Origin of the sequence: Ruminococcus flavefaciens, assembly GCF_900143025.1 — a bacterium.
GTDB classification, from domain to species: domain Bacteria; phylum Bacillota; class Clostridia; order Oscillospirales; family Ruminococcaceae; genus Ruminococcus; species Ruminococcus flavefaciens_I.
In genome coordinates, this window is sequence record NZ_FRCT01000004.1 from 57,672 (window position 1) to 115,342 (window position 57,671).

The following is a 57,671-nucleotide window of genomic DNA, read 5'->3' on the forward strand; positions in this document are numbered from 1 at the left end:
TGTGAACTTAGCTTCTTGCCGAGTTCAGACGCATTTCTCCGCACATTTTCTGAACCTATGACTTTATCAGCCTTACTGCGAATGATATCAGTTCTGAACTGCCTGTGCGGAATGATGATACCTGCTTTGTTTTTCACAACAGAAACCGCATTGTATCTTCGTTCAAAGACTTTACCCGGAACTATCATCTGCGGAACTCCGTGAAGCAGACCATCAACTACACTGTTCTGACCACCGTGGTTTATAAACAATACCGCCTCGTCAAGAAGCTCATTGAAGTTCCAGCGCGGAGCTATATGAATATTGCCTGTATTCTTCGCTTTCAGGTACTTTGAAGCTATATACACTTCATACTCCGAATCGCTGAAAGCTTTGCTTAACTCCCTTTCTGTCAACCCTGCTGAAACTGTTCCGTTTCCCATATATACGACTATCTTGTCTCTGAGCCGTTCAGATGTATTGATATTTTTCAGCGCACCGCAGAAAGTTACGTTTTCTTTTTCAATAGGTTCAAGCTCATGGATACTCGGACAAAAGCACTCATCAGCCCAGTCAAATAGCTCCAACACACACTTTACCTGCGGAAGTTTTTTCTCTTTCAGATACCTGTTCACGCCCTTTGCAAGCTTAGGAGAATTTGCATATTCAGGCTGCGTTGGATAACTGACAGTTGTAAACAGCTTCTTCTTTTCAAGTTTTGCTGCAATCATAGCGGGTATACTGAATTCCGAATAAACAATATCAGGTTTGAAACTCCTTATAGCTCTGCGAACGCTTGCAACGCTTTTCACAAGATATCTATAAACCGAATTTCCTGTCAATCGTAGAACTTCATCAAAGCTCTTTACCGTTTTTCTTGAAGTTATCCCCAGCTTCTGCGCAACATGAAACACATTTGAAGCTATGATCTTTGGCATTCCAAGCGGAGCAGGAACGTCAAGGAAATAGTTCTTTATACCGCATATTTCGGAATAGTTGACATCTTCTGCTATACAGGTCACAACGTCTATCCCTGCCGCAGCTGCACTTTCAGCAAGCAGTCTGCAACGAGAGAATGGTCCTGATGTTTCAGCCATTGCTGCCATAGGTACTATAAGTAGTCTCATAAATTTGCTCTTCCTTATTGTTTTTTCATTAATGATTATTCTTTAAAACCAATACTGATATTCTCTTTTTTGAGGAAGTAACGGTATGCAAGATAAGATACAACTGTGTCAAATGCATTTCCGCAGCCGAACATCAGCGCTATACCGATGAGGGTAGGCTTCCATGCCCCGCAGAGATACAGAACAAAGAATGTCCCGTAATAAATGCTGTTTGTAACTACAGACTCAAACAGCATATACTTTGTTTTGCCTCTGCCGTAGAACGTTGCATCGAACACATTCTGAAACGCATATAAAACGTAGAACCCGAACAGCAACATTACAAGCTTAAACAGCTTGTCTACGTCGCTGTAATTGAGGACATACTGCATGAACGGCTTGTACAGTGGGATAGTTACTACCCAGAGCAAGCAAGTCATTGCAGTGATAGCAAAGTATCCGTAAGTATTATTTCTGACAGCATTCTTATCTTTAGCAGTCTCCTGCTTTATAAGCTCGCCAAGCTGAGTTATAGGCAGCAGCATCCAGCCCCAGATAAAGTTATTGGCTACCCAGTAGGTGCCCTGCTCCCCCACCATGTTCACCATACGCGATACCATAAGCATATATGCGATATTTCTGACGAATGATTCCAGTCCAGATATGCTGCCTATCTTAAAGAAATCCTTCATCCAAGCAAACGACAGCTTTGTTTTCTTGAATACAGGATAACCGCATTTGCTTATAAGGACTGCCGCAATAATGAACAGGAGCAGGTTGGAAATGATATTGGATATACCAATACCGTTTACTCCGCACTTCAGCGATACAGGAAGCGACGAAACCAGTAATGTATCAAGTATGATACTCAGGATAAGCTTCGCAGCCGTAATAGCAAAGACAAGCTTGTCTTTGCCTATAGTTATCAATGCGACACAGATAAAGCTATAGAGTATACCGAATATATTCGCTATGCACTCTATCCTGATATAGCTTGCAGACTCCGTAAGTATATCCTGTGATACTGCCATAAATTTAAGAAGCGGTTCAACGAATATCAGCACAAGTACAGAGCAGACCGTATATATTCCGAGCGATATGATCAAGCCGCTTCGTATCCTGTTGGAATACTCCTCTTTATCTGAAACAGCCTGTCCCATAAAAAAGTAAAGCGGCAGGATTATAGCTTCATTTATGACCTCGTACAGCAGATTTACCCATGAAAGCTGTCCTGCTATGGAATAAGGCCATTCTCCCGGCAGCTGCCCGAGGAAAAAGGTTCTCAGCGTAGTATACAGCGTCGGACATAGTCCCATTATGAGCAAAGCGATAAACATTCTTCCGTTTATATTCTTCAATGAACTCTTAATTTTTTCCATACTAAATCTCCCACACACAAACCGTGCACAAATTTTCTTTATTATAGCATAGGTCTTAGCTATTTACAAGACCAGACATTGGTGTTATAATAGATGAAATGAAGATACCGAAAAAACTCGCAAGCTCAGGAAAGAAATAAAGGTGAATACGATGAAAGAATACAGAATAACAGCAGAAGAGGCGAAGAAACGTCTCACTATCGGCAATCAGAAATATATCAAGTCTAACGAGCTATCAAGCGATGTTTCTCCCGATACGCTTCTCAGGTTTAGTCAGAGCGGTCAGCAGCCCTATGCAATTATAATTACCTGCTCTGATTCAAGGGTGGTTCCGGAGCTGATATTCTCAGCAGGGATAGGCGACCTTTTTGTTATCAGAGTTGCAGGCAATGTCATCGACTCCCACCAGCTGGGAAGTATAGAATATGCGGCTGAACATCTCGGCACGGGACTTATCGTTGTGCTCGGACACGATCACTGCGGAGCGGTTGACGCTGCCATGAACCACGAGCCAGACGGATATATCAAGTACATCACGGACGAGATAGTAAAAGCAATCGGTGACGAAAAAGACGAAGTGAAAGCCTGCTGTCTTAATGTAAAGCACAGCTGCGATATTATCGAGCACAGCCTTCAGATTCAGAAGGACGAAGAGGAATACGGACTTAAAGTGCTCGGAGCTATCTACCACCTTGAAAGCGGCGAAGTAGAGTTCCTGTGATACAGCAGCTCCGGGAGAAAAAATATGTTGAGATTTAAAGAATGGACATTCAGTTCAAATGATAGCGATATAAAGCACAAGGTTACAGATATTCGCTTATATTCCGATGACAATGAAAAAATTGAAATAGAATTCAAGCCTGTTCGTATTTATTCCCAAACAGACAGTACCATGCAATGGGAAGACTGGAACTTCTATGACAGCATATATATCTATAAAACGGACTATGAAAAGCTTATCCTGTCATCTATCCGTCCGCTGTTTCCTGTAACGGATCCTGATCCCAATGGCTTTGGCGTTCAGGAATGCTTCGATCTGACATCTATAAATTTCTTTGGAAAAGATGACTGGAAAAAGCTTATAGATAATCTGGCTGAATGTATCGAAACTTCTGCGGAAGAAGAAAAAGAATTCTATAACGCAGTGATCAAGTACTTAACGTATTTCATGGAACAAAGTGACTGGTTCTGTATAGAAGGCAACCTATAAGCATATCTCCTTTTGATAATTCCTGACCATATACAAAACTGCTCCCTGTGTAATAAACACAGGGAGCTTTTTTTTCTATTTATCGACCGGATAAATTGACCTCATTCTTATTTTCTTTCTTCGATTAACATAATATCTGATAATTCACTTTTTGTATCATCAAATAAAAGACTTAAAATAATATTATCTTTTTTATATTCGAGGTAAGATTCCGTCTGTATACTCGTTTCGCCAAAGCTTGATGTAAAATCTTCAATTGACGTTTTGTAATCTAAGCCATTGATCTTGATATAATCATTTTCGGGCGATTTGGCATCAACTAAAACTACTTTCTTCTCTGAATTATTATCAGTTTTATCTCCTTCGATAGCTATAGTACAAATGTAGTCTTTACTGTTATACATATCATAGATCGTATAATCGTCATCATGAATATAAACACCATTTTCAAGCTTATAATCGTTGCCGAGCTCGCCGAATTTAAAAGGGAAAACAAGCGTATTTTCACAAATACTTATATTTGTGATATCAGATTTTTCGTTTTCAACTTTATTAGTGTCGGTAGTATTTTGCTGTACATGGATACTGTCGCTTGCAGAAACATCATTTTTCGATGTTTTATCACCACTGCATCCACTTAATGCATTGACTGAGCAGAACAGCAGCAAAAGAAAAGGTAACAGTTTGTTTTTCATTTTTTCCTCCTATATCATGCCAAATATTCAGAACAGATCCAGCATACTGTCGAGATATATCTCTTCACGAACTGTAAGCTGGTAGTGCGGCTTTGTGAGATAATAAAGCAGAAATTCGAGATTGACAGCACTTCCCAATCCTCTGCCTTCTATTTTGAAATTGGAAAATCCGAGGGGCAGATAGGCGCTGATGATGTCATCTGTACTGATAAATCCAGGATTTTTCATTGCTTTTGAAAAACGGTATCCGTCCTTGGCATCAGGTGCGGTACAGATATGCTCGGGACAGTTTTCTCCCAGATTTTTCCGGCTTACATTTTCATAGCAAGCTTTTCTGTCTTTACAGTAAAACGAGCAGCATTCATTGCACAGAAACTCGACCTTATCTTTCTGGACCTGCGAGAGTGTATCAAGTTTATCGTACATCTTATTCAGTCTGAAATCAGGAATAACATATTTAAAATCACTCCGCTCCGTTTCCTTTAAAAACTCATTGAAATCAGTCTGTACCTTCGTAGTCGAGGAAACGAAGTAAAGGTCGGGATAATTATTCTTAATATGTTCAAGCAGAAGATCAGAGTGGATTATCACACCATTCTGTACACCTTTGCTTCCTGCGAAAAGCTCACACAGAGCATTGCATTTCCTGTCGGTGAGATGTTCAGGTTTTAAAAGCGAATTGCTGAAAGTAAGCCTTGAAGAAATACCGTATTCATTCATAAGTGCGAGTACATCTTCAGCTTTACATTTGCCGAATCCTGCACGTCCGCCCCCCCAGATACAGTCTGCTGGAGCACCATAGACAGATGCTATTTCGCACCAGTCGTAGAAAAATTCCCGTTGCTCACGGTACAGCGGCAGAAACGCACTGTACAGTTCATAGAACTCAAACAGCCCCGGAAGATGAAAATAAGCTTTATTTTTTGCAGTGTTTTCCATATGTGATCACACCATTTTCTTTAATTTTAGATATAGTCTCCTTGATCTCAACTGTATCCATTCTACTTTTCTCCTGTTATGAGTTTATACCGCTTTATGATGTGGACAAATATTATCTAATCATCTAAACTATATAACTAATCATCCAAATCAAAATCATCAGGACTGAGCATTACTTCAGCACGATGTGCTTCTGACAGGTGACTTCTATTCCAATTCTCATTATGACTATCTATATAATTTCGTTTAGTTTTATGGCCTTTATAAACGTACCAACAGGCACTTCCTTTCGGATTATCAAGAGGATAGATAAAAACCTTTACATCAAGTGTTTTTCTTGAGTTACCGCAAGGAGTAAAACGTATACCGAATTCTTTTTCAAATTCAAGATCCATTTTCTTCAATTGTGGTATGTCAGGATTTACAGCAGGAGGAATAATAAAATCTTTATCATACCACCAAAGAACAGGCTTACCTTCGGGAGGATAGTACTTATTCAGCTTTATCGGAACAGTAATCCTCTCACCATTCTGCCTATATTCAAATACCACATCTTCAAATGTAAGTTCATCATTTTCGATGTAATCACCCTGAAATTGTACAGCAATTCCCTTTGAACTTCCGCCTTTATTATTAACAGAAACGCAATGGCTTCTTCCGATCTTACAAGGCATCAAATTAAATCTTGGTATTTCAAATTTGGGCGGCCTGTTATCAGAAGCGGAATCCATTTTATATTTTAATATAACGAGTTTTTGAACATCGACCATTTCAAGCATTTTCGTACTAAGGCAGCACTGCTCTGTGTTCATATCAAGCATCTCTGCTGCACTGAAAAAAACTTCTTCTGCAAAAACGTGGTTATCATTGATCAATGCTAAAAAGGCTTCATAATCTGTAATGACCTTTGCCCATGGCAAAGACTCTGTATTCCTCTGATATGGCATTCCGTAGTTATCGCCGACATTAATAAATCCGTCAGTTCCATCAGACGTATTGATAAGATTCATCATAAGATAATCGCTATCTATACAGGAAGCTGCAATTACGTATGTATGGAATTTATCTGAAAAAGGCACAGCTATCTTCTTTGCATCATTTGGTTCATCGAACATAAAAGTATCTGAAATAATTGTTATCCATTTGCTATCCTCGGAATAGTACAGAGCTACAGTTATCTCAGCTTCATTATTGTCATCAGTACAGATATAACCTTTATCGGTCATATTTGCGTTCATAAAATTTTTCACATCATTAATACTAAAATCTTCTGTCATTTTTCATTTTAATGTGTATATTTGAAAAAAACATTCCCATAGTATCACCTTACTTATTATAATTTATCAAAGCTCACCTTTTTGTTATAAACTATTATACCACATATATTTCTGTTTGTCACTCACCTTTACTATGAAATAGCCGGCTCATTGAGCCGGCTATGCATAAAACATATCATTATGACTGATTTTGATGCTTCGTTTAAGACAGCAAAAGCTGTCTCATCATGACCATATCGAATATATCTATCCTGCCGTCTGTACACAGGTCACCTGCCTGCCAGTCAGCAAGCTTTGTATTGGGAACAGCAAGCAACCATTTCTGCAACAGAACAAGGTCTGAGACATTGAATTCACCGTCAGCATTAACATCGCCCTTAACGCTCTCTTTACTTCCCGAATTCACAAGCAGCTTTATATCTGAGGCAGTTAGATCTCCGCCATAAGCTGAGATGGAAATACCGTCAATGTCACTGTAGCCTATTCCCAGTTCATCAAAGGCTGACTGAATATCCGACGCAAGAAATACCGCTTTATCGCCGTTAAAATATGACGGCTGTACAGCGTGCCAGAGCGAAGGTTCTGATGTCCAGCGCTGAAGAGCGATAACAGGCGGATTTCCCGTAGAGCTTACATAATTCAGTTCTACCGCATATGTATCCCCCAGTTTTTTCAATGTGCTCATATCCAGCGATATCTTATCATTTCCGGAATTTATCTCCTGATACAGCGAATATCCTTTGCAAGGATATTTCGTAACGCTTGAATACAGGATATTCTTTTTCGGAGCTTCTCCCTGCCTTTCAAACAGCTCGGATATCGTTACAAATTCATAGCCCTGCTCCACAAGTTTAGGCAGTGCTATCTTCAACGCTTCGACCGTCTGATCGTTGCCTGTGGAATCATGCATAAGGTAAATAGTACCGTCTTTGGCGTATTTCAGGATATTCTCCGCTCTTTCATTTGCATCGACCTGTCCCATATAGTCCTGTGTATCAGCACCATAAATGAACGGTATATCAATATTATCATACATAGTCTGGCTGACACCGATAAACGGAGGACGGAAGCATTTGGTCTTCTCCCCTGTTATCGCCTCGACCTTTTCATCTACATATGCGATCTCCGCCTTTATCTCATCAGGTGTCATATTCATCATGCTGTTATGCGTTTTTGAATGATTGGCAATCTCCATTCCCATATCATAAGCACGCTTGACAGACTTGGCACTTTCGTTATTGATATTCATTCCTATGAGAAAGAAAGTCGCTTTCGCATTATACTTATCCAGAACATCGAGCACTTCATTAGTGGTTGTAGTATTAGGTCCGTCATCAAATGCCAGTGCAAGCAATTTCGGTTCCGCTTCTGCATTTACCATAATATTCGGAACACATGATATCAGCAATACGGCAGATGATATCACCGCTCCTATCTTAATGATGATTTTTCTCATATTTGTCACCTCATAAATCACGACTCATTATCGTTCACTTTCCATTATTATAGCACACCGTAAATAAGAATACAAGAACCGGAATACGAATTCTTTTTGTTGACATACTCTTTTCCAGCTATATATCATTGAAATGTCTCTGTATCAGGTACTGATTATACGATAATGGCTGACCGAATAAAAGACCGCTTCGGCGCATCATATGAGCATATTCTAAACGGAAATGTAGGATGTAAGCAAATAGCTTCCCTATACGGAATAAACCATGAAGCTTAGACGAATGCAACTTACCGTCTAAATAATACAACTTACCATTGAAATATTGCAACTTAATGATATTATGTTGCCTTTCATCGCAATATTATTATATAATAATAGAAAATCAAAAACAAAAGGAAACCTGCATAGAATTAAAGCTAATACTGCAAAACAGTTTATTTATGTACTTCAGCAGTTTCTGATGCGCACAGAAACTGTTCGGAATAAAAAATAATGTATTATGGAGGTAAAAATGAAACACAGCAAACTCATAACAATGTTTTCAGTTACACTACTCGGAACTTGTCTTGCGATTTTCTCTCCATGCACTATTGCAAAGGCAGAAAAATCAAACGGATTTGAGTACACCTATGATACTGAAACAAATGAAGCAACTATCATCGGATATGATGGCGCGTCTTCAACAGTAAAGATACCTGACAAACTCAACGGTTATACCGTTACAGTTATAGGTGAAAAAGCGTTCTATAACAAGATGATCTCTTCTGTATCTATCCCAAATACGGTCAAAGCTATTAAAGATGAGGCATTCTGTGCGGACCTTTTCTTACAGGAATTATCTGTTCCTTCCAGTGTTAAAGAGATCGGTACAGATGCATTCGCCTTATGCAAGTCAATGACGCACGCAGAGATAAAAGGAGCAGCAAAGATTGATAATTATTCGTTCTATGGCTGCACAGGATTAACAGATGTCTCATTTTCGTCGGACGTATCTTATATTGGTATCGGAGCATTCTACAATTGTACTTCTCTGGAAAATGTTACGATTCCCGAAGGCGTTACAAAAGTAGATCAGGCAGCATTTTATGGCTGTTCTTCTTTAACATCTCTGACAGTACTCGGTCCGACAGAACTTGACTGGTGTTCATTTGGTGAATGTCCGGCACTGGCTGAAATACAGCTTTCAGATGATTCAAGCACATACAGACGTAACGGGTACAGTGCTTTTTATAATTGTCCTTCACTTTATAAAGTAAATGGCGTTCAGGCTTTGCAGTATCAAACTGACAGTAACGGTATTCAATATCCTGTCATCAATCCTGCTATTGAACCCGCTATTCGCAATCATTTTTGCAGAAGTATGAATGTAGGATTTGTAAATGATTACTGCACAGAGCTTTGTGATTATATAGTTGAAACGGAAACAGATGATTGGATGTGTGACGCATTGAAAGCCCGTCAGCTTCACGACTGGATAATCCGTCACTGCGAACTTGAAGACGGTAAAGACGGAGAATCAAACAGTGATGCTGAAAATCAGATCGCATCTTCAGTATTTCTTAGTTATGCAATAAACACGCGAGGTCAGGGTGTAGGCGAATCCGTATGCGCAGGCTATTCAAGAGCATATACCATGCTTCTCGCTACAGCAGGTGTTGAATCATATTGTATCCATAACGGTAGTCGAGCCTGGAATCTTGTTAAGATAGGTAACAAGTATTATCATACCGATGTGCTGTCTGATGATTACGGAAACTCAGGTATCAGATATTCAAGCTTTCTAAAAAGTACACTTCGCTCAGGCACCGAAATAAAACAGCTTTCATTAAACGAACATCCGCTGCTCAATATATATCAGAATGATATATCAGGTCAGATCAAAGAATGTAATGAGTCCTATCTTGATAACAACAATGATGGTATACTGGACTATGACTTTGATCTTGACGGCGTAAATATTCAGTATGATTTCCTGAATGACCTGAACGCATATCAGGGAATGTTACAGTTTGCATTCGGAACAGGCAGTAATACGGAGCAGATCAACAATAGAATGAGTGAAGTGCTCGCCTATTTACACGCAGCCCATAAAGATTATTGGACTTATATCAACGAATCAGGACCGTCAGATCAGAGCGTACACTCAGGAACTAAAGCAACATTCAAAGTCACTTTATTTGGCGATGATCTGAAATATCAATGGCAGTATTACAACACAAACACAGGTAAGTGGACAAATGTGAGCCCGTCTAATGTGTCAACTTCCGCTACGCTGTGCTTAACAGCTGCAACAGACATGAATAACAGAAAATTCCGTTGTATTGTCAAAAACAAAAACGGTCAGAGTATCAATTCTAACGTTGTTATACTGAAAGTCGTTTGATTTTTATTACCAAATCTAAAAGCTGTTTTCTTTATAAAGAAGAAGCAGCAAAATATATTATTTTTTTAGGAGGATCATAACATGAAACACAACAAATTTTTCTCATTTCTGACAACAGTAATGGTCGGAGCATCAGCTGCTGCTGCACCTGTAAGCATTACTGCCGGAGCAGCATCGAACTATGGTACATTCAACGGACTCGATTATACCTATGACACTGAAACAAATGAAGCAAAGATAACGGATTACAGAGGTTCGGATAGTACAGTGGAAATCCCCTCAGTAATCAATGGCTACACTGTTACAGAGATCGGAACTTTTGCATTTTATAACCAAAATGTAGTTGAAGTTGTTATACCGGATACAGTAAGAACAATAGACTATGGCGCATTTCAGAAATCCACTGTAGAGTCTGTAACAATTCCTGCAAGTGTTACAACAATTGACCAGAGAGCATTTCTGAACTGTACGTCTTTGAAATCTCTGACAGTCCTCGGTGCGACTGAGTTGAATTGCCACTCATTTGAAAACTGTACAGCACTGGAAGAAGTTCAGCTTTCCGACGATTCACAAACATATAGATATTTTGGACATGAAGCTTTTTATAACTGTCCTTCGCTCTATAAAGTAAACGGTGTACAAGCTCTGCAATACGAAACGGACAGTAATGGTATTGAGTATCCTGTCATCAATCCTGCTATTGAACAGTCTATACGCAATCACTTCAGCAGAAGCATAAATGTAGGATTTGTAGATGATTACTGCACGGAGCTTTGTGATTATATAGTTGAAACGGAAACCGATGACTGGATGTGTGATGCACTGAAAGCGCGTCAGCTTCATGACTGGATCGTTCGTCACTGCGACTATGAAGACAGATTAAACGGAGAAAAAACAAGTGATAATGAAAACCATGTAGCATCTTCTGTTTTCCTAAGCTATGCAATAAATGTACGTGGAGAAGGTAATGGCGAAACAGTCTGTGACGGCTTTGCAAAAGCATACACGATGCTCCTCTCGGCAGCAGGCATTGAATCATATCACATAGGTCATACTATGCACGCATGGAATCTTGTCAAGATAGATGGTAAATTCTATCATGTTGATGTAACGAATGACAACTCCTATGCAGGTTCAAATCTGTCACCATATGGAACTAATTACACTTATTTCCTGAAGAAATCTCTGCATGGCGGCAATATCGTTCAGAATCATCCTTCTGATCATCCACTGCTCATGGTTTACAATAATAATGTAAATAATGAGATAAAAAATTGCCCACAGGACTACCCTGATAAAAACCGTGACGGCATTATGGACGATGATTTCAATTTGAACGGCACAGGCGTGTCGTATGGTGATTTCAATGGTGATCTTAATGCATGGCATCATTGGGAATTCATGTTTGGCGGTTCAATGGATACACTTAACGACAAGCTGCCCGAGATCTTTGATTATCTCCGCCGTAATCACGAATCCTATGATACATACCTTGCAAATTCAAGTCCGAAGAATGTATCCGCTGCTGTAAATACTACTGCAACTTTCAAGGTTACTTTGTTCGGCGATAATCTGACATATCAGTGGCAGTATTACAATACCAATACAGGAAAATGGGAAAATGTAAACTCAACGACTGCGAAAACTCCTACACTGAAAATTACAGTAAAAAGCGGAATGAATAACAGACAATTCGGCTGTATCGTAACTAACAAAAACGGTAACTGTATTTACTCCGATATTGCCAAGCTTACTGTTTCATGATCTATTACATAAAAATATAATACTGGAATACAGAACGGCAGCCATTTGGCTGCCGCTTCATTTTCGGTATAGTTTTAGATCACTGTCAGCTTGACTGGCATGGAATTGAGAGAATATCTGTCTTGATTCGTAATATTACCTGTTCAATTGTACAGATTTATACTGTACCCGCTACTGCAATACCGGTCTTGGAGGATATAACGCCTGCTTCTATTATCTTCTTGATTTTTTCATTGGCATCTAATTTGCATACCACTTAGAAAGAGCATTTATCAGCAAGCTTTGCCGTTACAAAAACGGAGCGTAATTTTCAGAATTACAAATTTGTAATTCTGAACACATTTCGTGATCAATGTGGTATTATATAATTACACCAAGAACATCAAGTCTGCAAAATAAATTTGAAATGAGGTAATTATTATGAAAAAAATGATATCTTGTCTTGCAATACTCACATTATTAGCTTCCACGGTTTCATGCGGAAGTACAGAAAGCGGCGCAACGACCAAAAACTTAACATCTTCCCAAAAAACTACAACTGTAACAACAACTACATCTGTTACATCAAAAGATAATAAGATAACAACGACTGCTGCAAATAAAAAATCTGATAATATAAAATCTGAAAACAAAGGAAACAGCACCACAACAGGAGCTGCAAAGCTCGGAAATAGTATCTTCGGTGGTTATGTCACAGCTGATACAGCAATAAAAAAGGCAGCAGATGCAAATTCTGAAACGCTGCTGACAATCCCTGACAGAACGCAGATAGGCGTATTTGAGAGCGGTATTGACGGTTGGTTTATGACAGATTTCAAGGACACAGTAGGTTACATCCCCGCAAACAATGTCAAAGAAATTACTCCTTATGATCCGGCACTCGGCGGTGATAATGTACTTGGCGGCTCTGTTACCAAAGATGTCAATCTGATGAGCGGCATACATTCCTATGCAACGAGCCTTATCACGATCCCGAACGGCACACAGGTTAATTATTATCTACTCCCTTCGGATGCAAACTGGTGTGTTGTAAATTATCAGTATAATGTAGGCTATGTGGAAAGCAAATATATCAAAGCAATAGAGAATTACGATATGACCGGTGAATCTTCCATAGCAAAACATTCAGGTGATGATTTTCTCGGTACATGGAGTGTAGGTAGAATTTATATCACCATTGTAAAAAGCGGTGCAGGTTACGAAGCATCTGTCAAATGGTCGAGCAGTGCGGCAGAATCGACGAACTGGACATATAGTTGTGAATTCAACGGTAAATACCTCGATTCTACAAACGGCCGCTGTGTTGATTCGATTTATGATGAGAACGGAAATGAATCTAACACCGTACGTTATACCAACGGATGTGCACATTTCCGACTCAATGGCAATGGTAATCTGATCTGGGAGGAATTAAGGGATAATACTGTTGGCGATGATACAGAATTAATGAAGATTTCCTGATATAAATTTCTGCTTCTTCACGATGTGCAAATATAAGAATGTACAGCTATCTTGCATATTTTGCTGTCAGCCGTGATAAACGCTCCTCAGGTATCGGCAGTCAGGCGTTACAGTTTCTACGACGATACCGAATTCACCATAGCCTGCTCCGCACCTGTTTTCGACAAAGAAGGATTTGAACGCTTTACTGCGTATCTCAGTTCTATTGTCCCCGACCATATACCAAAACTCTACAGAAAATGAAAGGCAGCCCATTACGGGCTGCTTTACTCATATCTTCCTGTTACAATTTATCGAACCTCTATCAAGTTTTCAAAAAAAGATTTTAAGAAAAAACGGACAAACGGACAATCCAAATCCGTTTTATTCTATTTATTATAAGAAAGTCAAATCAGAAATATGTTTCCAAAATCATTTCTGTTTATCAAACAAATAAACCAGTGTAACCGCCAGTATTTACAAGTGTTCTCAGGCCTCAGTTGGCTGAAGTGTATTCATTATCTCTGAAGAGAAGCATTTTTTCTCTTAACTGTGTTTCAGGAGTTGATAAATGAATAAGTCCTAATTGTCTAAGAAGATTACTTGAAGAGACAGCCAGCATGTGATATAATAAAAGCAACTCAAAACGGTAGGTGTATAATATGGCTTATCTTGTTTCTCATCTATGGCTGCTGTATCTGCTCTCGCTTATACTCGCCGGTATCGCTTATGCAGTGATCGATATATCTGATCTTTCCATCGGAGATTTTATACTATCGGCGATATATGCAGCGATACCTGAACTGATTGCAATATCGAGCATATATTTTTATCGTAAAGGATACTTGATCCTTGCAGTAATTGTCGCTGTTCTGTGCTGTATAGCAGCTGCCGCAGCTGTATTGTTATTCTTTGTAACTGCAAAAAGCAGTACTTATGCTCATATTCCTTCAATTATTACCGGTATCATCTCAGGAATACTTGGTGTTGTATCTTGCATACTATGCCGTTTCTCCTTTGCAGGTAATACTACTCAGATAATTCTCACATCATGCTGTCTGTGCGGAATGATAAGTGTAGCATACATGATAGGCTATCTTACGGCATTCGGTAAAGGAATGGGAGGACCGTGATGTGTATATGCTTGCGCCAAACTTCTAAAATCCACCCGTTATGTCTTAAATATTTGAAAAGGAGGTCACGCTATGAAAAAGAAACTTTCTGCATTACTCGGCTGTGTGCTGTTGCTGAACATGATCAGCATTCCGATTCCTGCATCAGCACAAACACTTACCAATGATACAAAACATTATTACGAAGACTGGAAAGAAACTTATCTGCGTCAAAATCCATACGTCAAAGATGAAACGCAATATTATGTGTTCTACGGAGAAAAGGAATATGCGGAAGCACATTCCACGGTTGAGGTCACTGTTTCCGAAGCGCACGGCTACGGTATGCTGATCACGGCTCTGATGTCAGACTATGACAGCGAAGCCAAAAACATTTTCGACGGTATGTACCATTATTATCTGGCGCATCCGAGCAGCATCGGCTCACATCTGATGGCGTGGCAGCAGAGTGACAACGGCAAGGCACTCGTAGATTCCAACGGTGCGGATTCTGCAACGGACGGGGATCTGGACATTGCCTATGCATTGCTGCTGGCGGATAAGGTCTGGGGAAGCAGCGGCGAAATCAATTATAGGCAGGCGGCAGAGCTTGTGATCGATGACATTATGAAATATGATGTGAGTCATGATGATAACATTCTGCGGCTCGGTGACTGGGCATACGATGTCGATAAAAATGACAAATATTACACCGCGACACGCGCTTCGGATTTCATCATGCAGTATTTTCCGGTGTTTTACGAAGTGACCGGCGATGAACGCTGGATGCAGCTTTATGACAACACCTACAGCATCATTAATCATTTTGTGGAGAAATATCAGACAGGTCTGCTGCCTGATTTCATCATCAAGGACAGCAGCGGCGAGTGGATACCCGCGCCTGCAAACTTCCTTGAAAATGAAAACGACGGTGTCTACGAATACAATTCCTGCCGTGTTCCGTGGCGTATCAGCACTGATGCGCTCGTCGGCAAAAACGAAGATGCCAAAAAGTATGCGGAAACAGTCAACGCATTTATCGTAAAGGAAACAGGCTGCAACCCCGAAAAGATCATGGCGGGCTATACACCGGACGGCAAAGCAGTCGCAGACTGGGACGATCTTTGTTTTACTGCGCCGCTGATGCTTTCCGCTGCAGCTTCCGGAGATACCAAGTGGCATGATACGATACGCAAAGAGGTTCTGGACATCGGCGTAGATTCCTATTTTGGTAATACGATCGCCATGCTTTGCCTGATTACCGATGACGGAGGCTGGCTTGTGCCGGAAACAACAGCAGCAAAGCTGAACGGCGATGTAAACAATGACGGCGAATTCAATGTTTCCGATGTGGTACTGTTTCAGAAATGGCTTTTGGCTGTTCCAAATGTCGAACTGAAGAACTGGAAAGCCGGAGATCTCTGCGAGGATGACAGACTTGATGTATTCGATATGATCGCAATGAGGAAGCATCTTATAGCAGGTCAATCAATTACTAAGGAAATACTATGAAATGGATAACACTTATTGGTGATGATACGCTCACACTTAAACTTATAAAAGATATGAAACATACCGGAGCATTAAAAGCATACGATGTAAAAACGAACCGCTTCTGCTTAGAGTACTCCGACGGTCATATTTTATACGACTTTGATACAGATCTTTCTGACTGGCAGGATGATCTCGCAGATCTGCCATTCAAGGCCACCTGCTGTATTATGATGATATATACCAACTCTAAGAATGTCAGAAATGAACTTCTTCAACCAGATTTTCCTCAGAACGTTTATGTCGATAATGACCATGGGATTATTCTTCCTTTAAAAGAATATATAGCTGTCGGAATGCCTATGGATGACTGAAAATGAAGAAACAGGAGAATATACCAATGAGAACTTACATAATAGACGGTAACAACTTTTCTGACCTTGAAGGTTTCTACTGTGAAGTTGACCATATAATGACAAAAGGACTTGACTTCAAGACAGGTCATAATCTCAACGCATTCAGAGATATACTGTACGGCGGATTAGGATGTCACGAACCGGAAGAACCCTTTGTGATAAAATGGCTTCATTACGAAAAAAGCAGAGCAGATCTTGGAGACAGCGTTATGCTGGCTATACTTGATAATATCGCTGACCACGACAACAGCGGTTATGACTGCAAACTGGAAATACACCATTAAAGAAATATCTTTTTTAATAACACACAGAGGTGATGATAATTGATAGATGCAATGATGAATTTCAGCAAAAAAGCTATGGAGCGACCTGACTTCTTTATCAGGTGCCAACGCGATCTTGAAGACGCTGTTCCGGAGCTTGTCACTGAAGTAAAAAATAAGTTTCTTGTTCCGCGGACAGCTAAACAGATACGAAACCTTTCCGGGAGAGATTTGATATTGAACTTCCTGATGATATAAATGATTATATAAGCTTATTCTGGCATACGTCGATCTACGGAGCATGTGATTGTTATAAGCAGAAAGAAAGCGGTGACGGATACTATAAATTTGATGAAGGACTGGTATTGTTTCCGGTGCTGAAGCATAAAGGCGAATCAGATGATGACGTGCTTTTTCAGAAGAACGGTGTTTATGAACTCACTGAAGAACTGTACGAGGATTATGAGGAAGATGAAGACGCTCACTTTCATGATATTCTCGCAAAAGAAGTAAAGAATTATATATGTATTGGCTGGACAGAGTATTCTGCTTTTAAAATCTTATATAAAGTCCCGACAGGAGAAATATACCTTGAAAGTATGGCAGAAAACAAAGTGGCTGACGATAAACCCATTGCGGGTTCATTGTCTGAATTGATAAATAAGCTTTATTTTCTGAACTGAATTGCCGATACATATAAGAGAATCGGTAAGTTCACGAAAAGTGAGGTCATGGAGCTTTGTCCTACAATCAGTAAGGCTTCTGTCGAGAATTCAATAAAGCAGCTGGTTGAACAGGGACTTTTATTAAAGCATGGCAGCGGTCGAAGCACTTTCTATACAAGAAGCGATATATGAATGGAGAATGGATATGAATTTTTTATGCAAATGCTGCAAATCGCGTGTAACTGAGGACAAACGTCCTGAATATATAGAGTCTGCAGGAATCCATAAAAGAGGCTATCACATGGAATGGGCTGTTTTCGATGAAGAAGAAAACAGTAAACCAATCAATGAGAGAAAATGGTCAGAGACAAATATTACTCCGAAGGTCGGAGACAAGCGCATACTCAGGGTAAAAGCTCCCTTCGATGTGGAGATAGGAGCAGTATTCACAAATGTATATGAACCATGGCAAATGTTTCTCAACGGCTGGGACAGTGCCGCGTCTCCTGAGGATATATACAAAGCCGCAGCTGTGCTCTGCCGCTTCGAGGAAGTTCTGTGTGCAGATGATTTTTCAGCCTTCATAAGTGTTGAGATACTGAACGTCATGCCCCTTTACGAATTATACAAATACATTCCCGAAACCGTAACTGCTGACCGTTTTTTTCGAGGAATTCGGCTCACATGAAGAAGAAGTCCATACCGAATTCGAGAACGAACATCTGCTGTATCGTTACTGGAGCGCTCAGGGCGATGTCGCAGAAACCCAGCTCATATACACGGAAGACAACGGAAAACGCCACGAAGTAATGACCAGCTGGTACGGAATGCATGATGACTTTTATTATTTCTGCAATATCGTCAACGAGTAAAGAAACGGGAGAAACATAATGGAGCTAAGAATATTACAGCAGGATTCGGAAGATAAACGCATTGCAGACGCCATAAACGAAGAAGCCTTTCCCGAATGTGAAAGGAACTCCCTTGACGACCTGTACGCTTCCGATACAAGCGAAAAACTCGATATGCTGGGCATATATGATAATGATACCATCGTCGGATTCTTCACGGTGCGCAAATACGAGAATATACGCTATCTTGCATATTTTGCTGTCAGCCGTGAGAAACGCTCCTCCGGTATCGGCAGTCAGGCTTTACAGTTTCTGAAAGAACGCTATCATGGCACACAGATAGTGACCGAATTCGAGGCACCTGATGATAGTTGCGATAACAATTCCCTACGACTTCGCAGACGCGATTTTTACCTGAGAAATGGATTTTACGAAACAGGCTGGTATAGCTTCTATGACGATACCGAGTTCACCATAGCCAGCTCCGCACCTGTTTTTGACAAAGAAGGATTTGAACGCTTTACTACATATCTCAGTTCTATAGTCCACGATCATATACCAAAGCTCTACAGAAAATAAATGGCAGCCTTTTTATGGCTGCCTTAGTTCTTATATTCAGAGTTATAATATCAGCTTTGAAATATATCATTTCTCCTAAAACCTGTGGTGAATCAGAGATAAATAACTATGTTTTTGTGATTTTCAAATGATTATTCGCTATAAAAATGTGATTTTATCTCGATTTTTGGCTGAGATTATTGTATTATAAATGTAACAGGAGGTGCGTTTGTATGTATATGTCTCGTAAAATAGATAAATTTCTCAGCGATTGGAAGGCTGAGCCTGACAGGAAGCCTCTTATAGTAAAAGGTTCTCGTCAAGTCGGCAAGACCGAGTCCATAAAACACTTTGCAGAAAAAACTACGAAAGCATAATAGAGATAAACTTCGTAGAAGAGCCAAAATATATGATGATCACTTCCGACGGTTACAAGACAGATGATATTATAAAAAACATCTCGCTCATGCAGAAGGCGTAGATCAAACACGAATCATTAATGTGTTCAATCGTATAGCTCCGCAGCTTGCTAAGGAGAATAAGAAGTTTCAGATCTCGAAGGTTGCTTCAGGAGCTCGTTTCCGTGACTATCGCGGCTGCGTGGAGTGGCTCGTTGACGCAGGTATGGTGAATACTTGTTATTGTCTGAACTTCCCTGAACTGCCATTAAAGGGCAACTATGATGAAGATAAATTCAAGCTCTATTTCGCAGACAGCGGTCTACTTGTAGCAATGCTTGACGACGAAGCACAGGATGATCTCCGCGCCAATAAGAATCTCGGCGTATATAAAGGAGCTCTTTATGAAAACATCGTAGGCGAAGCTCTTGTCAAAAGCGGCTGTGATCTGTATTATTATCGCCGTGAGGATTCCACACTTGAACAGGATTTCTTCATGAGAACTACAGATTGTCTGGTTCCTGTTGAGGTAAAAGCTGAGAATGGCAAAGCTAAGTCTCTGAAAACGCTGATAAACTCAGATAAATATGCTGATATTCAATTCGGAGTTAAGCTGTTCAATGGTAATATCGGCTATTCGGACAATGTGTATTCATTCCCGTATTTCTGTGCATTTCTGCTTAAAGAGTTCCTGAGGACAAAATAATGATTATAAAATTGGGGAAGTCGATTCAAAATCCGACTTCCTTTTTTATGTCGTAAAACTTAATAAGACTAGAAAAATGGTAGCTACCCCTTGTTCCTGCCTGTCATGTAGATAGGTCTTCATCAGAATTTAGCTGTTTTACACTATCGGCAAGAAAGCGACAATTATTCATGGGTATTCTCGCCAATAATATGAATTGTGTTATAATCCAAAGATACTATTGAATTATTCGTGTAAATATACATATAAAATCAATAATATCCTCTTGATTTTTACATGAATATATGCTATAATAATTCTGAAAATAACATGGGAGGTGCTGATATGTACCGAAAGATATCCGAATATCTGGCAGAATGGAAGGAAAGTCCCAATCGTAAGCCGCTTTTACTTCAGGGAGCAAGACAGGTCGGCAAGACCTACGCTTTGCTTGAATTCGGTAGAAACAACTACGACAATGTAGCGTACTTCAATTTTGAGACTGATCCGAAGCTTGCAGATACATTTGCTGAAAATATAAGTCCTGCATATCTGCTGCCGATACTTTCGCATATTGCAGGAACAACTATCGTTTCCGAAAAAACGCTGATAATTCTTGACGAGGTACAGCTATGCGAACGAGCTCTTACTTCACTCAAATACTTCTGCGAGGAAGCTCCACAGTATCATATCATTGTTGCAGGAAGTTTGCTGGGAGTTGCTGTAAACCGTAAGCAGTTCTCTTTCCCTGTCGGAAAGGTCGATATAAAAACAATGTATCCAATGGATATGGAGGAATTCCTGCTTGCTTTAGGTGAGGAAGCTCTTGTCAAGAAGATACGTAATCACTTTGAGGACGGTACTCCTATGCCAAGTGCTTTGCATGATTCTGCTATGCAGTTATACCGTCAATATCTGATAGTCGGCGGAATGCCGGAGTGCGTTCAGCAGTTTGCTCAGACGAAGGACTTTCTGCTTGTGCGTCACACTCAGGACACCATTCTGCTCGGATATCTTAACGATATGAGCAAGTACAACACCACAAACGAGATTAAGAAAACACGCCTGTGCTACGACAATATCACCGTTCAGCTTTCCAAGAAGAATACCCGTTTCCAGTATAAGCTGATAAAGAAAGGAGCAAGAGCTTCGGAATTTGAAAACGCTATCGAATGGCTCAGCCTTTCGGGTATCGTTTCTCAGGTGTACAGGGCAGAGCAGATAAAGAAGCCGCTTGAGAACTACAAGGATATCGATTCATTTAAGATATATGTCTCAGACCTTGGACTGCTTTGTGCAAAAAAGGAGCTGAATGCTAATGATGTACTGTATATGGTTGATGATATCAATGAGTTCAAAGGTGGTATGACCGAGAATTATGTTAACAATCAACTGGTCATGAATGGCTACCACACATACTACTGGGCATCTGACCGTGGTGCTGAGGTCGATTTTATCATTCAGCGCGACGGGAAGCTTATTCCTATTGAAGTCAAGAGCGCCGACAACACAAAAGCCAAAAGCCTGCGTGTTTATATGGATACTTTCAAGCCTGAATATGCGATAAAGCTGTCCGCAAAGAACTTTGCAATTGAGGATAACAAGAAGATCGTTCCGTTGTATGCAGCATTTTGCATATAAAAAAGTTATGACCGCAGAATTAACTGCGGTCTTTTTTACAACAAAAAAGTCCCCAAATCCGAATTATTGCTTATTTACGGTAGGTGGAAGCAGTGAACTAAGATCGTTTATTGTTGTCAGATTAAGAGTTGCTTTAACATTTTCTTTGTGATCCCATGCTCACGGTACAGCGGCAGAAACACACTGTAAAGGTCATAGAACTCAAATAGCCCCGGAAGATGAAAATAAGCTTTATTTTTTGCAGTGTTTTTCATATATGATCATACCATTTTCTTTAATTTCAGGCTATCAAACTGCATATACTCACTGCACTTCAAGACCCTTTAACAGGTTTTTATGATTGCCTTTATAGTTTTTTAACATGAGCTTACCTGCGTCGTCTGCATTCACCTTATAGAGCCTTATCTCAGTTGCTTTCAGATGATAGCATTTATCGCCGAGCTTTAAGGCAAACGAAAAATCATTTTCTACCATGCCCACTTGGATAATAAATTCTCCTTGCAAAGAGTCATCGCATTTATTATAAGCCTCACCAAAAGTCTCTGAAACTTCATCCTCGTTAAAGTAAATAAAAGCTGCATATCTGTGCTGTTCGCTTTCAAATCTGATGAAAACATCTTTAATTCGCGCAGGTTCCATATCCTCTTTCCACTCGTTGTCGGATAATATCTTTTCTCCATTGAAGAAATTGCAGATAGTCTTTGTGATTTTCAAGCTGTCATTTTCAGTGCAGAATACCGGATGATATCTGAAACGCTTCAGATAATCATTAATCGTATCAAGAGATGGTTTTTTTGTTACTCTGTACTCATTTATATCGATTTTGTATTCTGAAATGAGATCAGAAAATTCATGCCCATAATCGTTTGTCACTTCGCCCTGCAAAGGGTAATCAATCATGATATTATGTATCTGATTACGAATATTATGAAACATCAGGACTTTTCCTCTCGGCATGATGCGGAATTCAATATCATCAAGTCCAAAACGTTCAGTATCATCGAAATAGTGGTTAAGTTCCTTGGATAATGAGTTATATACCCTGTAAGTCTTTCCGTCAGAAAGATCATGCCAAGCAAGTTTCACATAGTTTGGCACAAAGACTGAGGTATCATTAATATCTCCGTCATCTGTAAATCCGAGGCATCCGCACAGTAATCCAGATGGGCTTATATCGGCTATTTCATCAGGGAATTCAAATTGTCCCTCCAGTAATAAACAATTAAGCTTTTCATGCGTTCTGACAACAATACTTTTGCATCCGTATACATCCCAATGCTCTAATTCTTCCCGACTTGCATCAAGTTCCTTTGCTTCCCATGAGTCGATCTTTTCAAGCATACCTGCTCTGAACATAGATTTTCTGTAGTCTTCTTCGCTCATTTTGGCCCATCGTGCAGATTCTTTAAAAGAATCGCCCGACAGAAACGACTTCCTGTTAGCAAATATATTTTTAAGACCGATGCAAGCTGCTAAAAACAAAACTACATGCAGACCAGTCTGCCTACTGTCGTACGCCCAAAACTTTATAAGAAAATAGGATATCACCCCGTAAAGAACAGACGCTGCCGTATTAAAAATACTGCGGAAAGCCCGCGCCATACCGTTTCCGGCAGGGTCACTATGTGGATAATATGGTGCAAAATTAAACCAGTAGTAGTCAAAGGCCATTATTTCTATCATAGAGAAAAACGGCGATTTTTTGGCGGTATAATATATCGCTGCCAGCTGTGTGGTCAATGTGAGCAATAAAAACGATGTCAAAAGAAGAACTTGAAGTCTTTTGACAGGTGTGTACAGTTCTTTTATAGCTACACCTGCAAAGCTGAATACGATACACACCACCAATAGTAAAACGAACGCGACCATAATTCCTTGTCACCCTCTTTAAATCATATATCAGCATTAATAGTTGCTTTTACTTCAGTCATGATCTGTGCTGTCATCTTGATATTCAAATTATAACACACCTTAAAAGCATTTACAATATCTATTATCAGTAAAGAGTAAACAACATAAAAGCATGAAACATTAATGCCAGCCAGAGTGATATAATCCACTTAGTGTTGACACGCTAACAAATATCTACAGAAAATGAAAGGCAGCACATTACGGGCTGCTTTACTCATATCTTCCTGTAACAATTTATCGAATCTCTATAAAGTTTTAAAAAATGATTTTAAGAAAAAAATGGACAATCCAAATCAGTTTTATGCTATTTATTATAAGAAAGTCGAATCAGAAATATGTTTCCAAAAGCATTTCTGTTTATCAAACAAATAAACCAGTGTAACCACCAATATTTACAAGTGTTCTCATGCCCCAGTTGGCTGGGGTATATTCATTATCTCTAGAGAGAAGCATTTTTTCTCTTAACTGTGTTTCAGGAGTTGATAAATGAATAAGTCCTAATTGTCTAAGAAGATTACTTGAAGTAACCAAAAATGGTTCGAATGGAAATTTTGCTCCTGCTGGAACAGTCTTATTATTATCATTATAAAGAGTTACTGTTACAAGCGCAGTATATCCACGCTCTAAAAAGCATTCCTGCAGTTACTCCTTCATGACTTTCCTGCGAATAAGAATCATCAGATGTCAGAACGGTTTGATAATTTGCTAATGGTTTTATACCGCTTATCCAGATATCAGGTGAACTCGATAGTGTTCCTCCAGCTGGAACAGTACCGTAATTTGAAAGATTCGGACGCATAAATACTTTTTCAAAACTAGCCATAATTATTTTCCTTTCTGTTATTAAAAATATTGCGATTTAAATTTAGAATATTTTATATCGACTCACATAATGTATTATCATCAAATAATTGTTTTTCATCTGCAAGAGCCTGCATTGAAAGTATAAAATATGATGCAGGTACTGCCGTTCCAGCAATAATATCACCTACTACAGGTACGATTCCGGATACACCCTCGGTTGCACTTATTAATGACGTTAAAAGACCTATTTTCAGACAGCATACCAAAGGTGGAATTATATTGAGAAAATAATCATATACTCCTGGTTTTTGTGATGGCATACATAAAGCACAAATTGCAGCAGCTTCAAAAAGTACTCCATAAATAAGAGTAATGACTTTTGGAACATCACAGGATGAATTTTCAGGCATTTTTCTTTCCAGTATTAGGAATATCAAATCCAAAATAACTCCTCCACAGACAAAACCATAATTTACCCATTCAGCAACAGACGGATCAGTAAACCAGCACACTGCACTTGCCAAAGCCCATATAACTTCGCATGCAAAGCAGCCTATATTAGTCGAAAACGGCAATGCCGCTCCTACAATAGCCAAACTATCACCGTATGCAGAAATATAATAGTAAATACAGCTTGAAATTCCATTGATTAAATGTAAAACAGATCTCACCCACGTCGGTGCAATCACAGATGCTGCACTTACTTCTGTAATAGAAGTTTGCTTACCTAAGATCGCAGATTTATATAAATCTGCATTTATATACTTCTTAAATTCATTAAACTCTTCTTCATTCGCAATAGGAGCTTTATTGTTAATTACTTTATATATAACAGTAGCAGGAAGAGCCATGATAAGACTAAAAACTCCTGAAACAGTTAGTTTATCACCTTTTGTTATCATACTGAAAAACGTTGAAAGGAACGGAAGTTTGATTTCTTGTGTCAGCAATGTATAAATGGTTTTAACTAACTTACGGCATAATTCAATAATCACATTCACAACAGCTTTTGCAGCGGATACAACAGCAATAGCCAATCCTTCAAAGAGCTTTATAAGTCCACAAAACATGTTATTGAACATATTGTCTCTTCCTTCAAATACATAACTAAAGTATTTAAAAGCTTCTTTGAAAGCATCTATTTGCTCAACCTCATCAACAAAATCACTTAGAATTTTCATAAAGTCTTCTTTTTCGCCTTCAAAAGAGTCATATAGTTCTGCTGCTGATAAATCTTCAACCGTTGAGATAGATGGTATATCCCTGTGTATATACTGATTATAAAGGAAATTATTAGATGTATTATATCTTGTCAAATCTTCATTTTCAATTTTGCCATTTCCAGAAATCACAGCTCCTAACGAAAGATTTGGATCAAGCTTTTTCAAAAATTTATCTGATGTTTCAGAAATTAGAGATTTCATATTATCAAGATAACTGTCCGCTTTTTCTTCAATATATTCAAGCGTACTATCAGCACATTCAAAAATCTGATCCATACAATAATCAATCGTCTTTTTGGTTCTTAAAATATCATTCCAATTGAAAATATATCCTAACCACTGGAAAACATCGGTAAAGAATACTTTAACTTCATTAAATACACTTTCAACTACATCCCAGACTTGTTGTGCTGTATCAACAATCTGAGTAAAAAGATATTTCACCTTGTCCTTGACATATGTAATAACTGTTTTTACAGTATCTTTTACAACAGTTACCACAACTTCAACAACATCAACTATTTTTTCAGCAACTGCTCTGAAAAAATCTCCTATTCGCTGGAAAAAAGATTTTCCAAGAGTAGCTTGATCATTCACATTTTTTAACAGTAAATCTATTTCTTCCTGTGATTTCAAAGAATATGTGATCTTATTTCCTTCTTTTTTCAGACTCCAGCCTCCTGATTTTTCAAGAACACTAGTTGGGATTATTCGTGGATGAGTATTTATCTGATCCAGTTTTATCCACTTAACTTCATTTGAAAGTGTACTGTTATAATTGGATGCTGGTATCAAAGCCACACATTCCTTTAGAGCTTCCGCAAGACTTTGAGCTGTTTCTTCATCTCTATATTCATCCGATAAAAGAGGCGTTCCATCATTCTTTTTCGCATTAAGCAATCCATCTGCATCAATGTTTTTAAGAACATTCTGCACAGGAGAATATTGAGAAATGGCTACAACCGATTTATCTTCAAAAACACTTTGGCCATTTTTAAAATTATCGGCAAAAGAAACATATATTTCAGGTATACTTAACATACATGTTTCCTGTGCAATATATGCCATACCATTTTCATTTGTATAACATGAAAACTTGTTGTCCGGTCCTATCATTACACTCTCGCCGTTAATTTCAACTCGTGTCTCCTCATTGCTCCATATTGAAATTTTAGCATTAGGATATGTTAGTCCGCATGAATCATAAGCACTTATTTCAATCATATATGATTTATATTCATATACTTCATTAACAGTCTGCAAGCCTATTTCCTGTATATTCCAATTGCTTGATGCGTTTTCCAATATCATCTGAATCACTTTTTTATTGCTGTTACAAAGCACAGATAATAATCCACCATTACAGTCTGAAATACAAAAGTCTGATATATTACTGATAATCGGAGATAAAATAGTAACCTCAGAATCAGCTGTGATATAAAAGCCATGGTGTACATTTGAATTAGTATCAAGAGTAATAATATGCATTCCAATGTTATCTTCAAAATGGAGTCTTGCCTTGGAAAAATCAGCACTATAAGTATATTGCGACCATTTATTTGAATTAGTATTGAAAATATATAGTTGTTTATCAACTATGATCGAAATAATATCTGATTTTGTTGTCGGATCAAATGAAGAATAGATATCCGTACAGTTTCCATTTACAGAAATAGAAGTATAGTTTTCAATCTGACCTGACAGTGCATGTATACCTATCAGCTGATTTCCGAAAAAAGCTATTACAGGATCACTTTCATCTGACAGAAGCCAAACAAAGTTTAAAGATGATACTGTTATACCGGTAGTGTTTAAGACAGTGCTTTCATTTTGCCATTTTCCGCATAAAACATGCAAATCACTTTCGCTTTCACTTATCCCCACCTGCATTATAACGGCTATCCATACTTCTGTTCCTATTTTTCTAACAGAAAGTCCACATATTTTTATCGCTTGATATGGAAGATTAATGTTAACTTTTTTGGGCGGCTCAAAATTATCATTATCTTTTTGCTTTAAAGAAAAAAACAACTCTTCAACCTGAGATGAAAAAACTATAATATCCCCGTTATCACAGATAACTGAAGAAATCAAAGCTCCATGAACATCAAGTTTAATAGAATCATAACCTGTACTGCTTTCTTTATTATGATAAAAGCTTTCTGCATATCCATCTGTTCTCATACAGAAAAAATCATCTAGATTATGTTCATTTCTGATGCTTTGCAGCTGCTCCCCCATTTCAATAGGCTTAGAAAGTCTATAATTCTGCATAAATTTGGTATAAACTGTACAATATCCTTTTTTATTATCGATACTATTATTTTCTTTCATAAAAAACTCCTTATATGTTTTTTGCAGCAGATATGTTAATGTTAGTTGTATAGCATTTAATAAAAACTTATATTATCATTGGTCTTCCCCCTTTTATCAGATGATAAAATATAAAAGCGTACTCAAAGGGACATAGTTACTCCCTTTAGTACGCTTTAATCAAAAAAATCATATTATTATGAAGCAATGTTGTATATCGATTATTATTCATATATTATCAACTCTTTTACAACGAAATCTGGAATTATAGAAATAGAATAAATGAATTTATGATTCATTATATCACGTTTAACACAAGAGCATATTGCCAAAACGTGAACAGCAGGTAAATTTCATGTTAATTTTATTCATTTTCTTTCAACATGTATAATGTTTTATATTGCTTTTGTATATCAAACATACTATTCATCCTAAAAACAGAAACTTAAACCTTTCTTATTAATTTATGAATTCACATTAAAAACATAACCTACTTCGAGTCAGATTTCGACAAAAAAGTTTTTGAACGCTTTACTGCATATCTCAGTTCTATAGTAAAAAATCTTACGAGCCTCACTAATTTTTTAGTGGGCCATTCTTTATTTCTTTAAACGCCCTCAATATTTCGTAATTATTTTTTAACAATTCTTACCAATTCTGATCTATACATTGTTTCTAATGCTGTGCTATTAATAAATGCTTTTTTTAGAGCAAATAAGAGTTCAACATTATGTGTGTACTCATAAAGAACCTTACCAAATACATCATAATGCGCTATTATCTAAACGAAGAAATACAGCAAATTTCATGTAAATCCCGCCATTATAAACAGCCCTTACACAGCCAAAAGAAAACGGCATATAGCCATATTTCCCTATATTTACAGCTTTTACGGGCATAAAAAAGAACCCTTATTTTGTATTAAAATAAGGGATCCGATATGGTTGCGGCGGCTGGATTTGAACTTTGCCCCAACTGTATAAACCGCCTGAAATCAGGCATTTAATAACCTATTTTGTGTGACGCGTGTGATTTTGAATGGGAAAAAGTAATTCGTGTGACGCATTTACTTAGCTATATATCGTCGCTTACGCCACTTCTTCAAGGATTAAGAACTATTCCGTTGAAATATCCGTCTATTATCTTATCAATTTTCTTGCGTTCAGAACTGAATGTCTGCTGATATACAGACTTCAATACACTGTCTGTAGACCAACCTCCACGCTCCATTGCATACTTATCCGGAATGCCAAGCATTAACATTATTGAAATGAGATTGAGGGAATCCGCACGACAAACACCCGTCTGATACAGCTTGTCCGCGATAAGACGACTCCTCGCAACCGTGATATATGAACGAAGAATTCCCCTCGCGGAGACTTTCTGTATCATTTTTAATTATAGTTTTGGAGCAAATAATCAATAGCATATTCAAGTTCATAGTCATTTTCTGAATCACTAAAAATCATCATAGCCGCATCATAATCAACAGGTATTCTCAGATCAAAACCAACTTTTGCCTTACGATCAGCAGTTACTTCAAGAAATTCATTATTTTCATCAAGGGCGTAAATTATGAGATAATGTACCTCAAACATATCATCTGAACGGTAACATATTCCACCTGTTGCCTGTAAAGAATTAGAAGAAGTAATCCCCATTACAGTTACATTCGGACACCGAGACAACAGATACATTTCATAACAAAAACAAGGAGTTGCAATCATGTTTTTCATCAAATCTGTTGCAACCTTTATTATCCTATACAAATATCTGTTCCAGAAGTTCACGATTGATCTTATAGTTGCTATGTAGGTTTACGCTGCTTATTAGCTGTTTGAAAGTTACCTATCCATGCTCATCAATATCAAAGCCAGTGCTTTCTCTTCTCACAAATTATAGCAAAAAACGAAGAAAACGTCAATGTAATTACTTCGTAAATATGTACATAGAAAGAGCAGTCCCGAAGGACTGCTCAAAGTATATTCAATTAACACACTAACTCTTTTACGCCTTATAATTATTGATAACAATAGGCGATGATACCATTGAATCAAAGAAATCAAAAGCTATGACACCCATAACGCAATCAACGTTTTTGTTGACTGTAAAGTCGATTACTTTTGGATTAAGATATTTTGCATAATCCTCAGGTGTCCATCCCAGCCACATAATTCCTGCCGCTGTTCCAACTGCACTGACATGATTTATCTTCAACTTTTCAGGATCATACGGAAGATCTATATTTTCCTTTATCTCACTCAGCTTTACCTCCTCATTTGGCGCATCATAGTCATCCTGAATAACAAATTTACCTACGTTGCCATATTCATATCCATATCATTTGCTAAAGAAGTAATGATCATTAAGATTATCAAGAACAATTACCTTTCCTCTTACGTCATTAAGTAAAGGCCATCCGCTTGTGAGATTATTCTTCCAAAACAAATTTTCATAAGAATTGAACAGATCATCCATTTTCTTATTGAATGCTTCCTTGTTTTCAACACTACGCTCATTTTTTATTCTCATCAAAACAAATTCGGTATTATTTGCTTCAAGAAATTTGCTGATCAATTCAATAGTATCATTAAGACCATTTCTACAGTCTACAACACCATGGCAGCCATTCAGCTCCTGATCGATCCTGATATCAAAATATCGACATCCGAAACAAAGCTGATCCCAGATGTTCATATTCTGAGTTTTTGCAGATGAAGGAACGATACTTCCTACAAAACCGGTAAGATCAAAAGCTAAAGAATCATGTGTACCTGGAATATCCATCATGTTAATAGGCGTATTGCCTGCTGTTTTTCCCATCCAGCGTTTAAGATCCATTCGATCATCCATGATCACATACATTTCTCCGTCGTGCTGCCATTGCATAGGACACGAGGTTTTGATGCCAGGTCCTTCGATACCAGTCAGTTCAACTGATATTGAACGTGTGTTTGCATTATACATAGTTATTTCGAGAGTCTTATTTTGATCGTTTTCCAGATGATAAACAGCTGTTCCTCTGTCATCACTCGTGCATTTGAAGATGTTATCACACCATTCAACATAGAATCTTTTTCTTTCTCCAGCGGCTATCTCCTTTGGGAAATCCCAAGCTTCCATCTGATATGAATGACTATATGTTTGAATCATTTTTGAATTTGTATTATTGATAATTGTAATGTGTCCACCCTGTCCCATAATAATTTTCCTCCTTTAATTTTAGAAATAATAGTATTATATTGCAACATCTTTTTCAATTATTAGGTTCAGCATCCTGACCTTATGCAGAACAAAAGAAATTGAAGATGTTATATACAGATTATCATAGTAAATATGTGTGCATTTTATATACTTGAAATGTATTTCCTGGCAGCATAACCGATGGCTGTTGTATGGTTCTGTTTTCTCACTGATATATTTGAGTTATATGTAAATAACCTCTGCTGACAATGCCATTATAGCATATCTACAGAGGTCATGTTGTAAAATTACAAATTTGTAATCGAGAAATTTTTATATTGAAAAACTTTCTCGTCTTCATAAGTCAAGAATATATCTATATTTCATTTATGCCTTCTTCTATCCTTTTTTAACCAGATTTCGCATCAATCTAATAATACGCTATCTTCATTGTGTTATGAAACTGATATACAGAACGGCAGCCCAATTGGGCTGCCTTCGTTCATATATTCAGTAATTCTTCAATTCTCACAAAAATATTATAGTTTTATAAAATACGCCCTGATATAATCAAGTGATTTTTACAGGGCGTTTAAAAATATACTATCTAAAAATAATCATGAGCGAGGTTTTACGCCATAAAGATCTATCAATACCTCTTCAGCGCATACGTTGAATAAATAAAAATCATCGCTTGCATTTGTTGAGCATACAGGACGTATTTCCTCTGGAACATCTTCATATCCTTGCGGAAATTCTTTTTCAAGAGGGAAAGTTTCCAGAACAAAACTTCTCTTAATTTCTTCGCTACTGTAATCATATGTTCCGCCACAGTTAATCCATATAGGCTTTAATTTTTTGACCATAGACTTTTCATCTGAACATTCTGATATGTCAGTTAAGAAGCATTTACTGAGTTGATCTGAATAGTCTCTCCATTCTTCTTCAGGTATCATCTCCTGATTACGGCATGAAAGCAGAAATTGCAGTATTTGTTCGCTACGCATGATAAATTCAGCAGTGTTGCTGCGAGTGTACGTGCTAATTATGCCTTCATTATTTTTGTATTCCATCGTAAACGTTAAATGCGTAAGATCAGGTATATGTGCAATCATCATATGTCCTATCATTGGTGTTATCCACGGGCAATATTGACTTAATTTTTCCAGATAATAGATAACAGAATTTTTATATTTTTCTGTTTCATCAGTTCCGGTTATATTATTTTGAACTTTTATAAGTTTGACATTATTAACGTTAGCATTGAAACCCGAGAACATTTGATGTGCAGTAGTATCCGCAAAAATATGAAGTAAAAGACCAATTTTCATGAGAGTTTTTCTTTTGTACTTTTTATTATCACCGTATTGAGAGGTTTCTCCTTTTAACGCTGCCTGATATTCATCACGCGCTTTTTTCAACATCTCCCAAATATTTGAAAAATCATTCATAACTGCTGGATAGACGCGATATTCTTTATTACCTATCTCATTTCTTAAGTTATATATGAAGTGAAATGGAGTACATGATAATTTCTGAAAACGAGGTGTAACAAGATTAAGATAATCAAATTTTCCCAATATACCATCTGTTAAAAAACCTGTTTGAACAGGGTTAAAATATCCCAATATATTAATAATATCATAATCAGGATTTTTGATATATTCCGGAACATTACGACAATCCCACCATGCTGTATAGTCAAAATCATCAGTCATTTGAGAATACTGTGCAATCAACTGAGCTTCATCATCTGAAAAACCCGCTTTAAGTGCAAGTGATTTTAATGCAAAATAATGAAATGCAATATCCATAAACATCCCCCTTATTGTTATATCGTTTAAATGGTGTGAAATGGCATAAAATTGTACTATCAGATTTTAATCTTTACTTGCCCAACCTGAAAGACAGATAAAAAAGTCATTATAATCTTCATCATATCCGTCCTCGACACATATACCTATAACAGTGCCTACAGTCTGACCTTTTTTGCCTAATATCGACGAACTCATAAGCCGTTGATCAAGCTCTTTATCGTCTTCATCTACAGTAATTACTATCTCCATATTTTGTGATGGAATTAAACAGCATCCACAACCAAGTTGCTGTAAACTTGTACTGTGATTGTTTTTTTCGAGAGTTTGTAAAACTGCTCCGCCTGATTTGATCTGAACCGTACCTGTATTGTAACATTGAGATGTAGCATTCCAACTTACGAACCATCCTGCTGGGAAAGATTGAATTTGTATTGTAATTGATTTCGACATAATACTTCCTCCTTTAGTAAGTTATAAAAGATTTCTTAGACTTATGGTATATTGCTTTGCTAATTAATGGAAATAATTACTTCATACAGCATCCCCTCTTTTCTTTATATATTCAGAACAAAAACTACTTCAATCATTCTGTTACTCATATCCTTTAATCATATATACCCATAAAATAAAAAACGTCAAGTTCAACAAGGCATAAAAACCCTGATAAATTTGACGTATATCATTTTTAAATTATTCACTTGTCCATTAAAAAAATGCGCAAAATCCCCAAGTGTTATATTATGAAGAATTTCTATTTTGTACGAAATTTGAAAAGTATAATTTTTAGTCATAATTGTATCAGTCCCTTGTTAGAATATAATACTAAGATCTGATGTTTAATATTTTATATTTATCATGATATTTCCAAAACAATTATTACCACAAATATATTATAGCACATATTGATATATCTGTCAACATTATTTTTAAATTTTAGTTTTTATTGCTGCGCATATGCTAATAGATATTTTCTATAACTAGCTATTTATAGTTAAATTCTACCTGATATTCTCTATTACCAATTTCACCTTAGCCTGCTCCGCACCTGTTTTCGACAAAGAAGGATTTGAACGCTTTACTACGTATCTCAGTTCTATAGTCCCCGACCATATACCAAAACTCTACAGAAAATGAAAGGCAGCCCGTAATGGGCTGCCTTAGTTCATATATTCAGTTATAATTGTAGATTTCCTTTCTGCTTAGAAGCTAAAAATCATATCAGGTATTTTTATATTTGAGATTAAATTCACGTGCAGTTTCCTTGAGAGAGATTTCGATACGGCTGTCGCAGAAACGTCTTATTTCTTCGGGAATATTCTTATAATAAGCTTCGGCGATGCCTCCTGCAATACAAGCCATAGTATCAGCGTCGCCTCCGAGGGATACGGCATTTCTCACAGCGCTTTCGTAGTCAGTGGAATCGAGGAAACAAATAATTGATGGCGGCACTGAGTATTCGCAGCTGCTGTCAAAGCTATACTCAGGACGTATCTGCTCAATAGTATAACTAAGATCGTAGCGGAATTTTTCAGCGATGAATTTGCGGATAAGTTCCTTGGATTCGCCGTGACGGGCCAGAAATACGGCACAGGCAACAGCCTGAGCACCTCTGATACCCTCGCGGTGAGCGTGAGTATAATAGCAGCTTGCTTTAGCTTGCAGCATGACCTGTTCTATATCATCATAAGCGTAACCAATAGGAACTGCTCTCATTGCACCTCCGTTAGCATAGCTGTGCTGCCTTCTGAGACTTTTCTCCTTCGCCCAACGTGTAAACATGCTCCCGTATCCGGCGTGAGGATAACGAGAATAATACTGCTTGTACTGAGCCGCATACTCAAAAGCTCTTTTACGTACCCCGAACTTGCCGATATTTTTGCCGTTATTGAGTATAGCCCTGCACACAGCTGCAGTCATAACACTGGCGTCAGTAAAATGGCTTTCACGTTTAAAAGGAAATTCATAATCCTTCGTGCATGCATTTTCGTATTCCGAGCCGATAACATCACCATAGAACGCACCAAGCATAATTCACCCACTTTCATTATTTTTACATTTTATACTTTAATCACCTTATTCAGAAAAGATCCAGCATACTGTCGAGATAGATCTCTTCACGGACAGTAAGTTGGTATTCCGGCTTTGTGAGATAATAAAGCAGAAATTCAAGATTGACAGCACTTCCGAGCCCTCTGCCTTCTATTTTGAAATTAGAAAAACCGAGGGGCAGATATGTTTTGATGATGTCATCTGTACTGATAAATCCGGGATTTTTCATTGCTTTTGAAAAACGGTATCCGTCTCTGGCATCAGGTGCAGTACAGATGTGCTCGGAACAGTTTTCTCCGAGATTTTTCCGGCTAACATTTTCATAGCACGCTTTTCTGTCTTTGCAGTAAAACGAGCAGCATTCATTGCACAGAAACTCGACTTTATCTTTCTGAAATTGCAGATAGTCTTTGTGATTTTCAAGCTGTCATTTTCAGTGCAGAATAGGGTAAGTTGCTTTTTCAGTGAAACGTAGTTTGTTTTCCACTTACTAAAAACCGATAATAAAACGATTATGTATGTTTTTTTAATTCATCACAGGTAAATGCAACTTACCTGCTAAAAAATACAACTTACCGTTCTAAAAATGCAGCTTACCGAAATTCGTTTGACTATGGATGCAATGATGCTATATAATGACGAAAACAACACTTATATCAGCACAGTGCTTTACTATCTGCAAACGGAGGATAGTTCGGTATATAATATTTTAGGAGGAATATTACATGAAACACAGCAAGATCATTACATGGCTTTCCGCCACAATGCTTGGTTTGACTATTACAGCATTCTCGCCAAGGTTGACGGCTGAAGCTGCACAAGGTAACGGCACAACAGATGACGGATTCTCGTACACCTACGATACTGTTACGAAAGAAGCGACCATTACACGATATGACGGAAATGAAAAGGAATTAACAATCCCTAAAAAGGTCGGAAATTATACCGTCACAGTAATTGGAAAAGGGGTATTTCAAAGTCATAAAATTACCAAACTGACGATCCCCGGAAATGTGAAAGAAATCAAAGAATTTGCTTTTGGCTGGTGTAATTCGCTGACTTCCGTGGAATTCAAAGGTGCAACGAAAGTTGATGAACACGCATTTTATAAATGTCCGGTATTGACTGATATTTCATTGTCGAAGAATATGCCAAGCATCGGCAGTTATGCATTTCAGGCATGCAAAGGTCTTAAGACTCTAACGATCCCGGCTGATATAAAAATGGGCGGAAGTGTTTTCTCTGACTGCACCTCCCTGCATACCGTAACAATAAACGGTGCAACAGAAGTTGGCGTGAGTGCCTTTTCTGGATGTACATCACTGAAGAATATTTATCTGTCAGACAGCGTGAAAACGATTGGTTCTAGTGCTTTTTCTAATTGCACATCTTTACAATCTTATATCGTCCCTTCAAGCATTAAAACAATTGAACCTGGTGCGTTTTACAAGTGTTCTTCTTTAAATTCAGTATCAATTCAGGGGCAAACTGAAATCCAAAGCGGTGCTTTTTGGAATTGTTCTAAATTGGAAAAAGTACAGCTTTCGCCTAATTCTAGAACTCCTTCAAATCAGTGCGGTTTTATAGACTGCCCGAGTCTACATATTGTCAATGGAAAAGAAGCATTACAGTACGAAACAGACAGCAATGGTGAGATATACCCAATTATCAATCCTGCCATTACCGAATCTATCCGTGACCATTTTTGCAGAAGTGAAAATGTAGGATTTGTTGATGAATACTGTACGAAGCTTTGTGAATATATCGTCAAAACAGAAACCGATCCGTGGATGAATGATGCGTTAAAGGCAAGACAACTACATGATTGGCTCATTTGTCATTGTGAGAAAGAAAACAGCAATGACGGAAAAGATGTCGGAGATGTTGAGAATCATGTTGCTTCATCAATATTTCTTAGTTATGCCATTAATGCCCGTGGCGAGGGAATGGGAGAAACTGTATGTGAAGGTTTTGCAAAAGCATATACAATGTTGCTTACCACAGCGAAAATAGAATCTCATATAATTGGGTGTAACATACATGTCTTAAATCTTGTCAGAATAAATGATAAGTATTATACTGTTGATGTAACCAATGATGCACAGTATGAAATTTCCTATGATTCATTTCTCAAAAGTACGCCGTGTACCACTTATGATCAGTATCTCGAATACGATCATCCGTTGCTTGAGGTGTACCATAATGATATCAGCAAAGAAATTCCGAAGTGTTTGCAAGATTATCCTGACAGCAATTGGGATGGAATTCTGGATAATGACTTCGATTTGGATGGCACTGACTTTGCTCATGATTTCATGGACGATCTAAATGCATATCAGGGAATGCTGCGATTTGCATTCGGCTTTGACAGCACACCAGAACAGATCAACGACAGGCTGGGAGAGGTGCTTTCCCAACTCCATGCACTTCATAAAGGATACTGGGATTATGTAAACGATGCAGCACCGGTCAGCGTAAAAGTATCAAATGGCGGTACCGCAGAATTCAAGGTTACATTATTCGGCGAAGATCTGCATTATCAGTGGATGGTATATAACGACAGGATAGGTTGCTGGGACTATATGCAATGCGCCGAAGGCATTGAACCGACCCTTCGTTGGCCGGCTGATGAAGATACAAACGGAATGAAGTTTTATTGTTGTATTACGAATCAAGACGGATACACTATTAATTCCATGCCTGTCACGTTAACTGTGATCTGATCTAACCTTATAAAAAGTAACTGCTCTATGATTCGAATTCAAAATCGCAAAAAAACAGCGAGTCTATTTAATGAGCAAGTTGAATTTAAAGAAGCATTTCTTTGATATCAATAGAATCCTTGTCAAGCAATTATTCACTTTATACCGCAGCCATAAGGCTGCGGTATTTGGCTAATTTACGTTACTTTCCAGATGACGTTAACCGAGGTTAACAAAGAATTCTATAATAGTGAAAAACACACCCTGATATTAGTTGGTAGAATAGGGAAAAAATAACACAATTGATGTATAATTGATGTATAAAACCAATTTTGGGCATATAATCAAAAAATATAACTGCTCGCAAGATGATATAAAATCAATCCTGTGAGCAGTTATTTGTTGCCAATACAAGCCTATATTCAGGCAAACATAAAAGGCACTATATTTTGCAATATAGTGCCAAATGTTTGGTTGCGGCGGCTGGATTTGAACCAACGACCTTCGGGTTATGAGGTGACTATCCTATGTTTTACAGAGAATCACCTAGAGGCATACAGCGCGTAAAATAGCCGTATGTTCAAAAGCTTCAACGAAGCTTCGCAGAGCATTTTTGCTTTGGGTTGATGTGCGCGTTGATGTACAACACTGAAAAAACATTGTCTTGAGAATAAAGGCGCAATATTGTTTGAATAACCAAATCTAATTTGTATTATATTGCTCTACAGCAATTCTATTATTCGAAAGCAACATTGTCCTAATCAATAAATTGTTACTTTTTTTATCACATTTAATACCTTTTATCAAGGCAGTAATCGTATTAAACTATATCTAAAATATTACTTTTCAGCTCCGTAAATGAAGGAGGCTTTATTTTTTCTCATGCATTGATGTTTATTTTTTACTGCAAATCTCCTCTAGAATTTTATCTTCATAATCTTTATTAGCACCAATATTATTCTCCTTAAATTGGCTTATTTTATTAATTCCTTTTTCAATCTCCGCTATTTTTTTTTGGATAACCTCTTTGTTATGACTATCATGAACATATCTAAGTACTTGGATGAATAAGGATCTATATCCAGCTAAGATATTAATCAATTGATATTTAAATGATCTTGAAATAGGGATTTTGTTTATTTTAGAATTTATATAATATAAAAGGCAATTTACCGATTCATATTTCTTTCTTGATATTTTAATATCTCTTCCCAAAACATACCCATTTATAGATAATTCTTCATGCATTTTAATAGTTTTCTTATAGTTCAAAGAGAAACCATAGTCTTTTATAATTGTTGCAATCATATTAATAAATGTACGTTTGTGAACATCAAAATCTATTCCCGAAAACAACATATCATCAGCATATCGAGTGTATATAACATTATTTTTCTCGCAAAATCTCTCTATTCGAATATCAAGTTTTCTAAACACTAAATTTGAAATAACAGGTGATGTAATTGCTCCTTGAATCAATTTATTTTCATATGTCACTATTTCTGCAATAGAATCAATAATATACTTTTTTTCATTTTCATCACATGTATCGGCAATATAGTATTTTAAGCATTCTTTTATATGATTAATATCGATTGTACCAAAAAAATCCTTTATATCTAACCGCAAAAAGTTTCTTGTACCATTTCGGGAACAATGAGGTTCTAAATAATCAATATAGTTCCTTTGCTTAATAAATCCATATACATTACTTGGAAAATAAAAATTACAAAAAAATTTTCTTTGTAAAGCGCGTTGTATTTTGAAAAGATTTGATTTCTGATCCAATGCGAATATTATCCGTATTGAATCTCTCTTTTTCTTGTTTACAAAGCATTTATGATATGAATTCTGCTTATTCTTTAATATCTCCTTTAATTCATCCTCTGAAACATCAATTAATTCTATAAATTCCTCTTTATTAGCTATTTTAAATGAATCCATAAGCAATCCTCATATTCTATAAAAAGAGGGTATTAGTAATACCCTCTTTTCATATTTTCGTGAGTACTTCACAGAATACCGCACCGCGAGTTCGAAGCATAAACGAGCATCTTGATGCAAGTTTAAATAGCAATATGCGACCCTTGGATTCTCTAATGATAAAATCACCAGATATCTACAAGGCGATATAAAATTATGCACATTTTATACCAGTTACTACTCACTTAATAATTATACCATATTTTCTATTATTTGTAAAGTCTTATATAATGAAGGAAAATCCTTTTCAAAAATTACTCTTTGATCTATCTTCCCATAAAGGTAGTTCTTATAATAGTATTCTAACCATTCGCCGACCCATCCGCTTGTCTTTTTATCTAAAAGATCTTTTTGAAGATCATTTCCTTGATATTGAACTTTACTATTTTTGGTTCCTTCTTGTGTCTCCGTTTTTCCGTTCATTTCAGCAAGAATTAAAACAGTTTTTTCTTTATAATCAGCTATTTTACATATTCCATTATGCTGAGTCACTTTATTTTTGCTAATAGATTTACCATTCAAAAACAAGATGAATTTATCAATATTTTCGTATGTTATCAATTCGCCTTCTATAGTTGACCAATTCACTATACAGTTTTCATTTCTGCAATACCAAAGTATCATTTTCATTAATTCACTAAAATCATTATCTTCAATATAATGTGTATTTTTTTTATATGTATATTTATTCTTCAATAATAGTTCTATTTTATCAATGCATTGCTTTTTGGATATAGGCTTATTTTCATAATAACCATAATTCAATCTTTTCAATTTAGACTCATCAATTAATGGGCTTATAGTTTCTCTGGTTTTTTTTACAAAACGTTCACTCGTTTTATTATATGAAATAATCTTGTCCATATCAACTAAAAACTTAAATTTGGATCCCAAATTTATGTTTTCAACTGAAACATTTTGTAGATTAACATTATCACTGCCAGACAAATAAAAACAAACTTGTCTAAGCTTAGGGAACACTAAGCGAAGATAATAGTTATTGAATAGCTGCATTTCTGTTTTACCCTCAACATATACAATCGCATCATAAAAATAACATTCCGTTTCGTTTAAAGAAATGATTTCTTTATTGATAAAAAGAAATTTTGTATTCATTTTTCGCATTATTGAATAACGCTTATTATAGCTTACTTGATAAAGAGAAAATGAATTTGTATTACCTGTATCAGAAATAGTTTTTATAATATCCTTAATTAATTCCGGAGAATGCGTATTCATAAATAACAAGGCATTTCCTGGAATATTATCACATACACATCTCACGAATTCATAAATATAATTAGGATGCATTCCTATTTCTGGCTCATCTAATAGAATTATAGGATATTTACTACTAAATGCTGTCACCTTAGATACCAATTCAAGAAATAATAATAAGTATTTATATGAATTTGTTCCTTCAGAATAAAAATCAAGACTCATTTTATCGAACTGAAATATATTTCCACCGAATCTCATTGCAAATGCCGATTTAAATTTTGAATCAAAATGATACTTGTCAAATGAAATTTTCTGCTTTTCAAAAATCTCACTCAAAGCTTTTTCAACATCCAAGTATTTTGAACCAAATATTTTTTCAAATACTAAATTTAGTGAATCAATTATTTCTGTATCTGAAACCTTTGGTTTAGTCATGGATATATCGCTAATAATGTTCCATATTTTCTCCCATGTATATATATCCAACGACCTAGTATTTATTAAATAAACAGGGAAACATTTTTTTATAGTTTTTCTAATATTATAATCCGCATCGGACCAAATAATATTTCCATTTTTGTTCTGAATCATCTTTATTTCAATACTATTTACTGGATTAAGAAAGCTATCCCCTCCTATTTTTTTATCAATATAATCTATCTCTTCTTTCAACTTAGAATTATTCTGAGCCTTTCTTCTTAGCAGACTAATATCAAAAGAAACCGTTATTTCTGCCGTCTGATTATAAGGATTCACACTATCACATATCGAATTTGAAGAAAAATCATCACAAAGATGCTCCCAAAAATATAATATAGCTTTAGTGATATTAGTTTTTCCACTTCCATTCTTACCTAGTAAACATAAAATATTTTCATGATTATCCCTAAAATCAAATGTAACATCCTTAATTGATTTAAAATTCTTTATTATAATTTTCTCAATCATTTTACTTGCTCCATATATAACTTTTTCCAGTATAATTCATACATAAAGTCTATACTCCACTATACGCAAAATTATATCAAAAAACTAATAAAATGTCAAACAGAAGGCACCAAACGCCACCTATCCAACCATTATATTTGTTTGTACTCGCCCTTTAAGGGCGAGTATTTTAAATATTATCAAAGCTTTTTTGTTGTCATATATCTTCCAGATTATCAAAAAATGCATCTATGTATGCCAGTTTCGGCGAAGAGCCACTGTGTTTTCTGTGCTAATTATTTTATATACTGTGTCTAAGGATACAGTTTATCAGCTACTATACAATCTACTTGTTCAAAACTCAAATTAAACTTTCAACTCAGAAAGTAATCATCTATATCTTCAATTGTGTTCAGTATATCATTCTCAGAAACTCCAATGTATCTTGCTAGTTGAATAGAACCATCAAAAGCTTGAACACAATCAACCGCAAATGCATCCTCTAATATCAAAAAATATTCTTTCATGGCTTCGTTTAGCTGCTCAACATATAGCTTATATTGAACATCCAACGAATGAGATAGTGCTTCGATTTCTAGAATGTAGCTTTCAATTAATTGCTTATCTTGTTTTTTCAAACTTTCCTTGGCAGTTTGATAGATTAGATTTCCTATCGTATTTCCAATTACAGCTCCGACTACCGGAATCGGAATAACTGCTTGCCCAATAAACGATGACAATGCGCTTACCGACACATCTACACACAACTTTTCTGAGTTCCTTAAAAAGTCTTCTTGAGTAATCTTACCTTCCTTCATCAAATAGGCTTGCTGTGCAATACCAAACGAAGCTGTAACTAGCGCATTTGCTACGGCAGCAGGTGTTGCGGTATAATTCGTAAGGGCATATATGGAAATTCCACGAACACTGCCTTTAACTGTTCCCAGTCCAGTCTTCTTACATATCTCTGCCCAGTCATCGTTTGAGAAATCCTTTATAGACTTTCCAGACTTTATTATTTTTCGTATTTCCAGACCGAAAGTAACTCCACCTTCAACAACTGCTGAAATTGCACCTGCTTTTAGTCCTTCTTGTAATGTCGGTTTGCTCTGTGCATAAACCTCATCTCTGATAGCTTCATCTTTTTTCTTGATTGCTTTTCTTTCATCGGATATTGTTTTTTCAATCGTGTTAGATTGTACCGACTCATATTTTAAGATGGAAGGTTCTATATCTGAAAACTTCACATCTCCATTTTCAAAGAAACTATGAACTTCTCTCCACTGTTTTAATGAGAATTCACCTGTTTCAGTAGGCATTCTATTTGCCTGTTCTTTTGATATGGATAGCAGATATTTTATTTTATCATAATGATCTTGTGGAATTTGATAGCGACAGCCTTTTTTTATAAACCACGGATATGTGGAAAAATGTTGTTTAATTGCTTGGAGAGATAAATGGTTTTCTGCATTTACAAACTTTTGTTGGATTTGAATGCCATCACGTATAAGATCAGCAGGTCCATTATCATTTATCCATTCATATGCTGGAGCGTTACCAACAATTTCTTGTCGTGCGTTTCCTATACCACACTCTGCCACCTCAGCAATAAAACCATGCATCCCCTTAACACCGCCACGATTTCTGATGATAATATCCTCCTTTATCGTAGAAAGTGTTTTATTTAATGTATGCAAAGCTTGATTAAGATTTGTATTCTGTGCTTGAATTGCCTTGAATAAACGGTCTAACCTAATTTGATTAAGATAATTGATCCACGATGCAACCGCTTGCTCTTGATCAGATTTAGCTATTTTGCTTGTTTTTCCATCTTTCATATTATCACTCCATCATGATAACACTTTGCTTATAAGCATGGATAATGATTTTGTATTGTTTACAATTGCTCCGATAGCTCTTTTTTGCTCATCAGTAAACAGCGAATAGTCTTGATTTGATAACGAACTATAATCAATCAGTTGATTCTTGAGTTTATGATTGAACTTCATAGTTTCTGCTTTTAGTAATTCAATATCTGTTTGCAGTTTTTTCAATGTATATGTACAATTTTTCATTCTTTCGATTTCTTGCTTCTTACTTTCTTGAATCTTTCGCTTTTTTCTCCAAAACAAGAGAACACTTGTAAAAATTGAAGCTCCGGCTAATCCCCATCCAACGGGGCCAGCAAGTGCTAGAAGCGCTTGTCCCGCAGCCATTCCTCCACCGCCTGCGGTTAATGCTCCGCCACCGAGCCACGATAGTGCAGCATTTGTAGCAGCAGCACCACTTAATGCGGAAATAGCTGTTCCTGTTGAAGCAGTTCCAAAAGTTGTAGCTACCCACATGGCAGCAGTTGGAGCCATACTTGCAACAGCAGCTCCGGCCGCAACACCTGTACCAGCCCCAACAGCAGATTGCTTTAGCTTTTTATGTTCTTCCTTTCCAAAATCAATCGCTTTTTTAAACTCCTCTTTCTTGGACGATATTTCAGAAACATCTGTATCATACTCCTTTGGATGTTTAGCTAGGCTATTAATAAAAGCTGTAACCCTATCAATTATTTCAACCGAATCATTACGGATTTGAAATAACTCTTCTCCTGCAGCACTAAAAGCAGAATATGCACTGTCATACTCATCATTTGCTTTTTGAAGCTGTCGATCAAGGGCTTTTTCAGGATAAAGTAAATCCTCTGTTTCCTCAATAAATGGAATGAAAGCTTCCTCTTCATCACTTAATGGAAGCTTCTTACTTTGACAAAAATCAAGATATGCTTGATAAGCATTCCTATGTGTATCAAAAACTCTCTTATATTTTATTTTGTCGATTGTGTGCTTTCCCTTTGCAACGTTTTTTTCAGCGCTATGTTTAACAAAACTGACAATTCCTTTTTGTGTATTTTTACTTTGAACAACACTGTTGGTTGCTTTTATACTTTCATTAATGCTTCGAATACTATCGATATGAGGTTGAACTTCGCGCCGCTTAAAGAACCGCACAATTTTCCAATAGCGATACATCTGATTAGTAGCTTTCCAATATATCAACATCGATGCTGCAGCAACAGAAGCTATTAATAGGATTATTAATGTAATATACATAGTATTTTCCTCTCATAATCAATTCTTCGGATATCTGATATCAGCACTCTATTGCCATTTATTTAGGTTAATAAGCTCCCATATAGGGAGCTTATTCTATATAGTTTTAAGATTATTTGCTGTATTAATGATTTCTTGTAGAATTAATATATCTTCCGACTTATCCAGAATGTGCATTTTTGTATGACAATTCAGACACAGAGCAACTGTATTGTCAGTGCTATCTGCCCCACCTAGTGATAGTCAGATAACGTGATGTACCACAAATATTGTTCAATCTTTTTATCGTTAACTGGAGCAGGCTGCAATACTGGCTTATACCTTTTGCTCGCTTTCTGGTTTCTTTTACGACATCTGCACTTCTGTTAAAAATATTTGAAGTTGCGTTTGTCTGATACTCACATGCTCACTGAAAATACAGCTTATCCTATACTCTTTGATATCTTGCTTACATTATACTTTAATCATCATATAACATCTGTTCAATCAAATCATTTGTTAACTTGGCAAGTGGTGTATTTAAATAGTCATGATAAGGTAACGTTCCGAGGCTCATGCTCCTTAAATCATCAATGTCATCAATAATATCGTTATATGATTGATAAATGCTTTCAATACAATCATCATTAAAAATGTATATGCGTTTAATTAAGTCAATAATAAATTCCCTATGTTCATTATAAATGTCCTCAAGTTTAAAGCAATTATTATGCTTATTAATTATTCTTGAAGCATCTGCATTCTTGCTACACATTTTGACTAATCGTTTTTTCTTGATATTCATTTCATCAAGAAGAAGAGGAACAGTATCAATCAAATTAAAATGAATATCATATTCTTCAAAAGATTCCTCATATGGATAAAGCAAATTTATAGTATCTTTACTGCTTTTACTTTTGTTACATATACCACATGATGGTATAAGATTATATATAGAAATAGCCAGCCAAGGATAATCATCTTTAGAATAGAAATGATCAAATTCAGGACGTGTCTTTTTTCCTTCTTCTACGGTAAAAGTGTACAATCGATTACAGTAAGGGCACACTGAAGCATTTATAATGGATAATATTTCATATGCACAGGCACGGTGACTAAAATTTGTGTATTGTTTAGTAAATTCCTTTTTTATTTTCTCTTTTATAGTTAGATTATTGGCACTTTCTATTTCAAAGACCGTCTTAACTTTATTACCAAAAGCTAATAGTTTTTTACGTCCAAAAATCTTACAATTTTCTTTCAATTTCTCTTTTGTTCCTATTAGTTCTAATGTTTGAGTAAGCTTGTTGCTCCTTAGAACTTCTAAAACACATTCGTTATATCCTTTCCATAAAAAACTGTCAATATCATTATCAATTATTGAGTTAATCCTTTCTATTTGATTTATTGATAAATTAATTTTAATCATCTATATCACCACTATTCAGAATCTCATTAATAACAGTAAGCGATTCCGTTAACTGCTTTTGAAGTCGTAATAATTCTTTTTTATCTTTCGATGTTTTTTCTTCTTTTATAACTGAAATCATCCCATGCTTTGTTTTTATCAACTTTTTACGTAGTTCACTTCTTATTATATCGCTGCCAACCATATTAATTAAAAGCTCATCGCTATCACTATTCTTTCCTTTATTAAGTCTATCAGACAAGTCAAGAAGTTTTAAACGTGCATATTCACCAACAGCACCATTTTCTAGAAAGAATGCATCCTTCAGAATAGTGTAAATATTAGCTCCAAAAGTCTCCTTTCTAGCATCTGGATTGCACGCATAACTTCTTCCATTTTCTTTTCTATAAAGATATATTGTATTTGATTTAGGAAAATCAGACAATAGTAATGGTGAATGTGTTGTAAGTATAATCTGAACTTTCTTATCCTTTAATATTATACCAATTCTATCAATCAACACTTTGATGATTTGCCTCTGCCACTCAGGATGTGAATATAGATCAATCTCGTCTATAAGAATGAGATAATTATTATTGAATGTAGTTGTACTGTTATTTATTTTGCCTTCAGATGATTCATCGTCATTTTCTTCAGGAGTATTATACATTATTTTATCAAATGTCGGTATTGCTACTAACCATGAAAAGAAATTTGTTAAGGCTCTTTCACCAGAACTCATGTAGTTATCTCTTATTGTTAAATAGCGTAAAACATAGGAGTTACCACTTTCATATCTTCTTTCTACGAAATCTACACATCGTCTAAACTCATTATGTTTACTATAATAATCGATTTTTCTATCATATCTTATAGCCATATCATAATTATTATTAATAAGATTATCATATGGATCAAGTGAAGAAGTTATACCTGTAAATTCTTCTATTTCGGCATAGTAATCATTATATTTTTTATTATCTTTAATGGAATCAATTACGTCTCTTAAGGACTTTTTTATTTCATCAATACCATTTGACGGAAGCTCATTAATATCGTGATAGAAATATATTTCAAAAAGCAAATTATAATATAATAAGTTCGATATATTTTTCGTTATATCTTGTCGAATTGATGTATACTTATTCAAGAATTCTGTTTTCTTTCTATTGAATTTTTCATGTTCATTATATTCTTTCTTATATTTTTCTTCTATTTCCCAAATAGATTTTATTCCTATCGAAGGGATTTTTATTGTGTCAATCTCTCTTAAGCGATCATTACTTAACAGAAAACTATAGTAAGCAATATCCAAAATATCTTGAAATGAATTGCTATCCCTGTAAATTAGCCAAGCAAACTCTTTGTCATTTTGAGTAATATTTTCTAATTTGCCCTTACCAAATATTCTCCTATAAAAGCTATTTGAAATAAGCTTTATAGAAGATGGATGAATATTATAATTAATTACTGGATTAATAGTAGAATACCCTTCTAAACGTTCATTAACATATAGGCTATTGGAAAGATATACTATTGTTTGCTTTCGTAATTCGGCTAATGTTAAAACGTCATCATCTCCATTTGCATGAAAAACTTTATAATCTCCAGTATCCAGATCATTTTCTAAATTGTGAAATACAAATATCTCTTCATTTTCATCTTTGAATACATATATTGATTTTCTATCTTTATATTCTTCTTCTTGAAATAGTTCATATCCCTCTTCACCTGAGAACTTTTGAATGCAGCTATTACAAGCTATATAAGATAATAGCGACGTCTTACCAGATCCATTTGAACCTACAACCGATGTAATATTCAAAATTGGCTCCTGTTTAAATATATTCAAAACCTTTTCACTTTTTATTTCTATATATATTTTTTGAGGATTCTCCAAATCATCAACACAAATATGGTATTCAGGTGAGAAATTAAATTCATTGCAATAAAAACAATTATCTCTATAAATCCATAAATATAATAATTCCATTATTTTACCAACTTTCAAATCAAATAAATAACAACAATAACTTTGAAAACGTAAAAACACGTTCATTGGTTGACACTTACTTGTCATCGAAGAGACTATTTATAAGCGCAGATATTATAAGTTTACGTTTGAATCAAAAAATAGCAAACGGCTGATCCTCGTGGTTCAGCCGTTTTTTAATTAATCATCTGAATTGGTATTCCAATAATCCTCGTGTGAATCATAAATATTATCTCTAGAGATGCTATTCTTATGTCCGCACTCAGTACACTTATGTGTGTAATTATTGTCGTCAAATCCATCCTGATCGTTCAGATATGCTCCACAACGATCGCACCACCAGTCAATATCAGGAAATCTTTCACTCATAGTTTAACCCTCCTGTATAGACAAATGACAAATAGTCATACGTTTATCATTCACCGCACTTTGTAGTACAAGTTCTAAATGTGAAATGACTTGCCGACTTCTTAGCAGCTTTTTCAGGCTTCCTAGCAACCTTCCATTTGAGTATAACTTTTTTCATTACGCACCCCCCATTAACTGTTTCTCATCTTTTCACAGTGTGTAAAACACCCAAACGAATTTACAGTTTTCTTCGGCTTGGGCTTTACTTTCCATTTAATCTTCAATTTAATCCCCTCCGGAAAATAATATACGCTAGTTATTAGCTTAAATTAATTATATCACAAATTCATCCAAATGTCAATATAACATTTGGAAAATTTTTGTATATTATTTTGAAATTATACTTTCTGAATACATCAATACTGAAAGGGAACTGATAGATTACAATTATTCTTCTTTTTTTGATCTTATAGCTTTGAATTATGGCAAAGACAACTTGCTCCATTATTTCTGAAGAAAAAGGATTATTTATAAAGAAATAATTATACTGCTCATAATGCTTGAATATCCTAGCATCACAATTATAGATATGAACTCTTTTGTCCTTTAGCATCCTTGCATTGCGTTTAGCAATTTTCGTCAGCTTTTTTGAATATTCAATTCCGTCAATCCTTTCAAAGCAAAACATAGACGAGTAATACAAGGATAAACCTTTACCGCAGCCTATATCCAAAATTCTATCCTCCAGATTGATATTCAGCTTTTTTAATAGTCTTTTGATAGGATAACAGCCTTCATATCCTCTCAAAGAAGAAATATTGCTTTCTATCCTTCCTGTGTAATCCAACCCTTTACAGGCTTTTAAAATTTCCAAGTATATAGTTTTAGTATAGTATTTAAAATACATTAATGCATCGGATACGTTAATCATCATTCACCTCATTGGAGCAACTCGATAATATCTTTCAGATCAATATTCTTATCAGTGGATATACCATTAATCAGTTCATCAAAGTCCTGTTCCTTGTCTTTTTGCATCTCAACAATTCGTTCTTCGATCGTATTGGCTGCAACGAGCTTATATACAGTGACCGGTTTATCTTGTCCGATACGGTATGCTCTGTCAACTGCCTGCTGCTCCACAAATGGATTCCACCACGGATCATAAATGATAACATCCTGAGCTGACACAAGGTTCAGACCAACTCCGCCAGCTTTGATACTAATTAAGAAGATGCCCTCATCAGCACTCTCAAATTGTTTTACTACGTCAACCCTGTTTTTTGTTTTTCCGTCGAGATAATAAATGATTTTCTTGTAGTGTTCGTTTTTTTCTAATTCTTCTTGTATCAGGTGAAGCATAGAGGTATAGTTGCTGAATATCAGTATCTTATGCCCTGAGCCTACAAGATTATCTACAAGCAGATCCAGTGCGTCGAGTTTACATGATTCATACACCTTATCGACGTTTGTTTCATCGTTCAACAACATAGGGTGACAGCAGCACTCACGAAGCAAAGTCAGACCTTTCAACACAACAGGAGCTGCAAATGCTTTCAAGCTCATAATAGCCTTCTTTACTGCAACATTGATACTCGTATAGAGTTTTCTCTGCTCCTGTTCCATATCGCAGTATATAATCTGCTCAGATTTCTGAGGTAATTCCTTAAGGACATCTTTTTTCATTCTGCGTAAGATAAACAGGTTCAGTATACTTTTCAGTTCATCATAGTTCTTTCCACTGTATCTTCTCATAAATGCCGAGTGACTATAAAAAACATTAGGATTGAGTACGTCCATTATATTCCATAACTCTGAGATACTGTTCTCCATAGGAGTACCCGACAGACCGATCTTCATCTCCGATCGTATCTGCTTCATGGCATCGGAAGTAATACTCTTGTGGTTTTTGATTGTTTGTATTTCATCAAATACGACCAGTGAATACACTAATTCATTCAGATTTTTCAAGTCAAGGTATGCCGTGTTATATGTGGTGATAATAACGTCTGTATTCTCAAAGTCGAATTCATTCCGCTTATCGCCGTGGTATATACCGACTCTATAAACTGAATTGAACTTTTCAAATTCTTTTTTCCAGTTAGTTAGGAGCGACTTTGGAACAATGATAAGCACTTTTTTGATATTGTTTTTTACTTCCTGATCTTCCAAAAAAGAAATAATCTGAAATGTTTTTCCCAAGCCCATATCATCAGCAAGACATCCTCCGAAATGATTAAGAAACAAGAATTTTAGCCATTTTATTCCTTCAAGCTGATATGGGTAGGCTGCCGATGTCACATGATCGGGCAGAGCCAGCATAATATCACTATATGAAAAGAATTCTGAAATATCTGAATTGCTGTCATAGATGATATGTAGCAATTCAAATATATGGTTCTGATCAATACGCAGCTTGTTTCCTACGACTGATAAGTATTCTCTTGCCTGAATGATAGAATCTGGGAGAAGTATCTTCTTATCATCATCTTCTATTTCGTCCTGAGATGAAAAGAGCTGTATCTTAGAAGCAAGGTCAAACACTTCACCGTCAATTTGGTACGAAAGATCAATTTCAAACCAACCTGATTCGTTTTTCGTAACTTTGATATCAGGTATGATTGTGTTTTCATCGTCATCAAGAACTATGCTTTTAGAGGAAAGAAATGCAACTATGTCACGCGTATTTTTATGCCCAGAATAGATAAAACGGCTTCCTGCAAGTTTGGTAAACTTCTCTTTGAGGATGCTTTCTCCGATCTCATGTTCATAGGAATAATTCCGAAGCAGTATCATGTCTCCATTCGTTATAGACAGCTTCTTATCCAGAAAAGCAATATTTTCCCCGTTATAGCAAAAATAAAGGCTGTAAATCTGCTCTTCTTTAGAATACTGCATATGAGGAACAGGTTCTTTCTGCTTAATAATCATTCCGCTCGTACTCTCTTCCTCAATATAGAGCGTACAATCAGCATACCAGCAAAGGGATATATCGCCAAAAGCATATTTATGCTTGACTTTTTTTTCGTGCTTCTGTAAAATGATGTTTTCTACAAGAACAAGTGATTTATCACGGTTATCCAAAAAAATCATTTTGTAAGGCTTGAGCTTGTCTACAATTCTTTTTAATGAAGGCACTGTGACATAATAAGCATTCTCAGACAATCGTTGACATTCTTCTTTGAAAAGTGCAGCAATAGCGCTTAGACTACAATTTTCAATTGGTATATTGCTATAAATATTAGCTGAAGAGATTACTCCGCCCTTGAATTTACCAGATTTATTGGAATCCACTTTTTTAGTGTAATAAGTTTCAATTATCAAAAAGCCATTTTTCTTTGAAGCTGACGAATTTATCGTAATCATTAAATCGCTCATAATCAACAAAAGAACCTTTCATTCGTATTTATCATTAGCCTGTAAAATTTCTCTTTATGTTCCTTGTCACACTTCCTAGGCGGAATACTGCCGAAATCAATTTTTTTAACATCCTCGATCTTAGTAAAAGTCTGGAAGTGTTCAGCACGGCAACCTCCACCGCAGATGAATCTGAGCTCACAATCTCCGCAAGGTTTAAAATTAATAATCTTTCCCGCTTCTTCAGCTATCTTCATAAGCTCATATATTCTGCTGAAAGGCATATTGCGGATATTCCCTGACTTATTGACATCCGGTATTCTATCACAGAAATAGAAGTCCCCATTCGCCATAACATTCAGTCCACCATAACCACAGCTATCCTGTATACAATCTGTGAGGTTGGAAACAAAAGCGTCTTCTTCAATATTCCCATAAACAGATGTAACAACTTTATCTACAAGATTATAGTATTCGTCTTTAATCTCACTGATTCTATCAGGTACCAGTTCTCTGCCAGGCATAAAGAAGTAGGAGTAATTAATTTCTATAGCATCGGTGCTGTATTTTTCAATAAGAGCTTTTGAAAAAGAAATGTATTCTTCCTGATGTTCCTTGATAATCTCATAGGGTGCGGTAACTGCAATCTTAACATAAATATGTTTTTTCACAAAAAGGTCAATCGTGTCCAACGCTCTCCTAAAAACGCCTTTTCCACGGATAGTTGAATTTGTCGCTTCATCATATCCGTCAATACTTATCTGCACACCCTCAACATTCAGTTTTGAAAAGCGTTCTACCATATTCTCATTCCAAGAAAAGCCATTCGTGAAAACTGATACTTTCATTCCAATAGAAGATATGTATTCAGCAATTTCGAGGAAATCCATACGAGATGTGGGTTCTCCGCCAGTTAATGATACATCAGTACCCCCACAACTTTTAAATTCATCGCATAGCATTTTGATTTCATCTGTGGTCAATTCATTACTTAATGCAGCACCAGAATTCATATAGCAGTGCGGACAGTGTAGATTACATTTGTTCGTAAGGTGAAGATGCAGCCTTGTATTACTGAAAATAGACCTTGTTTCAGATGTTTCAATTTGCTTTGCTTCAAGCTGTGTAAGGACAGCAATCACATCCTCTTGATTGTCTTCAAATCGCGCTAAAGCAGTCTGAATATCAAATCCTTCTGTAAACATATTAAGGATCTCATATTGTTCATTATTCTCTAAAACTATCCATTTTGCAAGTTCAGGTGCAATGGCAAGACAATAGCCATTGTATTCAATATATTCAAAATCTGGCAAAGCATAGACTTTGTCCAATTCCAGTTCCATTTCTTTTTCTTCTTCCATAAAGTTAACCTCCTATCCACACAAAACCGCTATCTATCCTCCGTGAGGAGTCCTTTTCATATTATAAATATCTCATATTTTGAAGAGAACATTCGATAACTCAAATGTTGTAATAACATTATCTACATCAAACAAATAGGCTAATATTCAACGTTCGTCCCACACTTAGAACAATAATTTGCCTTTTCCGGAAGTTTCATACCGCAATTCATACAGTATTTGAATCCTTTCATTACTCCGTGAGCATTTGAATCAAAAGTCGGTTGAGCTTCATGTAATGCATTCTCTTTTGGCAGGATTTCACAATTAGTGTCGCTTAATCCTTCAAAAGAATGGCGTTCATCTTTTACGCCGCAATTAAATATGGAATCAACATTATACTCCACACGTAAATTATCAAGAACTGCATCCAGGTTAGCAGAATCAGGATATTGCCATTCTCTTAGCCTAAAGTCAATATTATGTTCCATATATCCGTTTCCGTGTAATAATTCATGAAAAATCAGGTATTTTATTACTTCCCTGTCAATTCTTGGAGATGAAAGGATCTTGTTAACATGAATCTGATAATACTTGTAATCCTCCGTCCATTCTGTCAGAGCAAAGTAGTCTTGAACTATTTCATTTGTCCATGCAATCTTGACCAGCTGCTTGGTACTTAATAAAGGATACATTTCCATAACTTCTTTCAGCGATTCATTCAAATGATGATAATTCTCAATTATTTCATAACTCTTGAGTTCTTCTTGAACTGTTTTCAAAACAGGTTCTGTCTGCTCTTTCATTGAATCAAACACAGTCTTTTTGAAAGCAAAAAAAGTATGATATATGTTTTGAAGAACATTATGAGAATCAAATAGCTTTTTCAGCCATTCTTCTTTGTCTTCTTCCTTTGTAAATAACTCATTAGCTTTTTCTCCAATTTTCTTAGGGTCGAGTGCATCTCTCTGTTCAAACGCAAAATACATAGGCATACTGTCTGTTTCTTCAATATAATCCAGAATATATTGAAGTTCTTCATCATTGGGAATAGCATCCAAATCGCCAAAATAGATTTCTCGTAAATCATCAACAGTAATTTTACCCTTGATAAGATCAATACTGTTTTCTATATCGTTATAGACCTTTATTTGACTCTTGAAGACAAGAACAGATACATCATTACCATCATTATCCAAAACAGAATACCATCCAACAGGATATTCCAAATTCTTCCTTTCTGAAGTCAAAGAGGCATGCATCAAGTGATATAGTTTCAAATACAATTCGCTTGATGAAATAGAGGAACCGTTTGTGATGTCACTCACCTCTTCAGGTTGAGTTATTTCGCCGCTTCCAATTTTAGCTAAATACTCAAGCATGACATTATCAGGTTCGATTGGCTTTTCTTCCTGAATATCTGTTTCAGCTTCCATTACTTCTTCATTTTCTTCTACATCAAAAATACCGATATCGCGTGGATCAAGAAATGTCAAGAATCTATTCCATACATCATGGAAAGAAACAATAAATGCATCTTTGGTTCCATGAGCTTTTTCACCTCGCAACCCACGACCAATCATCTGCATTAGTCGAGAGTCACTATTGGTTTGGCAAGTTAGGAATACTGTTTGAACATCGGGCACATCACTTCCCTCAGTCATAATTAGTACATTGATTAGGACTTTGAATTTATTATCCTTAAAATCACGTATTGTTTCTTGAGCATTAGGTTTTGAAGCTATCACATATTCACATGATATATTTGCTTTTTTAAAATCATCATACAATGTTTTGGCATGGTCTTGATTTACTGCAAATATCAGAGTTTTACCATACTTTTCTTGATTCTTCCAGTATTCGTCGAGAATTATCTTGTTACGAACAGCAGAGCGTGCTATATTTGCTTTCAGTTTTTCAGATAACTCATGATATTCGGCAAAAAAAGCTTCATCTTCTGGAGTCATCTGAAATTCGATCTCACCATTGATATTTGTTTCTACCAACACATAGTGAGGATTAGATAAGAATTTGCTCTTAATGAGTTCAGGGAGCGTAATCTCATAAACATATCCCTTTCTTCCTATTCCGTTTTTAATATTAGTATCAACATTAAACATTCTATCAAGAATACGCTTTTCTGATTCCTGCATTCTGGTCGGTGTAGCAGTCAACCCGAGAAGGATTCGGAATGGATTCAAAGCGGTTAACCGCTTTATTACTTTTTGATATCCAGCAGCAGTTGCATGATGGGCTTCGTCTATAACTATAATCAATTTACGTTTTCCTGCTGCTCCGACCATTCTTTCTATAAATCTATATCCATACTTATTTGCCACTGATGCAATGCTACACACATAAATATCTGCCTTATACGCATTCACCATTCGTATATGTTGTGATTCGCCAGAAATTGGGTATACTTTAAGTTTTTCAATCCCACTTCTTTTCAGAATAGGTGCTTGTCTCCTGAATTCTCGATACGTCTGTTCAACAAGTTCCTGTCTATGAACAAGCCAAATAATCCGGTATCCATTCGCAACACCTTGGGACAGAAGCCAATTGACTGCCGTAAAGGTCTTTCCACTTCCTGTAGGCATTACAACAAGACCATTTCTATTTGTTGTGTCAATACTAGTTCGGAAATATGATGTCATAGCATCAACAGCTGCTTGTTGATGTGGTAAAATCAGACTTCTGGAATCAGCTTTTGATTCTTCTATCAGGATCGGTTCAAAACACTCTTTCAGCATAACTTCTCTCCTTTTTACTTTGAATTTGAAGGGCGGAAAGCTATAATAGATTATCAGATATCATAGGTAGCCCCATTATAACAATTTTTATCCAGTAGCAATCATTTTACTTCTTATTATACTTCAATCTTCTTCTGAAACGCACTTTGTCAATTAGTATTATTCGCCAGTAATATCAATATATGTATAATTTTATTAACTATTCTATGTACATATTATAACATTTATTATTTACAATGTCAATGAATGTAGAATGAACAAAATATTTTTTATTAAATTTGCGCCAATTCACGCTGTTTATAATTATTACTGTATTATCTGTTATTAAGAAAAGCCGCCATAAAGGCGGCCTTATTATTCCTATGCTGTAATAAATTCATTCGGCGATCTATGATACTCAACTGCCTTCTCAAAGGCCATATTTGTCAGTGCTCTCTCAGCAATGCTGAAAGGGGCTCCGTCGGGGCGTATCCATTCCTTCACGTCTTCCTTATCCAGTATAACAGGCATACGGTCGTGTATATCCCTTACAGTACCTGCTGCTTCTCTAGTGAGTACAGAAAACATAGGTACCTGCATGCCTCCATGATCCTCATATCGGTATAGCGCTGCAATATAAGTGATATCCGATCCTTCCGTCTGTATGGCAAATTTGACCTTCTTGGTATTTCGATGTTCAAGCATACTGCGACTATCGTCCTCATATACAGGATATCCAAATTCATAGTACAATGATGCAGGTATAACGCACCTTCGCCGGTACCAGGAGTCTCTCCATAACGCCTTTTTATCAGCAGTCTCAATACGGCAATTTGCAAGAGGCTTGGTAGTAGCTTTATGTGTAAATCCCCATACCATTGGGAATATAACCATTTGTCCGTGTTTGTTCGGTGCCAAAACAGGGGCAATATCTGACGGGTACAAGTCACCAGACATGGATAGGCTCTTTCCAAGCTTTATCGACATTTCCAGAGCAAAAGCCATTTTACGTACTTTTATGAGTACCTCGGCCATTTCTCTTAGTTCTATACGCAGTGACATACACATAAAAATCACCTCCCAGTATTCGAACAGAATGTATGTTCTGTTTTATTATACCACCAGAGATACGCTTTGTCAAGCTATAAGAAAAACCGCCCATAATTAATAGGGCGGTAGATTGCTAATTGTATATATCATATTTCATCAGGCTTATATTTATGACGGTTTAGGCCACAACACTGGATATACAATCCATATTGTCCGAGCTTTGCTTCGAGTGAAGTATCACATTTATTACATTTGCATCTTGCAACAAGTACTTTACTACCATCAGGTTTTGGTACATATAGATATTCTTCAACCAAATCTACTGAAAGGAAACTTGTTTGTGTACATGCTGGATAACCTGTACACGACAAAAAGAACTTTCCACTTTTACTTTTCTTCATCTGCATAGGTTTATTGCATATAGGACATTTTTCATGTTTTAAAATGTACTGGGCTAAAGTATTTGGTTCTTCCTCATCTAGTAATTCTACTGATTCATCTGTGGTTTTATTCATTTCAAGT

At 36.3% G+C, this 57,671-nt stretch carries 48 protein-coding genes and 2 pseudogenes (2 of these 50 cut by a window edge); 17 read left to right on the plus strand and 33 right to left on the minus strand.

The window, feature by feature from the left end; genetic code table 11:
- Together BUB28_RS05455 and BUB28_RS05460 are read right to left on the minus strand one after the other, a co-directional pair.
- Window positions 1–1,106, minus strand: partial view of a glycosyltransferase gene (locus BUB28_RS05455; RefSeq protein ID WP_072949619.1) — the 5' portion only. It extends 49 nt beyond the left edge of the window; the window shows 1,106 of its 1,155 coding nt (coding positions 1–1,106); the start codon lies at window positions 1,104–1,106; the stop codon falls past the left edge of the window.
- Window positions 1,107–1,141: 35 nt separating this feature from the next.
- Window positions 1,142–2,464 carry an MATE family Na+-driven efflux transporter gene (locus BUB28_RS05460; RefSeq protein WP_072949621.1) on the minus strand — a complete coding sequence of 441 codons (1,323 nt, stop codon included), beginning with the start codon at window positions 2,462–2,464 and terminating at the stop codon, window positions 1,142–1,144.
- A 151-nt stretch (window positions 2,465–2,615) separates the two neighbouring features.
- Here BUB28_RS05460 and BUB28_RS05465 point away from each other — a divergent pair, with 151 nt between their 5' ends.
- Together BUB28_RS05465 and BUB28_RS05470 are read left to right on the plus strand one after the other, a co-directional pair.
- Window positions 2,616–3,185: a carbonic anhydrase gene (locus BUB28_RS05465; protein ID WP_072949623.1), complete on the plus strand. Its 570-nt coding sequence runs from the start codon at window positions 2,616–2,618 to the stop codon at window positions 3,183–3,185.
- Window positions 3,186–3,209: 24 nt separating this feature from the next.
- Window positions 3,210–3,674 (plus strand): hypothetical protein, encoded by a 465-nt coding sequence (locus BUB28_RS05470; protein WP_072949625.1) that lies wholly within the window; start codon window positions 3,210–3,212, stop codon window positions 3,672–3,674.
- Window positions 3,675–3,781: 107 nt separating this feature from the next.
- Here the strand turns inward: BUB28_RS05470 and BUB28_RS05475 are convergent, their stop codons facing one another.
- The 4 genes from BUB28_RS05475 to BUB28_RS17225 all read right to left on the minus strand — a co-directional run bounded on the left by BUB28_RS05475 (window position 3,782) and on the right by BUB28_RS17225 (window position 8,041).
- On the minus strand, window positions 3,782–4,369 hold the full coding sequence (locus BUB28_RS05475) for a hypothetical protein (RefSeq protein WP_072949627.1): 588 nt from the start codon (window positions 4,367–4,369) through the stop codon (window positions 3,782–3,784).
- A 27-nt stretch (window positions 4,370–4,396) separates the two neighbouring features.
- Window positions 4,397–5,308, minus strand: a complete 912-nt coding sequence (locus BUB28_RS05480; protein WP_072949629.1) for a hypothetical protein — start codon at window positions 5,306–5,308, stop codon at window positions 4,397–4,399.
- A 137-nt stretch (window positions 5,309–5,445) separates the two neighbouring features.
- On the minus strand, window positions 5,446–6,585 hold the full coding sequence (locus tag BUB28_RS05485; protein WP_207647079.1) for a hypothetical protein: 1,140 nt from the start codon (window positions 6,583–6,585) through the stop codon (window positions 5,446–5,448).
- Between the two features lie 202 nt (window positions 6,586–6,787).
- Entirely contained in the window at window positions 6,788–8,041 is a 1,254-nt protein-coding gene (locus BUB28_RS17225) for a polysaccharide deacetylase family protein (protein ID WP_072949632.1), read from the minus strand.
- 511 nt (window positions 8,042–8,552) lie between these two features.
- Between BUB28_RS17225 and BUB28_RS05495 the strand changes: the two genes are divergently transcribed.
- The 3 genes from BUB28_RS05495 to BUB28_RS05505 all read left to right on the plus strand — a co-directional run bounded on the left by BUB28_RS05495 (window position 8,553) and on the right by BUB28_RS05505 (window position 13,649).
- The gene (locus tag BUB28_RS05495; protein WP_175547802.1) at window positions 8,553–10,424 is read left to right on the plus strand and encodes a leucine-rich repeat protein; all 1,872 of its coding nucleotides are present in this window, start codon (window positions 8,553–8,555) and stop codon (window positions 10,422–10,424) included.
- Window positions 10,425–10,505: 81 nt separating this feature from the next.
- Window positions 10,506–12,188 carry a leucine-rich repeat domain-containing protein gene (locus BUB28_RS05500; RefSeq protein ID WP_081373396.1) on the plus strand — a complete coding sequence of 561 codons (1,683 nt, stop codon included), beginning with the start codon at window positions 10,506–10,508 and terminating at the stop codon, window positions 12,186–12,188.
- Between the two features lie 420 nt (window positions 12,189–12,608).
- The gene (locus BUB28_RS05505) at window positions 12,609–13,649 is read left to right on the plus strand and encodes an SH3 domain-containing protein (protein WP_072949634.1); all 1,041 of its coding nucleotides are present in this window, start codon (window positions 12,609–12,611) and stop codon (window positions 13,647–13,649) included.
- Between the two features lie 66 nt (window positions 13,650–13,715).
- On the opposite strand, the gene BUB28_RS16980 is transcribed toward BUB28_RS05505, so the two are convergent.
- Window positions 13,716–13,868, minus strand: a complete 153-nt coding sequence (locus BUB28_RS16980) for a hypothetical protein (RefSeq protein WP_175547803.1) — start codon at window positions 13,866–13,868, stop codon at window positions 13,716–13,718.
- Between the two features lie 422 nt (window positions 13,869–14,290).
- On the opposite strand from BUB28_RS16980, the gene BUB28_RS05515 reads away from it, so the two are divergent.
- From BUB28_RS05515 to BUB28_RS05545, 7 genes are all read left to right on the plus strand, one after another.
- A complete protein-coding gene (locus BUB28_RS05515; RefSeq protein ID WP_072949637.1) occupies window positions 14,291–14,761 on the plus strand; it encodes a hypothetical protein in 471 nt (156 codons plus the stop codon).
- Window positions 14,762–14,833: 72 nt separating this feature from the next.
- Window positions 14,834–16,252, plus strand: coding sequence for a glycosyl hydrolase family 8 (locus BUB28_RS05520; protein WP_072949639.1), 1,419 nt, complete (start codon window positions 14,834–14,836; stop codon window positions 16,250–16,252).
- Window positions 16,249–16,605, plus strand: coding sequence for a hypothetical protein (locus BUB28_RS05525; RefSeq protein ID WP_072949641.1), 357 nt, complete (start codon window positions 16,249–16,251; stop codon window positions 16,603–16,605). Before BUB28_RS05520 ends, BUB28_RS05525 begins: the two co-directional genes overlap by 4 nt.
- Window positions 16,606–16,631: 26 nt before the next feature.
- The gene (locus tag BUB28_RS05530; protein WP_139277515.1) at window positions 16,632–16,931 is read left to right on the plus strand and encodes a barstar family protein; all 300 of its coding nucleotides are present in this window, start codon (window positions 16,632–16,634) and stop codon (window positions 16,929–16,931) included.
- 386 nt (window positions 16,932–17,317) lie between these two features.
- A complete protein-coding gene (locus tag BUB28_RS05540; protein ID WP_207647080.1) occupies window positions 17,318–17,593 on the plus strand; it encodes a hypothetical protein in 276 nt (91 codons plus the stop codon).
- Between the two features lie 48 nt (window positions 17,594–17,641).
- Window positions 17,642–17,767 carry a hypothetical protein gene (locus BUB28_RS17620; protein ID WP_431767971.1) on the plus strand — a complete coding sequence of 42 codons (126 nt, stop codon included), beginning with the start codon at window positions 17,642–17,644 and terminating at the stop codon, window positions 17,765–17,767.
- A complete protein-coding gene (locus tag BUB28_RS05545; RefSeq protein WP_207647081.1) occupies window positions 17,724–18,263 on the plus strand; it encodes a hypothetical protein in 540 nt (179 codons plus the stop codon). Before BUB28_RS17620 ends, BUB28_RS05545 begins: the two co-directional genes overlap by 44 nt.
- Here the strand turns inward: BUB28_RS05545 and BUB28_RS17230 are convergent.
- Complete coding sequence (locus BUB28_RS17230) at window positions 18,256–18,408, minus strand: hypothetical protein (RefSeq protein ID WP_207647082.1); 153 nt, start codon at window positions 18,406–18,408, stop codon at window positions 18,256–18,258. The two genes, BUB28_RS05545 and BUB28_RS17230, sit on opposite strands and share 8 nt — an antisense overlap.
- Window positions 18,409–18,465: 57 nt before the next feature.
- Here BUB28_RS17230 and BUB28_RS05550 point away from each other — a divergent pair, with 57 nt between their 5' ends.
- From BUB28_RS05550 to BUB28_RS05560, 4 genes are all read left to right on the plus strand, one after another.
- On the plus strand, window positions 18,466–19,005 hold the full coding sequence (locus BUB28_RS05550) for a GNAT family N-acetyltransferase (RefSeq protein WP_072949648.1): 540 nt from the start codon (window positions 18,466–18,468) through the stop codon (window positions 19,003–19,005).
- A gap of 212 nt (window positions 19,006–19,217) precedes the next feature.
- Complete coding sequence (locus tag BUB28_RS17360; protein WP_242939940.1) at window positions 19,218–19,361, plus strand: hypothetical protein; 144 nt, start codon at window positions 19,218–19,220, stop codon at window positions 19,359–19,361.
- Between the two features lie 124 nt (window positions 19,362–19,485).
- Window positions 19,486–20,088, plus strand: a complete 603-nt coding sequence (locus BUB28_RS05555; RefSeq protein ID WP_242939941.1) for a DUF4143 domain-containing protein — start codon at window positions 19,486–19,488, stop codon at window positions 20,086–20,088.
- A gap of 324 nt (window positions 20,089–20,412) precedes the next feature.
- Window positions 20,413–21,708: an ATP-binding protein gene (locus tag BUB28_RS05560; protein ID WP_072949649.1), complete on the plus strand. Its 1,296-nt coding sequence runs from the start codon at window positions 20,413–20,415 to the stop codon at window positions 21,706–21,708.
- 303 nt (window positions 21,709–22,011) lie between these two features.
- On the opposite strand, the gene BUB28_RS05565 is transcribed toward BUB28_RS05560, so the two are convergent.
- From BUB28_RS05565 to BUB28_RS05615, 11 genes and pseudogenes are all read right to left on the minus strand, one after another.
- Window positions 22,012–23,577 (minus strand): hypothetical protein, encoded by a 1,566-nt coding sequence (locus BUB28_RS05565; protein ID WP_072949651.1) that lies wholly within the window; start codon window positions 23,575–23,577, stop codon window positions 22,012–22,014.
- A 625-nt stretch (window positions 23,578–24,202) separates the two neighbouring features.
- Window positions 24,203–24,442 carry a hypothetical protein gene (locus BUB28_RS05570; RefSeq protein ID WP_072949652.1) on the minus strand — a complete coding sequence of 80 codons (240 nt, stop codon included), beginning with the start codon at window positions 24,440–24,442 and terminating at the stop codon, window positions 24,203–24,205.
- Between the two features lie 52 nt (window positions 24,443–24,494).
- Window positions 24,495–27,980, minus strand: a complete 3,486-nt coding sequence (locus BUB28_RS05575) for a hypothetical protein (protein ID WP_072949654.1) — start codon at window positions 27,978–27,980, stop codon at window positions 24,495–24,497.
- Window positions 27,981–29,060: 1,080 nt separating this feature from the next.
- Entirely contained in the window at window positions 29,061–29,222 is a 162-nt protein-coding gene (locus tag BUB28_RS05580) for a hypothetical protein (protein WP_242939942.1), read from the minus strand.
- Window positions 29,223–29,353: 131 nt separating this feature from the next.
- Window positions 29,354–29,695, minus strand: a complete 342-nt coding sequence (locus BUB28_RS16700) for a hypothetical protein (RefSeq protein ID WP_139277517.1) — start codon at window positions 29,693–29,695, stop codon at window positions 29,354–29,356.
- Between the two features lie 271 nt (window positions 29,696–29,966).
- A complete protein-coding gene (locus BUB28_RS16985; protein ID WP_175547804.1) occupies window positions 29,967–30,131 on the minus strand; it encodes a hypothetical protein in 165 nt (54 codons plus the stop codon).
- A 168-nt stretch (window positions 30,132–30,299) separates the two neighbouring features.
- A complete protein-coding gene (locus BUB28_RS05595) occupies window positions 30,300–31,160 on the minus strand; it encodes a phosphatidylinositol-specific phospholipase C domain-containing protein (protein WP_072949659.1) in 861 nt (286 codons plus the stop codon).
- Between the two features lie 599 nt (window positions 31,161–31,759).
- Window positions 31,760–32,956, minus strand: coding sequence for a DUF6765 family protein (locus BUB28_RS05600; RefSeq protein WP_072949661.1), 1,197 nt, complete (start codon window positions 32,954–32,956; stop codon window positions 31,760–31,762).
- Window positions 32,957–33,022: 66 nt separating this feature from the next.
- On the minus strand, window positions 33,023–33,409 hold the full coding sequence (locus BUB28_RS05605) for a hypothetical protein (RefSeq protein WP_072949663.1): 387 nt from the start codon (window positions 33,407–33,409) through the stop codon (window positions 33,023–33,025).
- Window positions 33,410–34,177: 768 nt separating this feature from the next.
- A complete protein-coding gene (locus BUB28_RS05610) occupies window positions 34,178–34,987 on the minus strand; it encodes an ADP-ribosylglycohydrolase family protein (RefSeq protein ID WP_072949665.1) in 810 nt (269 codons plus the stop codon).
- Window positions 34,988–35,036: 49 nt separating this feature from the next.
- Window positions 35,037–35,408, minus strand: a pseudogene (locus tag BUB28_RS05615) (hypothetical protein); the annotation flags it as partial.
- 325 nt (window positions 35,409–35,733) lie between these two features.
- Here BUB28_RS05615 and BUB28_RS05620 point away from each other — a divergent pair.
- On the plus strand, window positions 35,734–37,731 hold the full coding sequence (locus BUB28_RS05620; protein WP_081373397.1) for a leucine-rich repeat protein: 1,998 nt from the start codon (window positions 35,734–35,736) through the stop codon (window positions 37,729–37,731).
- 873 nt (window positions 37,732–38,604) lie between these two features.
- On the opposite strand, the gene BUB28_RS05625 is transcribed toward BUB28_RS05620, so the two are convergent.
- From BUB28_RS05625 to BUB28_RS05685, 14 genes and pseudogenes are all read right to left on the minus strand, one after another.
- Window positions 38,605–39,654 (minus strand): reverse transcriptase family protein, encoded by a 1,050-nt coding sequence (locus tag BUB28_RS05625; RefSeq protein ID WP_072949666.1) that lies wholly within the window; start codon window positions 39,652–39,654, stop codon window positions 38,605–38,607.
- Window positions 39,655–39,885: 231 nt separating this feature from the next.
- Window positions 39,886–41,862: a retron Eco8 family effector endonuclease gene (locus BUB28_RS05630; RefSeq protein WP_072949668.1), complete on the minus strand. Its 1,977-nt coding sequence runs from the start codon at window positions 41,860–41,862 to the stop codon at window positions 39,886–39,888.
- A 353-nt stretch (window positions 41,863–42,215) separates the two neighbouring features.
- Entirely contained in the window at window positions 42,216–43,679 is a 1,464-nt protein-coding gene (locus tag BUB28_RS05635) for a hypothetical protein (protein WP_072949670.1), read from the minus strand.
- Between the two features lie 12 nt (window positions 43,680–43,691).
- Window positions 43,692–44,942 (minus strand): hypothetical protein, encoded by a 1,251-nt coding sequence (locus BUB28_RS05640; protein WP_081373398.1) that lies wholly within the window; start codon window positions 44,940–44,942, stop codon window positions 43,692–43,694.
- Window positions 44,943–45,038: 96 nt separating this feature from the next.
- Window positions 45,039–45,176: pseudogene (locus BUB28_RS17625) on the minus strand (HNH endonuclease); the annotation flags it as partial.
- 226 nt (window positions 45,177–45,402) lie between these two features.
- Window positions 45,403–46,350: a hypothetical protein gene (locus BUB28_RS05645; protein ID WP_072949672.1), complete on the minus strand. Its 948-nt coding sequence runs from the start codon at window positions 46,348–46,350 to the stop codon at window positions 45,403–45,405.
- On the minus strand, window positions 46,343–48,340 hold the full coding sequence (locus tag BUB28_RS05650; RefSeq protein ID WP_207647083.1) for an AAA family ATPase: 1,998 nt from the start codon (window positions 48,338–48,340) through the stop codon (window positions 46,343–46,345). Before BUB28_RS05650 ends, BUB28_RS05645 begins: the two co-directional genes overlap by 8 nt.
- A 162-nt stretch (window positions 48,341–48,502) precedes the next feature.
- A complete protein-coding gene (locus tag BUB28_RS05655; RefSeq protein WP_072949675.1) occupies window positions 48,503–48,691 on the minus strand; it encodes a Sec23/Sec24 zinc finger-containing protein in 189 nt (62 codons plus the stop codon).
- A 325-nt stretch (window positions 48,692–49,016) separates the two neighbouring features.
- Window positions 49,017–49,604 carry a class I SAM-dependent methyltransferase gene (locus tag BUB28_RS05660; protein WP_081373400.1) on the minus strand — a complete coding sequence of 196 codons (588 nt, stop codon included), beginning with the start codon at window positions 49,602–49,604 and terminating at the stop codon, window positions 49,017–49,019.
- 5 nt (window positions 49,605–49,609) lie between these two features.
- Window positions 49,610–51,763: a DEAD/DEAH box helicase gene (locus tag BUB28_RS05665; protein ID WP_242939943.1), complete on the minus strand. Its 2,154-nt coding sequence runs from the start codon at window positions 51,761–51,763 to the stop codon at window positions 49,610–49,612.
- Window positions 51,764–52,050: 287 nt separating this feature from the next.
- A complete protein-coding gene (locus BUB28_RS05670; RefSeq protein ID WP_072949678.1) occupies window positions 52,051–53,388 on the minus strand; it encodes a radical SAM/SPASM domain-containing protein in 1,338 nt (445 codons plus the stop codon).
- 140 nt (window positions 53,389–53,528) lie between these two features.
- Window positions 53,529–56,120 (minus strand): DEAD/DEAH box helicase family protein, encoded by a 2,592-nt coding sequence (locus BUB28_RS05675; protein ID WP_072949680.1) that lies wholly within the window; start codon window positions 56,118–56,120, stop codon window positions 53,529–53,531.
- 360 nt (window positions 56,121–56,480) lie between these two features.
- Window positions 56,481–57,167, minus strand: a complete 687-nt coding sequence (locus BUB28_RS05680; RefSeq protein WP_072949681.1) for an SOS response-associated peptidase — start codon at window positions 57,165–57,167, stop codon at window positions 56,481–56,483.
- A 128-nt stretch (window positions 57,168–57,295) separates the two neighbouring features.
- Window positions 57,296–57,671: the end of an AAA domain-containing protein gene (locus tag BUB28_RS05685; RefSeq protein ID WP_072949682.1), read on the minus strand. Its footprint extends 2,594 nt past the window's final position; 376 of the gene's 2,970 nt are visible here — the last part of the coding sequence; its start codon lies off the right edge, out of view; its stop codon occupies window positions 57,296–57,298.

Bases quoted from the DNA above. Each gene is read 5' to 3' on its own strand.
- BUB28_RS05460 (WP_072949621.1), bottom strand. From the start codon at position 2,464: ATGGAAAAAATTAAGAGTTCATTGAAGAATATAAACGGAAGAATGTTT.
- BUB28_RS05465 (WP_072949623.1), top strand. From the start codon at position 2,616: ATGAAAGAATACAGAATAACAGCAGAAGAGGCGAAGAAACGTCTCACT.
- BUB28_RS05470 (WP_072949625.1), top strand. From the start codon at position 3,210: ATGTTGAGATTTAAAGAATGGACATTCAGTTCAAATGATAGCGATATA.
- BUB28_RS05475 (WP_072949627.1), bottom strand. From the start codon at position 4,369: ATGAAAAACAAACTGTTACCTTTTCTTTTGCTGCTGTTCTGCTCAGTC.
- BUB28_RS05480 (WP_072949629.1), bottom strand. From the start codon at position 5,308: ATGGAAAACACTGCAAAAAATAAAGCTTATTTTCATCTTCCGGGGCTG.
- BUB28_RS05485 (WP_207647079.1), bottom strand. From the start codon at position 6,585: ATGACAGAAGATTTTAGTATTAATGATGTGAAAAATTTTATGAACGCA.
- BUB28_RS17225 (WP_072949632.1), bottom strand. From the start codon at position 8,041: ATGAGAAAAATCATCATTAAGATAGGAGCGGTGATATCATCTGCCGTA.
- BUB28_RS05495 (WP_175547802.1), top strand. From the start codon at position 8,553: ATGAAACACAGCAAACTCATAACAATGTTTTCAGTTACACTACTCGGA.
- BUB28_RS05500 (WP_081373396.1), top strand. From the start codon at position 10,506: ATGAAACACAACAAATTTTTCTCATTTCTGACAACAGTAATGGTCGGA.
- BUB28_RS05505 (WP_072949634.1), top strand. From the start codon at position 12,609: ATGAAAAAAATGATATCTTGTCTTGCAATACTCACATTATTAGCTTCC.
- BUB28_RS16980 (WP_175547803.1), bottom strand. From the start codon at position 13,868: ATGGTCGGGGACAATAGAACTGAGATACGCAGTAAAGCGTTCAAATCC.
- BUB28_RS05515 (WP_072949637.1), top strand. From the start codon at position 14,291: ATGGCTTATCTTGTTTCTCATCTATGGCTGCTGTATCTGCTCTCGCTT.
- BUB28_RS05520 (WP_072949639.1), top strand. From the start codon at position 14,834: ATGAAAAAGAAACTTTCTGCATTACTCGGCTGTGTGCTGTTGCTGAAC.
- BUB28_RS05525 (WP_072949641.1), top strand. From the start codon at position 16,249: ATGAAATGGATAACACTTATTGGTGATGATACGCTCACACTTAAACTT.
- BUB28_RS05530 (WP_139277515.1), top strand. From the start codon at position 16,632: ATGAGAACTTACATAATAGACGGTAACAACTTTTCTGACCTTGAAGGT.
- BUB28_RS17620 (WP_431767971.1), top strand. From the start codon at position 17,642: ATGGAGCTTTGTCCTACAATCAGTAAGGCTTCTGTCGAGAATTCAATA.
- BUB28_RS05545 (WP_207647081.1), top strand. From the start codon at position 17,724: ATGGCAGCGGTCGAAGCACTTTCTATACAAGAAGCGATATATGAATGG.
- BUB28_RS17230 (WP_207647082.1), bottom strand. From the start codon at position 18,408: ATGCATTCCGTACCAGCTGGTCATTACTTCGTGGCGTTTTCCGTTGTC.
- BUB28_RS05550 (WP_072949648.1), top strand. From the start codon at position 18,466: ATGGAGCTAAGAATATTACAGCAGGATTCGGAAGATAAACGCATTGCA.
- BUB28_RS17360 (WP_242939940.1), top strand. From the start codon at position 19,218: ATGTATATGTCTCGTAAAATAGATAAATTTCTCAGCGATTGGAAGGCT.
- BUB28_RS05560 (WP_072949649.1), top strand. From the start codon at position 20,413: ATGTACCGAAAGATATCCGAATATCTGGCAGAATGGAAGGAAAGTCCC.
- BUB28_RS05565 (WP_072949651.1), bottom strand. From the start codon at position 23,577: ATGGTCGCGTTCGTTTTACTATTGGTGGTGTGTATCGTATTCAGCTTT.
- BUB28_RS05570 (WP_072949652.1), bottom strand. From the start codon at position 24,442: ATGGCTAGTTTTGAAAAAGTATTTATGCGTCCGAATCTTTCAAATTAC.
- BUB28_RS05575 (WP_072949654.1), bottom strand. From the start codon at position 27,980: ATGAAAGAAAATAATAGTATCGATAATAAAAAAGGATATTGTACAGTT.
- BUB28_RS05580 (WP_242939942.1), bottom strand. From the start codon at position 29,222: ATGTTAATGCTTGGCATTCCGGATAAGTATGCAATGGAGCGTGGAGGT.
- BUB28_RS16700 (WP_139277517.1), bottom strand. From the start codon at position 29,695: ATGAAAAACATGATTGCAACTCCTTGTTTTTGTTATGAAATGTATCTG.
- BUB28_RS16985 (WP_175547804.1), bottom strand. From the start codon at position 30,131: ATGTGGCTGGGATGGACACCTGAGGATTATGCAAAATATCTTAATCCA.
- BUB28_RS05595 (WP_072949659.1), bottom strand. From the start codon at position 31,160: ATGGGACAGGGTGGACACATTACAATTATCAATAATACAAATTCAAAA.
- BUB28_RS05600 (WP_072949661.1), bottom strand. From the start codon at position 32,956: ATGGATATTGCATTTCATTATTTTGCATTAAAATCACTTGCACTTAAA.
- BUB28_RS05605 (WP_072949663.1), bottom strand. From the start codon at position 33,409: ATGTCGAAATCAATTACAATACAAATTCAATCTTTCCCAGCAGGATGG.
- BUB28_RS05610 (WP_072949665.1), bottom strand. From the start codon at position 34,987: ATGCTTGGTGCGTTCTATGGTGATGTTATCGGCTCGGAATACGAAAAT.
- BUB28_RS05620 (WP_081373397.1), top strand. From the start codon at position 35,734: ATGAAACACAGCAAGATCATTACATGGCTTTCCGCCACAATGCTTGGT.
- BUB28_RS05625 (WP_072949666.1), bottom strand. From the start codon at position 39,654: ATGGATTCATTTAAAATAGCTAATAAAGAGGAATTTATAGAATTAATT.
- BUB28_RS05630 (WP_072949668.1), bottom strand. From the start codon at position 41,862: ATGATTGAGAAAATTATAATAAAGAATTTTAAATCAATTAAGGATGTT.
- BUB28_RS05635 (WP_072949670.1), bottom strand. From the start codon at position 43,679: ATGAAAGATGGAAAAACAAGCAAAATAGCTAAATCTGATCAAGAGCAA.
- BUB28_RS05640 (WP_081373398.1), bottom strand. From the start codon at position 44,942: ATGTATATTACATTAATAATCCTATTAATAGCTTCTGTTGCTGCAGCA.
- BUB28_RS05645 (WP_072949672.1), bottom strand. From the start codon at position 46,350: ATGATTAAAATTAATTTATCAATAAATCAAATAGAAAGGATTAACTCA.
- BUB28_RS05655 (WP_072949675.1), bottom strand. From the start codon at position 48,691: ATGAGTGAAAGATTTCCTGATATTGACTGGTGGTGCGATCGTTGTGGA.
- BUB28_RS05660 (WP_081373400.1), bottom strand. From the start codon at position 49,604: ATGATGATTAACGTATCCGATGCATTAATGTATTTTAAATACTATACT.
- BUB28_RS05665 (WP_242939943.1), bottom strand. From the start codon at position 51,763: ATGATTTTTTTGGATAACCGTGATAAATCACTTGTTCTTGTAGAAAAC.
- BUB28_RS05670 (WP_072949678.1), bottom strand. From the start codon at position 53,388: ATGGAAGAAGAAAAAGAAATGGAACTGGAATTGGACAAAGTCTATGCT.
- BUB28_RS05675 (WP_072949680.1), bottom strand. From the start codon at position 56,120: ATGCTGAAAGAGTGTTTTGAACCGATCCTGATAGAAGAATCAAAAGCT.
- BUB28_RS05680 (WP_072949681.1), bottom strand. From the start codon at position 57,167: ATGTGTATGTCACTGCGTATAGAACTAAGAGAAATGGCCGAGGTACTC.